General features: G+C 62.0%; 50 protein-coding genes and 1 pseudogene. 18 read left to right on the top strand and 33 right to left on the bottom strand.

Annotated elements, in window-relative coordinates:
- Positions 1 to 52: 52 nt before the first annotated feature.
- The gene (locus tag Q5H92_RS09260) at positions 53 to 3157 is read right to left on the bottom strand and encodes an FG-GAP-like repeat-containing protein (RefSeq protein ID WP_305011232.1); all 3105 of its coding nucleotides are present in this window, start codon (positions 3155 to 3157) and stop codon (positions 53 to 55) included.
- A 394-nt stretch (positions 3158 to 3551) separates the two neighbouring features.
- Between Q5H92_RS09260 and Q5H92_RS09255 the strand changes: the two genes are divergently transcribed.
- Positions 3552 to 6422 (top strand): M16 family metallopeptidase, encoded by a 2871-nt coding sequence (locus Q5H92_RS09255; RefSeq protein WP_305011231.1) that lies wholly within the window; start codon positions 3552 to 3554, stop codon positions 6420 to 6422.
- Between the two features lie 392 nt (positions 6423 to 6814).
- Positions 6815 to 7435, top strand: coding sequence for a hypothetical protein (locus Q5H92_RS09250; protein WP_305011230.1), 621 nt, complete (start codon positions 6815 to 6817; stop codon positions 7433 to 7435).
- A 286-nt stretch (positions 7436 to 7721) separates the two neighbouring features.
- Here the strand turns inward: Q5H92_RS09250 and Q5H92_RS09245 are convergent, their stop codons facing one another.
- Entirely contained in the window at positions 7722 to 8468 is a 747-nt protein-coding gene (locus Q5H92_RS09245) for a hypothetical protein (RefSeq protein WP_305011229.1), read from the bottom strand.
- 329 nt (positions 8469 to 8797) lie between these two features.
- On the opposite strand from Q5H92_RS09245, the gene Q5H92_RS09240 reads away from it, so the two are divergent.
- The 3 genes from Q5H92_RS09240 to Q5H92_RS09230 all read left to right on the top strand — a co-directional run bounded on the left by Q5H92_RS09240 (position 8798) and on the right by Q5H92_RS09230 (position 11880).
- Positions 8798 to 9481 (top strand): spondin domain-containing protein, encoded by a 684-nt coding sequence (locus tag Q5H92_RS09240; RefSeq protein WP_305011228.1) that lies wholly within the window; start codon positions 8798 to 8800, stop codon positions 9479 to 9481.
- Between the two features lie 186 nt (positions 9482 to 9667).
- Positions 9668 to 10315 carry a zinc ribbon domain-containing protein gene (locus Q5H92_RS09235; RefSeq protein WP_305011227.1) on the top strand — a complete coding sequence of 216 codons (648 nt, stop codon included), beginning with the start codon at positions 9668 to 9670 and terminating at the stop codon, positions 10313 to 10315.
- 239 nt (positions 10316 to 10554) lie between these two features.
- Positions 10555 to 11880, top strand: a complete 1326-nt coding sequence (locus tag Q5H92_RS09230) for a glycoside hydrolase family 28 protein (RefSeq protein ID WP_305011226.1) — start codon at positions 10555 to 10557, stop codon at positions 11878 to 11880.
- A 101-nt stretch (positions 11881 to 11981) separates the two neighbouring features.
- On the opposite strand, the gene Q5H92_RS09225 is transcribed toward Q5H92_RS09230, so the two are convergent.
- From Q5H92_RS09225 to Q5H92_RS09215, 3 genes are all read right to left on the bottom strand, one after another.
- The gene (locus Q5H92_RS09225) at positions 11982 to 12275 is read right to left on the bottom strand and encodes a hypothetical protein (RefSeq protein WP_305011225.1); all 294 of its coding nucleotides are present in this window, start codon (positions 12273 to 12275) and stop codon (positions 11982 to 11984) included.
- Positions 12276 to 12484: 209 nt separating this feature from the next.
- Positions 12485 to 12835, bottom strand: a complete 351-nt coding sequence (locus tag Q5H92_RS09220; RefSeq protein WP_305011224.1) for a DUF3140 domain-containing protein — start codon at positions 12833 to 12835, stop codon at positions 12485 to 12487.
- A 140-nt stretch (positions 12836 to 12975) separates the two neighbouring features.
- Positions 12976 to 13344, bottom strand: coding sequence for a hypothetical protein (locus tag Q5H92_RS09215; protein WP_305011223.1), 369 nt, complete (start codon positions 13342 to 13344; stop codon positions 12976 to 12978).
- A 150-nt stretch (positions 13345 to 13494) separates the two neighbouring features.
- Here Q5H92_RS09215 and Q5H92_RS09210 point away from each other — a divergent pair, with 150 nt between their 5' ends.
- From Q5H92_RS09210 to Q5H92_RS09200, 3 genes are all read left to right on the top strand, one after another.
- A complete protein-coding gene (locus tag Q5H92_RS09210; RefSeq protein WP_305011222.1) occupies positions 13495 to 13857 on the top strand; it encodes a glyoxalase superfamily protein in 363 nt (120 codons plus the stop codon).
- 90 nt (positions 13858 to 13947) lie between these two features.
- Entirely contained in the window at positions 13948 to 16515 is a 2568-nt protein-coding gene (locus Q5H92_RS09205) for a PAS domain-containing sensor histidine kinase (RefSeq protein WP_305011221.1), read from the top strand.
- A gap of 33 nt (positions 16516 to 16548) precedes the next feature.
- Positions 16549 to 16965 carry a response regulator gene (locus tag Q5H92_RS09200; protein ID WP_305011220.1) on the top strand — a complete coding sequence of 139 codons (417 nt, stop codon included), beginning with the start codon at positions 16549 to 16551 and terminating at the stop codon, positions 16963 to 16965.
- Between the two features lie 84 nt (positions 16966 to 17049).
- Here the strand turns inward: Q5H92_RS09200 and Q5H92_RS09195 are convergent, their stop codons facing one another.
- A complete protein-coding gene (locus tag Q5H92_RS09195) occupies positions 17050 to 18297 on the bottom strand; it encodes a serpin family protein (RefSeq protein WP_305011219.1) in 1248 nt (415 codons plus the stop codon).
- A 593-nt stretch (positions 18298 to 18890) separates the two neighbouring features.
- On the opposite strand from Q5H92_RS09195, the gene Q5H92_RS09190 reads away from it, so the two are divergent.
- The gene (locus Q5H92_RS09190) at positions 18891 to 19370 is read left to right on the top strand and encodes a hypothetical protein (protein WP_305011218.1); all 480 of its coding nucleotides are present in this window, start codon (positions 18891 to 18893) and stop codon (positions 19368 to 19370) included.
- A 124-nt stretch (positions 19371 to 19494) separates the two neighbouring features.
- Here the strand turns inward: Q5H92_RS09190 and Q5H92_RS09185 are convergent, their stop codons facing one another.
- On the bottom strand, positions 19495 to 20478 hold the full coding sequence (locus tag Q5H92_RS09185) for a GlxA family transcriptional regulator (protein WP_305011217.1): 984 nt from the start codon (positions 20476 to 20478) through the stop codon (positions 19495 to 19497).
- Positions 20479 to 20749: 271 nt separating this feature from the next.
- Between Q5H92_RS09185 and Q5H92_RS09180 the strand changes: the two genes are divergently transcribed.
- The 3 genes from Q5H92_RS09180 (at position 20750) to Q5H92_RS09170 (ending at position 22342) form a co-directional block, all read left to right on the top strand.
- Positions 20750 to 21187: a DoxX family protein gene (locus Q5H92_RS09180; RefSeq protein ID WP_305011216.1), complete on the top strand. Its 438-nt coding sequence runs from the start codon at positions 20750 to 20752 to the stop codon at positions 21185 to 21187.
- 177 nt (positions 21188 to 21364) lie between these two features.
- A complete protein-coding gene (locus tag Q5H92_RS09175) occupies positions 21365 to 21790 on the top strand; it encodes a VOC family protein (RefSeq protein WP_305011215.1) in 426 nt (141 codons plus the stop codon).
- A gap of 21 nt (positions 21791 to 21811) precedes the next feature.
- Positions 21812 to 22342, top strand: coding sequence for a dihydrofolate reductase family protein (locus tag Q5H92_RS09170; protein WP_305011214.1), 531 nt, complete (start codon positions 21812 to 21814; stop codon positions 22340 to 22342).
- Between the two features lie 56 nt (positions 22343 to 22398).
- Here Q5H92_RS09170 and Q5H92_RS09165 read toward each other — a convergent pair whose 3' ends face one another.
- The 11 genes from Q5H92_RS09165 to Q5H92_RS09115 all read right to left on the bottom strand — a co-directional run bounded on the left by Q5H92_RS09165 (position 22399) and on the right by Q5H92_RS09115 (position 32429).
- The gene (locus tag Q5H92_RS09165) at positions 22399 to 22776 is read right to left on the bottom strand and encodes a cupin domain-containing protein (protein ID WP_305011213.1); all 378 of its coding nucleotides are present in this window, start codon (positions 22774 to 22776) and stop codon (positions 22399 to 22401) included.
- Between the two features lie 22 nt (positions 22777 to 22798).
- The gene (locus Q5H92_RS09160) at positions 22799 to 23398 is read right to left on the bottom strand and encodes a hypothetical protein (protein ID WP_305011212.1); all 600 of its coding nucleotides are present in this window, start codon (positions 23396 to 23398) and stop codon (positions 22799 to 22801) included.
- A gap of 174 nt (positions 23399 to 23572) precedes the next feature.
- Positions 23573 to 23848: a hypothetical protein gene (locus Q5H92_RS09155; protein WP_305011211.1), complete on the bottom strand. Its 276-nt coding sequence runs from the start codon at positions 23846 to 23848 to the stop codon at positions 23573 to 23575.
- Positions 23849 to 23952: 104 nt separating this feature from the next.
- Positions 23953 to 24942, bottom strand: coding sequence for a DUF4249 domain-containing protein (locus Q5H92_RS09150; protein ID WP_305011210.1), 990 nt, complete (start codon positions 24940 to 24942; stop codon positions 23953 to 23955).
- 143 nt (positions 24943 to 25085) lie between these two features.
- Positions 25086 to 27449: a TonB-dependent receptor gene (locus Q5H92_RS09145; protein WP_305011209.1), complete on the bottom strand. Its 2364-nt coding sequence runs from the start codon at positions 27447 to 27449 to the stop codon at positions 25086 to 25088.
- Positions 27450 to 27719: 270 nt separating this feature from the next.
- Positions 27720 to 28421, bottom strand: coding sequence for an OmpH/Skp family outer membrane protein (locus Q5H92_RS09140; RefSeq protein WP_305011208.1), 702 nt, complete (start codon positions 28419 to 28421; stop codon positions 27720 to 27722).
- 47 nt (positions 28422 to 28468) lie between these two features.
- Positions 28469 to 29026: a GNAT family N-acetyltransferase gene (locus Q5H92_RS09135; protein ID WP_305011207.1), complete on the bottom strand. Its 558-nt coding sequence runs from the start codon at positions 29024 to 29026 to the stop codon at positions 28469 to 28471.
- A gap of 8 nt (positions 29027 to 29034) precedes the next feature.
- Positions 29035 to 29997, bottom strand: coding sequence for a succinylglutamate desuccinylase/aspartoacylase family protein (locus Q5H92_RS09130; RefSeq protein WP_305011206.1), 963 nt, complete (start codon positions 29995 to 29997; stop codon positions 29035 to 29037).
- A gap of 168 nt (positions 29998 to 30165) precedes the next feature.
- Positions 30166 to 31119, bottom strand: a complete 954-nt coding sequence (gene rimK, locus Q5H92_RS09125) for a 30S ribosomal protein S6--L-glutamate ligase (protein WP_305011205.1) — start codon at positions 31117 to 31119, stop codon at positions 30166 to 30168.
- Between the two features lie 224 nt (positions 31120 to 31343).
- On the bottom strand, positions 31344 to 31826 hold the full coding sequence (locus Q5H92_RS09120) for an ATP-dependent zinc protease family protein (RefSeq protein ID WP_305011204.1): 483 nt from the start codon (positions 31824 to 31826) through the stop codon (positions 31344 to 31346).
- Between the two features lie 282 nt (positions 31827 to 32108).
- Entirely contained in the window at positions 32109 to 32429 is a 321-nt protein-coding gene (locus Q5H92_RS09115; RefSeq protein ID WP_305011203.1) for a 2TM domain-containing protein, read from the bottom strand.
- A 328-nt stretch (positions 32430 to 32757) separates the two neighbouring features.
- Between Q5H92_RS09115 and Q5H92_RS09110 the strand changes: the two genes are divergently transcribed.
- Positions 32758 to 33141, top strand: a complete 384-nt coding sequence (locus tag Q5H92_RS09110; RefSeq protein WP_369811132.1) for a macro domain-containing protein — start codon at positions 32758 to 32760, stop codon at positions 33139 to 33141.
- A 128-nt stretch (positions 33142 to 33269) separates the two neighbouring features.
- Here Q5H92_RS09110 and Q5H92_RS09105 read toward each other — a convergent pair whose 3' ends face one another.
- From Q5H92_RS09105 to Q5H92_RS09090, 4 genes are all read right to left on the bottom strand, one after another.
- Complete coding sequence (locus Q5H92_RS09105) at positions 33270 to 34151, bottom strand: 4-hydroxy-3-methylbut-2-enyl diphosphate reductase (RefSeq protein WP_305011202.1); 882 nt, start codon at positions 34149 to 34151, stop codon at positions 33270 to 33272.
- A gap of 235 nt (positions 34152 to 34386) precedes the next feature.
- Positions 34387 to 35079, bottom strand: coding sequence for a (d)CMP kinase (gene cmk / locus Q5H92_RS09100; protein ID WP_305011201.1), 693 nt, complete (start codon positions 35077 to 35079; stop codon positions 34387 to 34389).
- 31 nt (positions 35080 to 35110) lie between these two features.
- Positions 35111 to 35539: a hypothetical protein gene (locus Q5H92_RS09095; protein ID WP_305011200.1), complete on the bottom strand. Its 429-nt coding sequence runs from the start codon at positions 35537 to 35539 to the stop codon at positions 35111 to 35113.
- Between the two features lie 243 nt (positions 35540 to 35782).
- Positions 35783 to 35944: a hypothetical protein gene (locus tag Q5H92_RS09090; protein ID WP_305011199.1), complete on the bottom strand. Its 162-nt coding sequence runs from the start codon at positions 35942 to 35944 to the stop codon at positions 35783 to 35785.
- 79 nt (positions 35945 to 36023) lie between these two features.
- Between Q5H92_RS09090 and ade the strand changes: the two genes are divergently transcribed.
- Positions 36024 to 37682: an adenine deaminase gene (gene ade, locus Q5H92_RS09085; RefSeq protein WP_305011198.1), complete on the top strand. Its 1659-nt coding sequence runs from the start codon at positions 36024 to 36026 to the stop codon at positions 37680 to 37682.
- A gap of 77 nt (positions 37683 to 37759) precedes the next feature.
- Entirely contained in the window at positions 37760 to 38272 is a 513-nt protein-coding gene (locus Q5H92_RS09080) for a hypothetical protein (RefSeq protein WP_305011197.1), read from the top strand.
- Positions 38273 to 38341: 69 nt separating this feature from the next.
- On the opposite strand, the gene Q5H92_RS09075 is transcribed toward Q5H92_RS09080, so the two are convergent.
- The 3 genes and pseudogenes from Q5H92_RS09075 to Q5H92_RS09065 form a co-directional block, all read right to left on the bottom strand.
- Positions 38342 to 38740: a response regulator gene (locus Q5H92_RS09075; RefSeq protein WP_305011196.1), complete on the bottom strand. Its 399-nt coding sequence runs from the start codon at positions 38738 to 38740 to the stop codon at positions 38342 to 38344.
- A gap of 86 nt (positions 38741 to 38826) precedes the next feature.
- A pseudogene (locus tag Q5H92_RS09070) lies at positions 38827 to 39801 on the bottom strand (PLP-dependent cysteine synthase family protein); the annotation flags it as partial.
- Positions 39802 to 39924: 123 nt separating this feature from the next.
- The gene (locus Q5H92_RS09065) at positions 39925 to 40647 is read right to left on the bottom strand and encodes a GAF domain-containing protein (protein WP_305011195.1); all 723 of its coding nucleotides are present in this window, start codon (positions 40645 to 40647) and stop codon (positions 39925 to 39927) included.
- Between the two features lie 331 nt (positions 40648 to 40978).
- Between Q5H92_RS09065 and sucD the strand changes: the two genes are divergently transcribed.
- Positions 40979 to 41860: a succinate--CoA ligase subunit alpha gene (sucD, locus tag Q5H92_RS09060; RefSeq protein ID WP_305011194.1), complete on the top strand. Its 882-nt coding sequence runs from the start codon at positions 40979 to 40981 to the stop codon at positions 41858 to 41860.
- A 77-nt stretch (positions 41861 to 41937) separates the two neighbouring features.
- Here the strand turns inward: sucD and Q5H92_RS09055 are convergent, their stop codons facing one another.
- The 3 genes from Q5H92_RS09055 to Q5H92_RS09045 all read right to left on the bottom strand — a co-directional run bounded on the left by Q5H92_RS09055 (position 41938) and on the right by Q5H92_RS09045 (position 44538).
- Positions 41938 to 42720, bottom strand: a complete 783-nt coding sequence (locus tag Q5H92_RS09055; RefSeq protein WP_305011193.1) for a hypothetical protein — start codon at positions 42718 to 42720, stop codon at positions 41938 to 41940.
- Positions 42721 to 42806: 86 nt separating this feature from the next.
- Positions 42807 to 43601 (bottom strand): hypothetical protein, encoded by a 795-nt coding sequence (locus Q5H92_RS09050; protein ID WP_305011192.1) that lies wholly within the window; start codon positions 43599 to 43601, stop codon positions 42807 to 42809.
- Positions 43602 to 43803: 202 nt separating this feature from the next.
- Complete coding sequence (locus tag Q5H92_RS09045) at positions 43804 to 44538, bottom strand: hypothetical protein (protein ID WP_305011191.1); 735 nt, start codon at positions 44536 to 44538, stop codon at positions 43804 to 43806.
- Between the two features lie 154 nt (positions 44539 to 44692).
- On the opposite strand from Q5H92_RS09045, the gene Q5H92_RS09040 reads away from it, so the two are divergent.
- Positions 44693 to 46093: a mercuric reductase gene (locus tag Q5H92_RS09040; RefSeq protein WP_305011190.1), complete on the top strand. Its 1401-nt coding sequence runs from the start codon at positions 44693 to 44695 to the stop codon at positions 46091 to 46093.
- Between the two features lie 148 nt (positions 46094 to 46241).
- Here Q5H92_RS09040 and Q5H92_RS09035 read toward each other — a convergent pair whose 3' ends face one another.
- On the bottom strand, positions 46242 to 46559 hold the full coding sequence (locus Q5H92_RS09035; RefSeq protein WP_305011189.1) for a hypothetical protein: 318 nt from the start codon (positions 46557 to 46559) through the stop codon (positions 46242 to 46244).
- A 416-nt stretch (positions 46560 to 46975) separates the two neighbouring features.
- Here Q5H92_RS09035 and Q5H92_RS09030 point away from each other — a divergent pair, with 416 nt between their 5' ends.
- A complete protein-coding gene (locus Q5H92_RS09030; RefSeq protein ID WP_305011188.1) occupies positions 46976 to 47695 on the top strand; it encodes a hypothetical protein in 720 nt (239 codons plus the stop codon).
- A gap of 66 nt (positions 47696 to 47761) precedes the next feature.
- Here Q5H92_RS09030 and Q5H92_RS09025 read toward each other — a convergent pair whose 3' ends face one another.
- The 4 genes from Q5H92_RS09025 to Q5H92_RS09010 all read right to left on the bottom strand — a co-directional run bounded on the left by Q5H92_RS09025 (position 47762) and on the right by Q5H92_RS09010 (position 55804).
- Positions 47762 to 48784, bottom strand: a complete 1023-nt coding sequence (locus tag Q5H92_RS09025) for a hypothetical protein (RefSeq protein ID WP_305011187.1) — start codon at positions 48782 to 48784, stop codon at positions 47762 to 47764.
- A gap of 95 nt (positions 48785 to 48879) precedes the next feature.
- A complete protein-coding gene (gene icd, locus Q5H92_RS09020; RefSeq protein ID WP_305011186.1) occupies positions 48880 to 50145 on the bottom strand; it encodes an NADP-dependent isocitrate dehydrogenase in 1266 nt (421 codons plus the stop codon).
- A gap of 202 nt (positions 50146 to 50347) precedes the next feature.
- A complete protein-coding gene (locus Q5H92_RS09015; protein WP_305011185.1) occupies positions 50348 to 53416 on the bottom strand; it encodes a M16 family metallopeptidase in 3069 nt (1022 codons plus the stop codon).
- A gap of 270 nt (positions 53417 to 53686) precedes the next feature.
- Positions 53687 to 55804, bottom strand: coding sequence for a DNA polymerase III subunit gamma/tau (locus tag Q5H92_RS09010; protein ID WP_305011184.1), 2118 nt, complete (start codon positions 55802 to 55804; stop codon positions 53687 to 53689).
- Positions 55805 to 56073: the final 269 nt, after the last annotated feature.

The raw sequence follows: 56073 nt of genomic DNA, 5'->3' as shown, positions 1-56073 counted from the left end.
CCAGCACAATGAGCCAGGGGCAGCCCTGGAGGCAGATAGCGGAAAGCTTCATTTATTGAATGACTACCCGTTGTGTAACCGGGGCCTGGCTGGCTAGCTGCAACGTCAGCAGGTAGATGCCCGGCGCCAACGACTCGGTGGACACCGTCGTTTCCCCGTCGCCGCACAACTGGGTGCGGAGCGTTTGGCCCAGCAGGGTTTGCAGCGTGAGGGTGGCACCGGACGCGGGTCGCGTCAGCCTGACCCGCAACGCGGTGCCCGCCTGCACGGGGTTGGGCCACGCCTGTAGCGCCACCGCTGCCTGAGCCGCCTTGCTGGCGCTCACGGTGGTGCCATTGAAGCGAATGTGCCAGGAGTTATAGCTTTGAGTAGCCGCATTATTGATGGAATAGCCCACCGCCACGGCATCCAGGTCGCCATCACCGTCCAGGTCACCAAGGGCAGCCCTTTCCACACTCAAATTCAATACCGCCGGGCCCGCGCTCAGCACGCCCCGGCCGTTATTGAGCAGCAGGTTGGTGCCGGCAAAGCGCCCGGTCGTCAGCACGTCCAGGTCGCCATCGCCGTCCACGTCCCCAGCGGCCAGCGGGTACTCGCCGCTGGTGCCAATGGCCGGGCCGCTGCTGAACGTGGCGCTCCCGTTGTTGGCCCACACGGCCGTGCCGCCGCTGCTGGCGGGCAGCACGAGGTCGGGGTCGCCGTCGCCGTCGAAGTCGTTCACCAGATAGTCGTCCACCAGCGCACGGTTGTTGAGCGGGGCGGGGGGCCCAAAGGCACCGGTGCCGTCGTTGAGGTAGCGGTAGGTTTCGAGGGCCCCGGAGTAGCCCATCAGCAGGTCCAGGTCGCCGTCGGCATCCAAATCGGCCAGAAAGCAGGTTCGAACGTTTAGGTTCAGCGCCCCATGCCCGTAGAAGTTTCCCTGCCCGTCGTTCAGCCGCACCCCGCCGTACACCACCATGTCCAGGTCGCCGTCGCCGTCCAGGTCACCGAGCCCCAAATCGCCGGCCGGCGTGTTCTCGATGCTGCCACCCGCAACGAAGGTGCCCGTTCCGTTATTCAGCCATACCGGGCTCGACCGCTGCAGCGCCGTGGTGGTGCCCCCCACAAAATCCAGGTCGCCGTCGCTGTCCACGTCGCCAAACTCAAACTGCGCGGCACTCACCGTGGCCCCCAACAAGGGCGTGGGCGCGCCAAATATGCCGGTTCCGTTGTTGAGGCGCACCAGCACGGGGGTCGGTTGCACACCGGCCGTGGCCCCGTAGCTGCTGACAATATCCAGGTCGTAGTCGCCATCCACGTCGGCCAAGCGCAGGCACCACGGGTAGCTGCCGCTCAACACCAGGTCGCTGCCGCCGCTGAACTGGCCCGTTCCGCCCGTGGCCGCCGCCGTGAACTGCCACACGTAGGGCACCGCCAGCGGCACCCCGGCCGCGTTGCGCGCCGCCTTGGTCACGGTGGCCCGCACCAGTTCGCCGGGCCGGAAAGGCATCGCGGGCGCCAGGCTCACCGTGCTGCCAACGGCCGCCGCCACGCCCGCTTTGCGCCCCCCCGCCTGGCTGCCAAACACCCTGAGGCTGGCCACCGAAGCCGCGGCGCTGCTCATGGCGGCCGGGAAAGTGACGCTCACGGCGGTGGTGCGCGCCGCCGGGCGGTAGGCAGCCGGCGCCACGGCCGTCACGGCGTAGGCCGGGACTGGGTTGCCGCCGTTGCGGCGCACCGCTATTTCGGTGGTGCTGCTGGCCAGGGAACTGCCGTAGCCAACGGCCAGCAGGTCTACGTCGCCATCGTCGTCGATGTCGGCCAGGCCCAGCAGGCTGGGTTCGGCGCTCACCCGCACATCCGTACCCGGCGTGAAGGCCCCCGTGCCGCCGTTGAGGCGCACTACCACCCGGTTGTTTTGAACATCGGTGGCCAGCAGGTCCACGTCGCCATCGCCATCCACGTCCTTTGCGGCAAAATCCTTCGCATCGCCCACCAACGCCACGGTGCTACCGCCGCTGAAGGCCCCGCTGCCGCTGTTGAGCCGCACGGACAGAGAATAGACCCGGGTGGCAGGGACGAAGTTGCGGGAAACCGCGTCCAGGTCGCCGTCCCCGTCGAAGTCGGCCAGCAGCACAGCTTCCGGAAATGACCCCACGGCCACGGACGTACCCGCCGAGAAAATGGCGCGGCCGTTGTTGAAGCGCACCGCCAGGGCACTGTTGCTGGCATCGACCACCACCAGGTCGAGGTCGCCGTCGCTGTCCACGTCGCCCACCGCCACACCGATGAGCCCGGCCAGATTGAAGCTGGTAAACGTGGGAAAGCTGCCCGCCCCATTGTTGAGACACACCTGCACCGTGCCGCTGCTCAACGCCAGCACAACGTCGAGGTCGTTGTCGCCGTCCATGTCGGCCAGGCCGAGGCTCTGATAAGGCGTGAAATACAGGTTCAGGGCTGGCTGCTGGGTGAAGCCCCCGCTGCCGTCGTTTGCATACACGTTGCAAAACCCGGTGCCCGACGACGAGGAGCCACTCGTCACCACCAAATCCAGGTCGCCGTCGCCGTCCATATCGCCCAGGGCCGCGGCCAGGGTGGCAACGGCCAGGGCCACGTCGGGCCGGGGGTAAAAGGAGCCGGTGCCGTCGTTCAGGCGCGTGCTTAGGGTGCGGTCATTCAGGGCCAGTACGTCTAAGTCGCCGTCGCCGTCCACGTCGCCGGAGACCAAGGCGCTGGTCCCCACCGGCAGGGTAAGCGCGGTTCCTCCGCTGAATACCCCGCTGCTGCTTGCGGCAGCAGCGGTGAGCTGCCAAACGTGGGGCCGCGCCAGCGGAACTCTTCCCACGGTCCGGGCGGCGGTGTCCAGGGTGGCCCACACCGTTTCGCCGGCCTTAAAACCAGCGGCTGGGGCAAAAGTGAGCTGACTGCCGCTCAAAGCCACCGCTCCACTTTTCCGGCCTCCCTGCTGCGCGCTATAAACGCGAAGTGCGCGCACAGACCGGGCATCAACGGCTTGCGAAAGCGTTACCCCTACGCTGGCTGTACGGGGCATTTGCGTGTTCCGGGCCGGCGCCAGTGCCGTCACAATCGGCTGGGCCGCCAGCGAGCCGCTGCCTAGGCAACAGATAAAGGCTATAAGCAGCCTCTGGGAGAAAAGGACTGGTAAAGAATGCGTCATGGATAAATTTTTATGGAATAAAAACTGACCATAAATGTAGTTCCAGGCACCTGTATGTCATCTCCTGTTTCCGTTGGCTAATTGGAAAGCAACTATTGAGAGACGGGACGCGAAGGGGGGCATCTGAAGAAACGCAAAGCCCCGCCAGTTGCTGACGGGGCTTTGCGTTTCTTCAGATGGCTTAACGGCCGGCGGGTGGGGTGGCGTCAACTTTGCCGCCGCCCCCGCCGAGGACGATGCGCTTGGTGTAGCCCTGGAAGCGCAGCCACACCGCGGGCTGGGTGGGCGGGTTCCCGCGGGTTTTAAGCTGGGATGCAACTAATCAACGGTTTCATCACACTATGCCAGAAACGGCTAATATTGCTTTTTCTTCTTCCCGCTTAAAATCAAAAAGATGCGCCACAAGACTACGATACTGGCGGCCCTGCTCCTGGCGGCGGCCTGCGGTGCCCCGCCGGCCTCGGCCCAAACCAAAGCCAAGCCGAAACCCAAGCCGACGCCAGCGGCCAAGGCCGGCGCGTTTTCGCTGCCCTACGAAAAATTCACGCTGGAAAACGGCCTGGAGGTGGTGCTGCACGAAGACCACTCCGACCCCATTGTGGCCTTCGCCACGGTGGTGCACGTGGGCTCGAACCGCGAGAAGCCCGGCAAAACCGGCTTTGCCCACTTCTTCGAGCACATGTCGTTCAACGACTCGGAAAACACGCCCGTGGGCGCCAACCGCAAGCTCATTGAGGAGTGGGGCGGGCAGCGCAACGGTAGCACCTGGAGCGACGGCACCCAGTACTACGAAGTGGTGCCTAAGGACGCCTTCGACAAAATCATGTGGATTGACTCCGACCGCCTCGGCTACATGATTAAGACCGTGACCACCGAGGCCCTGGCCCGCGAGATTCAGGTGGTGAAAAACGAGAAGCGTCAGAACTACGACAACGTGGCCTACGGCTCGGTGAACGAGGTGCTGCGCAAGAACCTCTACCCCGCCGACCACCCCTACAACTGGACGGTGATTGGCTCGCTGCCCGATTTGCAGGCCGCCACGCTGCCCGACGTGCAGGAGTTTTACCGCCAGTACTACGGCCCCAACAACGCCACGCTGGTCATTGCCGGCGACATCAACATCGCCGAAACCAAGGCCAAGGTGCAGCGCTGGTTCGGCGAGATTAAGAAGGGGCCGGCCGTGCCGGCCCTCAAGCCCCGCCCGGCCGGCCTCACCCAAACCAAGTCGCTATACATCGAAGACAACTTTGCCCGCCTGCCGCAGCTGCAAATGGTGTTTCCGAGCATTCAGGAGTATCACCGCGACACCTACGCGCTACTAGTGCTGAGCGAGCTGCTGGCCGGCAACCGCACCTCGCCGCTGTATAAGGTGATAGTGGAGGAGCGGAAGCTGGCACCCAACGTGGTGGCCTACCAGAACAGCAGCGAGCTGGCCGGCGAGTTCACGCTGCAGGTGCGGGCCAACCCCAACACCAGCCTGCAGCAGGTGCACAGCGCCATTGAGGAGGGCCTGAAGCGGTTCGAAACCCAGGGCTTTTCCGACACCGAGCTGGCCCGCATCCGCGCCAAAATAGAAACCGACCTGTATTCCGGCGTGGAGTCGGTGCTGAGCAAAGCCCTGCAAATGGGCCGCGACAACGAGTTTGCCGGCGACCCGGCCTACCTCGTTAAAGACGCCCAAATGGCCCAGGCCGTGACCCGCGCCGACGTGATGCGCGTGTACAACCAGTACCTCAAGGGCAAGCCCTACGTGATGACCAGCGTGGTGCCCAAGGGCCAGCAAAACCTAGTGGTGCCGGGCGCGCAGCTGGCCACTGTGTACCAGGAAAAGGTGGTGGCCGGCGTGCAGAACGAGGACGTGGGCCAGGGCAAAGAGGCCGTGTTCGAGAAAACCGTGACCAAGAACGACCGTTCCGAGCCAGGCTTCCTGCAAACGCCGCTGTTCAAGATGCCCGCCATCTGGAACGCCGCGCTGGCCAACGGTCTGCAGGTGTACGGCATCGACAACCGTGAAATCCCGCTCGTGACCTTTGACGTCACCATTCCCGGCGGCCACTCCCTCGACCCGCTGGCCAAGGCCGGCACCGCCTCGCTGGTGGCCCAGATGCTGACGCAGGGCACCGCCCGCAAAACCCCGGCCCAGCTGGAGGAAGCCATCGACCTGCTGGGCGCCAGCATTTCGGTGAACAGCACGGCCGAGGAAATCCGGGTGCAGGCACGCTGCCTGGCCCGCAACTTCGCTCCCACCCTGGCCCTGGTGCAGGAAATGCTGTTGCAGCCCCGCTGGGACGCCACCGAGTTTGCGCGCCTGAAAAGCTCCCTGGCCACCAACCTGAAAGGCCAGGAAGCCAACGCGGCCGTGATAGCCAGCCAAAACTTCAACCGCCTGCTCTACGGCCCCAGCCACGTGCTGAGCTACCCCACCACCGGCACGCTGGCCACCACGGCCGGCATCACCTTGGACGATTTGAAGGCCTATTACAACGCCAACATCTCGCCCTCGGGCGCGGCCGTGCACGTGGTGGGCGCCATCGACCAGAACGCCGTGACCGCCGCGCTTAAGCCCCTGGAAACCAGCTGGGCCGCCAAGCCCGTGCGCCTGGCCCAGCAGCCCGCCCCCGCCCAGGCGCCGGCCGGCAACGTGTATTTCATCGACGTGCCCGAGGCCAAGCAGTCGGTGCTCTACGCCGGCCGGCTGGCCCTGCGTGGCACCGACCCCGACATGAGCAAAGCCACCTTCGCCAACACCCTGCTCGGCGCGGGCTCCAGCGGGCGCCTCACCCAGCTGCTGCGCATCCAAAAAGGCTACACCTACGGGGCCTACTCGGCGGTGCAGGAACAGCAGGAAATGGCACCCTTCGTGGTGTCGACGAGCGTGCGCGCCAACGCCACCGGAGCCTCGCTGCAACTCATCCGGGAGCTGCTCACCAACTACGGCCCCACCTTCAGCCCCGCCGACGTGGAAACGGCCAAAAGCAAAATCATGAAGGGCAACACCCTGGCCTACGAAAGCCAGGGCGCGAAGCTGGGCATCCTGCGCCGCATCAGCAAGTTTCACAAGTCGCCGAAGTTTCTGGAGGACGACCAGCAGCAGCTGATGAAGATGGGCGTGGCCGATTTCCAGGCAACAATCGGCAAATACATGGCCGAGAAAGACTTGGTGTACGTGGTAGTGGGCGACAAAGCCACCCAGTACGAGGAAGTGAAGAAGTTTGCCAACGGCAAGCTCACCCTGCTCGATGCCACCGGCAACCCGGTGAACTAGGCGCGGGACCGCAGCCCGGCCCCCGGCATCTATCCGTGCGCTTCCCCACCCAGGAAGCCCCGGTGATGAAACGCCTGGTGAAGGAATGAACCCCGTAGTTTGAGTAACGAAAAGCCTCGCCAGACACTGGCGGGGCTTTTTTGTGGCGGAGGCTGATGACGTTCAGGGGAACTCTCTTCCCGATGCATTTCCGTGAATGTTGACTCGTGGATGCGTTTAAAAAACCCGTCAAGCGCAACGGCGCTACAGCAGCTTGCCAACCACCGATGGCGGGCCAGGGTCAGCAGCTCATCAGGAGGATTTATCTGCTTGGAATAATTGGTAAATGGCTTGTGAGGCTGGGGTGTAACTTGGCGCTGAAATAACACCTGCCTACCTTCCTTCTCTTTGCTATGCTACAAACTTTTTCAATCAAAACTGCTGCCCTCCTTGCCTTCGCGGGCTTCACTTTCGTGGGCTGCTCGCGAAAGGATGACCCGGGCACCGTTCTTCCCAGCCCGGAAGCCAACTATAGCCGCGCCGTGGTGTACCTCGACCAGGCCCGCCCGGCCCGCCACGACACGGCCTACCGTACCTCTGCCTTGCAGGTAACGGGCCAGCTCACGGCCACTGAGTTGGTTATGAGTTGGCGCCCCGCGTCTAAACAGGAGCGGCTGGTGTTGCGCATCCCCCGTGCCCAAATGCCCGGGGATTTGGCGGGCACCTACCGCTTCCAGGCGCTCATTAACCCCGGCCAAGCCCCCAGTTACTCCTACTTCGTCAACAAGATGGATAAACCGGACGGTGGAGAATCTTGGGTCTACGACAGCTGGTGGCTGCCTTCCACGGGCGCGGTCACGGGTGCCGTTACCCTCACGGCCTACGATGCCCGGCAACACGTGCTCAGCGGCCAGTTTCAGTTGGCGCTGACGGGCGTGTACGACCCGCGGGCGCGCAGCACAGACCGTTCCCGCCCCTGCGACCTGACGTTGGCGGGTACCTTCGCCAATGTGCCGGTGACGGACGCCCAGTAGGCCGCCCCACGACCGCCGCTTTCGGGCACTGCGCGCCCTGGAGTTCCCCGGGCGCCGGTGGTGTCCTTGGAGGACCTTCTAGCCCTGTTTCCGGCCCGAGTGCCTCCACCCCTCGGAAGGCCCGGCAGTGAAACGCCAGGCGAAGAAATGAGCCCAGTAGCCTCAGCCACTAAAAAAGCCTCGCCAGGGTCTGACAAGGCTTTTCTGTGGCTTTGATTGAGTTCCGAATTTTAGAAAGCCTATCCCGCAGAAGCTACTTTTTGCAGCTTTAACAGCAATGGTTTCGCTAAATATTAGTTCTCGCGGCGCCGTACCACGCACCCTGAATAAAGTATTGCACGGAGTTATCCCATTCAATCACCGGCAACGGTTCCGTGACTTTCCACTTGATGACTCGCTCCGTTTTGTCATCCAAGATGGCAAAAGGTGAAGGAGGGCGTTTTAACCCATTATGAAAGAGGTGGCGCTGGGCATCAAATTTCAGAACTGCTTGCGTGGTGATATTGTGGTTGGTCGCGGGTTCGCTTTCTGAACGAATCTCGTTGTGCGTGGTGAGGTAAAACTGGTACGTTTGCGGCGTGGTGCCCACAAGACGCAACCGAATCTGGTATAACTTATGGTAGTCCGGATTATATAAGTCGGTTTGATGATAGGTAGGTAATTTGAAGGCCTGGCACAGCTTTCCTTTGGCCACACACAGCACAAGTGTACTGCCTAATCCCACATTGGTCCCGCCCCGCACAGGGTAATCTATTTGCAGAAACTGCTGATTTAACACCTTTCCCGTGCCCGGTGCCCACGCATCGTAGACAAACACCGTATCCTTGCCCGATACGACCGATAAATAGCATCGGCCTTGCTGCTTGTTAAGCTTGTTAAGCTTGTTAAAATTAACCGGCTCGTTATTTACCCGCACCGATACTTCAACGCCTTCCAACGAACGCAGCCGGTACGTTTGGGCACTTGCGCGATAGGCAGATAAGGTTGTAAGCAGGAACATGCTCAATTTTCCTATGAATTTATATCGTTTCATACAGGGAAGTTAGCGCCTACCAACTCGTAAAAATCTCAGTAGAACGGTCCGTTTTTATTCAAAACGCTTCCCCTTGTACCCTCATAAAAAAGCCCCGCCAGCAACTGGCGAGGCTTTTCGTTTCGCTCGCGGCTTTGGCAGCGGGCTGCGCCGATGGGCCGCTTTTCGCCTCTGCCCCGCTGAGACTTTCCGAAAGGCACCTTGAGAGCAGTACCGGCTGCGTAAAAAAAGCCGGAAGCGTCGTGTAAGGTCGAAGGCCAATTAGCGTCTGGCTTCGTAACTAGCTACCAGGCTTTCAACCCCGTACGCTCCTCATAGCCTTCTGTGCCATGAAACATCCGCTGCCCCTGCTTCGGCTGTTGCCGCTCTTCCTCGGGTTGGCGGCCTGCACCCGCAACACCGACACCGGAGAAATCCTGCCCGCGCCGGTGCCGGGCCCGGCGCTCTACCGCGTCACGTTCGAGGCCACCTGGAGCGCCGGCACCCACGCCAACTTCCCGGGAGGCGCGCATTTCTCGGCCATCATCGGCGCCTCGCACCGCGCCGACGGCCTCCTGTTCCGGCCGGGCCAGGCGGCCAGCCTCGGCATCAAGGACATGGCCGAGCGGGGCAACAACACCGCGCTGCGCGCCGAAATCAGGTCCCTGCAAAGCAGCGGCGCCGCTTTCCGCCTCCTCGAAGGCTCCTACTTCTACTCGCCCGGCACCGTTTCCGACACCATTCGCCTCGACGCCGCCCACCCGCGCCTGAGCGTGGTGACGATGATAGCGCCGAGCCCCGACTGGTTTGTGGCCCTCGAAGACGAGAACCTGCTCGACGCCACCGGCCAGTGGGTGGCCCAGCGCCGCGTGCCCGCCCGCGCCTACGACGCCGGTACAGACAGCGGCCCCACCTTCACCGCCCCCGACCAGCCCACGCTGCCCGCCGGCGTGGTGGCCCCGCTGCTGCTGCCCACCGGCCCCACGCCCGATGGCCCGCCGCTCGGCACCTGGCTGCTGGAGCGGCTGAAGTAGCTGTATTACGGGGCAACGGCGGGTGTAGGGGCGGGGCTTGCCCCCGCCCGGACGCCAGGGCCTTTGCAACGATTTTGTTCAACAACCGAGCGGGGCGGGCCCCACCCCTACATCGCTCAGGCAGCCCCTGGCCGCGCACTATAGCCCCAGGCGTTACATTTACGCCACCACCTTTCCCGGCCTGCTATGAGCGACTTGATTCAGTTTGTTGCCAACTACGACGACCTTTCCACCGACAAGGGTTTCCAGTTCAAGTTCCACTGCGACAAGTGCCGCAACGGCTACATGTCGCGCTTCCAGCCCAACGCCATCGGCATTGCCGGGAGCTTGCTGCAGGCGGCCGGCAGCCTGTTTGGCGGCCTGGGCGGGGCCGAGAATGCCGCCTACCACATCCAGCGCGCCGTGGGCGGCAAGGCCCACGACGACGCCCTGAAAACCGCCGTGGCCGAGGGCAAGCAACAGTTCAAGCAATGCACCCGCTGCGGCCATTGGGTATGCCCCGACGCCTGCTGGAACCACAGCGCCGGCCTCTGCGAAGACTGCGCCCCCGACGAGCAGGAGGAGCTCCGCGCCCACCAGGCCCAGGCCGCCCAGGAGCAAATCCGCACCAAAACCCGCGCCCAGGACTACACCCAAAACCTCGATTTCCTGAACCGCGACGCCTTGCTGCAGTGCCCCAACTGCCAGGCCAAACTCTCGGCCGGCCAGAAATTCTGCCCCAGCTGCGGCACCCCCAACCCCGCCGCCCAGCCCCAGGAGCGCCACTGCACCGGCTGCGGCGAAAAGCTGAAGCCCGAACAAAAGTTCTGCGCCGAGTGCGGCACCAAGGGCTAGGTCGATATTGACCGTCATGCAGAGCGCAGCGAAGCATCTCGCGTGGGTAGTAACCCAATCGTTGAACGGCATTGATTAGTGAGAGCACGCGAGATGCTTCGCTGCGCTCTGCATGACGGTCAGCATTGCAACACGGTGCAGCTGCCCCGCCCTTACGAAAACCACCACATCAGGTAACTACAGAACAGTGCGACCGACTGGCGGGCGCTTCTTTGCGCTATTCACCATTTTCCCGCCCCATGAAATTCCTTCTCGCGCCGCTGGCGGCTGGCCTGGCGGCCTTTGTGCTCCACGCCCCCGCCCCGCCGAAAGCGCCCGCCGCGCCCAAAGACAAAGAATACGTCATCACCCAATACGGCGCCAGCACCGACAGCACCAAGCTGAACACGCGGGCCATTCAAAAAGCAATCGACAAGGCCGCCGCCGCCGGTGGGGGCACCGTCGTTGTTCCGAAAGGCGTTTTTCTGAGCGGGGCGCTGTTTTTCAAGCCTGGCACCAACTTGCGCCTGCAGGCCGGCGCCAAGCTGAAGGGCTCCGATAATATTGCCGATTACCCGCTGGTGCCCTCGCGCATGGAGGGCCAGAAGCTGGACTACTATGCCGCGCTGGTGAATGCCAAGCAGGTGAACGGCTTCACCATCAACGGCCCCGGCACCATTGATGGCAACGGACTGAAGTTCTGGAAGCGGTTCTGGTTTTACCGCGACTCGATGTCGAAAATCGGCAAGTCGGCCACCAACCTGGAGGTGCACCGGCCTCGCCTGGTCTTCATCTGGGGCTCCGACAACGTGACCATTAAAGACGTGAAGCTGCACAACGCCGGCTTCTGGACCACCCACCTTTACCAGTCCAACAACGTCGTCATCGACGGCTGCGACATCCGCTCGCCTTTCCGCCCGGTGAAAGCGCCCAGCACCGACGCCATCGACATCGACGTGTGCCGGAAAGTGACCGTCCGCAACTGCTATATCTCGGTGAACGACGATGGCATCGCCATCAAGGGCGGCAAGGGCCCGACGGCCCAGCATTTGCCCGAAAACGGTCCCATCGAGGACGTGCTGGTCGAAAACTGCACCTTCGGCGAAGTGCACGCGGCCCTGACGTGCGGCAGCGAGTGCATCCACGCCAACCGCATCACCATGCGCAACTGCCGGATGGACAACGAGCGGCCCGTGCTGCTCTTCAAAATGCGCCCCGACACCTACCAGGTCTACGAAAATATCACCATCGACAAAATCACCGGGCGTTGCGGCACCATCGTCACGCTCTCGCCCTGGACGCAGTTTTTCAACATGGCCGGCAGCACCGAAAAGCCCTTCGGCACCATCCGCAATATCAGCATTTCCAACGTGCAGGTGAAGTGCAAGCAATTCGCCGTCCTCAACGGCAACCCCACCGACAAAGTCTCGAACATCACCTTCAAAAACATAGCCGCCACCGCCGACCAGGCCGCTTTTCCAAATAAGTATTCAGACATCAAATTCGAAAACGTCACCCTCAACGGCGCGCCCCTGACGGCCGCGCAAAGCGCCGGCCCGGCCGTGACGCCGCTCAAGCCGGATTAGGACGTAGGTCAATGGTCAAATCGAACGTCCTCCTGTTTGGCAATAAAAAAAGCCCTGCCAGATACTGGCGGGGCTTTTTTTATTAGTCTTGACGAGCAGCCTTAGCGGCGGCCGCGGCCATCGTAGCGGTGCTGGGCTTCCCAGCGGGCGCGTTCGGCGGCGCGCTGCTGCTCGGAGCGGCGCTGGGCTTCGAGGCGGGCGCGCTCGGCTATGAGGCGGCGCTGCTGCTCGCGCTGGATGGCTTCGCGGCGTTCCCGTTCGAGGGCCCGTTCGCGTTCGATGCGGGCCATTTCGCGGCGGTCTTTCAGGGGAGGATAAGGGGCGGCAGCGGCCGAAGAAACGGTGGCAGCAAACAGGCCCAGGGCGGCAACAAGCGAAAAGAGGGAGGTTTTCATGGCAAGGAAAGTGGAAGGTGAATTCGCGGTTGATTGCATTATCAAGCGCTTGATTGTCCCTTTGCAAGCCCTGTGCCGTAGCCGGGCGGCCCGGCCCGGTTCGGCGCATTTCACCGTCGAACCGGGCAGGTTTATCGGCTGGCTTGGGGGTTTTCCCTCCCGAGCGGCCTCCGGGCTGCCCAAAACCAGCCAGCCCGGCGCCCGATGGCCTATTTCTTGAGCGGGTCGTGGCCCCAGTTCATGAGCGAATAGCGCCAGGGCGAGGTTTCCACGTCCTTCTGGTGGTGCGGGCCCTGGGCCGAGTGGCGGGCCACGTAGCTGTGCACCTTGTGCATGTGGGCTTCGTCGGCGGGCGTGAGGTCAGCTTTTTTCTTACCCAGGATTTCGACGATGCGCTCGCCGGAATGGTGGCCGATACTCTGCCCGTCGCCGCTGTCCTGGCCCACGGATTTGGATTCGTCGGTTTTGAGCCACTTGGTGAGCTCGGCGGCGGTCATGTTGACGTCTTCCTTAAAGGAGGTATAAATGTCGGTGGGTTCGGAGTGCTTGGCGGTGGACATGATGTGGAAAGGGTTAAAGCGTGAACTAAAGCATACTACGCTACCCAGCAGCGGGTTGCGGCGGCCCGGGCGAGCAGCAAAAAAGCCCCGCCGGCTACGGACGAGGCTTTTGCAAACGGCAAACCATCTAGGCGCGGGCGTTAGTTGCCGCCGGGCGCTGGGGTGCCGCACCGCATCACTTCTTCCAGGCAGGTGAGGGTGGCCTGCACGTTGCCTATATCGCCAGCGGGCAGCGCCTGGCCCGGTTTGTAGCCGATGCTGAGCGTCTGCCCGTCGGCCTGGTGCGGCAGGTAAGCATCCCAGGCGGGGCCGCTGGGGCGCAGGCGGGTGCCGTCGGCCAGCTCCAGGGTGGTGTGCTGGGTGAGGCACATCATGGTCATGCCGTGGCAGAGGCGCACGGTGGCGTAGGTGCCGCAGGGCGCTTCCGGCTCGACGTTCGTTTTGGTAGTGCAGCCGGCCAGGCCCACGCCCGCCAGCAAACCAACAGAAAAAAGGTAGTGAAGACGCATGACAGCCGTTGAGTTGGAAGTGAAACAAGCGGGCGACTGCCCGTCTGAATGCCTGACCGGCAGCCCGGCGGCGGGGTTGCATGGCCCGGGCGGAAAGGGCGGCGGCCGGCGGGTTTTCCTACATTTGCCGGTGCACCATTTCCTTGCTTTATGGCCACGGTCAAGCCCATCCTCCGCATTTTCGACTACGACAAAGCCCTGGAATTTTACATCCGGTGGCTGGGCTTCCGCATCGATTGGGAGCACCGGCCGGAAGGTAGCCCGGCGTACTTGCAGGTGACGCTCAACGACGTGACGCTGCACCTCTCCGAGCACCACGGCGACGGCTCGCCGGGCGCGCGGGTGTTCATCGACGACTTCGTGCACCTGGCGCCCTTTCATCAGCAGCTGCTGGCCAAGGAGTACAAGTACAACCGGCCCGGCCTCGAAACCCCGTTCTACGACCCCACGGCCCTGGAAATGACCGTAACGGACCCGTTCAGCAACCGGCTTATTTTTGTGGAGCGGCTGTAGTCGGCGGCCCGCCCGGCGGGGCTCGCCGGCGGGTTTGTGGGGCGGCGGCTGGTACATTAGTGGCTGTATTTCGGACTTCGCCCCGTTTTTATGCCCGATTCCCAACCGTCTGCACTGCCGCCCGACCTGCCGGCTTCGGAAGACCTGCTGCGCGTGCTGCTCGACATTTCGCAGAGCGGCGTGATGCTGATGCGGCCCGTGTACGACGCCGCCGGCACGGCCGTCGCCGACTTTCACCTGGAGCACCTCAACCCCGCCGCGCAGCAGATGCTGCGGCTGCCCCAGCGCCCGGCCGAGTCGTTTCGCACCATTTACCCCACGGCCGAGGCGGCGGGCGTGTTCGCGTTTTACCGCGACGCCTTTCTCTCGGACCAGACTGCGCGCCGCGAGAACAACTACCAGCACGACGGCCTCGACGGCTACTACCTGCTGGTGGCCCGGCGCCAGGGCGAAGTGCTGGTGGTGAGCTTCACCGACACCAACGACCAGCCCCGCACGGCCACTGAGCAGGCCCTGCGCGCCAGCCAGGTGCGCGAGTTGGATGCCCGCGCCGAAGTGGAGCGCGAGCGCGAACAACTGGAACTGCTGCTGCACGATGCCCCGGCCATGATTTGCGTGTTTGAGGGGCCCGAGCACGTTTTTGGCTTCGTGAACCCGCCCTACCAGGCCCTGGTAGGGCCGCGTCCGCTGCTGGGCCGCGCCATTGCCGAGGCCATGCCGGAGCTGGCTGGCCAGCCCATTTTCGACCTGCTCGACAACGTGTACCGCACCGGCGAAACCTTCCGGGCCAACGAAATGCTCGTGCAGCTCGACCACGACAACGAGGGCCGCCAGGAGCTGGAAAAACGTTACTACAACTTCATCTACCAAGCCCGGCACGCCCGTACGGGGGCCATCAACGGCATTTTTGTGTTTGCCTACGACGTGACGCCGCAGGTACTGGCCCGCCAGCAGGTGCAGGAGCTGAACGAGGAGCTGGCCGCCATCAACGAAGAGCTGCGGGCCAGCAACGACGAGTTCCTGAACGCCAATACCGCCCTCACGCACGCGCAGCAGGAATTGCACCTTCTCAACCAGGAGCTGGAAACCCGCGTGAGCGCCCGCACCCGCGAGCTGCAGCAGCAGCAGGCCCTGCTGCGCCAGGTGCTGCGCCAGGTGCCGGCGTCCATTGCCACGCTGGCCGGCCCCGAGCATCGCTACAGCTTTTTCAACGAGCCCTACCAGCAGCTCACGGCCCAGCGGCCCCGGCTGGGGCGCACCGTGGCCGAAACCTTGCCGGAAGTGGTGGCGCAGGGCTTCGTAGGCCGCCTCGACGAAGTGTATCTCACCGGCCAGCCGTTTGAAGCGAAGGAAGCCCTTCTCGAGCTATTTGACCCCGGCACCGGAAAAACTAAGCCCATCTACGTCGACTTCGTGTACCAGCCCCTGCGCGACGACGACGGGCAAACCACCGGCATCCTGGCCTTTATTGTGGATTCGACGGCCAAGGTGCACGCCCGCCAGGCCGCCGAGGCCGCAGCCCAGCGCCTGCGCCTGCTCACCGATGCCCTGCCCGTGCTCATTTCCTACATCGACGTGGAGCGACGCTACCGGTTCATGAACCACGCCTACCGCGCCTGGTTCAACCAGGACCCCGCCAGGCTGCTGGGCCTGCCCGTGCGCGAGGTGGTGGGCGAAGCGGCCTACGCCAACGCCCGGGGCTACATCGACCGGGCCCTGGCCGGCGAGCGGCTGGCGTTTGAGGCGCGCATGCCCTACCGCAAGGACTTCGTGCGCCACATTCACACCGACTACATTCCGGACGAAAAAAACGGCGAGGTGCGCGGCTTTTATGCCCTCGTCACCGACATTACCGACCAGGTGGAGGCCCGTGAGCAAGTGCAGGAGCTGAACGAAGAGCTGGCCGCCATCAACGAAGAGATGCTGGCCGCCAACGAGGAGCTGCGCGACACCAACGACCGCCTGAGCTACACCAACGTGGACCTGGACACGTTCGTGTACACGGCCTCGCACGACCTCAAGGCGCCCATCGCCAACATCGAAGGCCTGCTGCTGGCCTTGGAAGAGCAACTGCCCGAACCCGTGCGCCAGGATGCCGACGTGACCCACCTGCTGGGCCTCATGCGCGGTTCTGTCGACCGCTTTCAGCGCACCCTCGTGCACCTCACCGACGTCAGCAAGCTGCAGCAGGCCCACGCCGAACCGGCCGAAACCGTGGCCCTGCTGGCCCTGGTCGAGTCGGTGCAGCTCGACCTGGCGCCCGCCCTGGCCGCCACCCACGGCCAGCTCGTCATCGACGTGGCCGAGTGTCCCACCGTGCGTTTCTCGCCCAAAAACCTGCGCAGCATCGTTTACAACCTGCTCAGCAACGCCATCAAGTACCACGCTCCCACCCGGCCCCCGCGCGTGCTGCTGCGCGCCACCTGCCCTGCGGGCCAGGTGCGGCTCGAAGTGCAGGACAACGGCCTGGGCCTGAGCCCGGCCGAGCAGAGCAAGCTCTTCGTGATGTTTCGGCGCCTGCACACCCACGTGGAAGGCACCGGCGTAGGCCTCTACATGGTGAAGCGCATGGTGGAAAACGCCGGCGGTACCATTCAGGTAGCGAGCACGCCCGGCGCGGGCACCATCTTCACGGTGCTGTTGCCCAACCGCGCGTAAACCCGGCCGTAGGGTTTTGCGTAGGTCGGAGCTATGCCCAAACTTACCAGCGTGTTGCTGGTCGACGACGACCCGACCAATAATTTCCTCAACGAGCGGCTGCTCAAGCGGCTCGACGTGGCCGAGCGCATTCTCGTGGCCGGCAACGGCCAGGAGGCCCTCGTGGAGCTGCAGCGCGCCAGCAGCGGCCCCCGCCCCAGCTACCCCGCGCTCATTTTGCTCGATATTCAGATGCCCATCATGAACGGCATCGAGTTTTTGCGGGCTTTTCAGCAGCTGCCGCCGGCCCAGCGGCACGCCACCACCGTGGTGGTGCTCACCACATCCATGGATGCGCGCGACCTCGCCCATCTCGAACAACTGCCCGCCGCCGGCCGCATCAACAAGCCCCTGACGCCCGAAAAGCTCGACACCGTGCTCCAGATGCACTACCAGCGCCAGCATTGCTAATGGCTTGGAGGATTAACTCCGGACAATAGAACGTCATGTCGAGCTTGCCGAGACATGACGGCTTAATTAGCCAAGCCTTTACTTCTACGGGTTCGTCAGCTGGCCGATGAACAGGATGGCGCCCGACGACTTCTCCCGAATCAGAAACAGAAACGGCCGGTCAATCAGCGTGGTAGGCGGAATGGAGGTCGTCACGATGCCCACCGAAGTCACGGCCGCAGCTTCAGTGCCTTCCTCGTTCACTTCCAGAAATGTTTTGTGCTGCACCGCGCTGATGGACAGGCTCGAAGGGCCGCCATCGAACAGCCGGCTGAAGTTGGCCTGGCCCGAAAAAGCTTCGCCCATGCCCAGCTGCGTCAGCATGCTGCTCAGCTCCTCCTCGTAGGAGAACTTGAATTTGGGTAGCCGCAGCTGCAAGCTGGTCGAATCGGTGGCGGCCAGCCAGGTGTTGAGCTGGGCGCGGGTGAGGCGGCTGGCCACGCTGGCCAAAGTGGCCTGGCCCCGCGGCACCACAAACGTCATGCTGAAGCGCCGGTTGCCATAAGGCAGGTCGATGAGCTGCAGCTGGGCATCCTGGTAGCGGCGGTAGTAGCCGGTGGTCAGGCCCATAAAGTCGGTGGTCGTGGTGGTGCCGTTTTCGCGGTTGAACGTGCCGGGGCGCGTGTTTTGCGGGTCGAAGCGGTACGTCCAGGCGCCTTTGAAGTAAAGTGCATTCACCAGGTACATCACGTCGTTGGGCGTCGTGCCGTTGATGATGGTGGGAATCTTGCCGCGCGTTTGGGTATTCACCCAATCGTTGATGGTGGCCGCCGCCGCCGGTGCCCCAAAAGCCAACGGCCGCACCGTGGCCCCAAAATACTGCTGGTTGGCTTGCACAAACGGGGCCTGCAGCCGGTACTGCTGCCCGTACCAGATGGAATTGCCCGTGGTGAACGTCACCCGTGGGTCGAGCCCGCCCAGCAGCGCAAACAAGCTCTGGTACGCCTCGTTGATTTGCGTATCGGTGAGCGGCTGGAAGCCCAGCGTTTGCTTCATGGCGGCCTTGGTGGTGCCGTCGGCGCCGTTGTAGGCCATGGTGAGGGCCGCCGAAATGCTCAGCGGCGAGATGCACAGGTTATCGGCCGGCGCGGCCGTGCGCAACTTGCCGAATGCCTCAAACGCAAAGTCGTTGGCGCTGCTCACCGTGCTACGCTCGGCGGTGGTGAGGGGCCGCGTGGGCAGGGCTTCGGGGGCTGGGTTGGGGTCGGCCACATCGTGCTTCTGGCAGGCCGGGAAGAGCAGGGTGCCGGCCAGCAGGCCCAGCAGCGCGGGTTTGGAGATGAAAGCGGGCATAAGGAGGAAAGGGAGTGGAGGAACAGCGCTTGCAGGTTTCAGCCAGTCTGACCGGCTGCTGCGCCGAACCGTTGCACCGGCGTTTTCTGGCTTTTCTCCGCTCTGCTTCGCTCCTGCTGTGGCTGGCCTGGGCCAGTGCTTCTTCACTCAATGCAGCAATAAATAAAAAAATTATTTCGGCCTGTAACGTTCGCCTTCATTGGCGGTATCCACATTTGAAAGCCCCCAGGCAACCCGGTCCGCCACTGATGCATCTTTCTACCAGTTCCCGCATTTCGATGCCTTCGCCCCAAGCTACCCGCGTCCGCCAAGCCTGCCCCGCCAGCCCAAACGCCTTCCACTAACCACCTGACCAAGGACTAAGCGAACTACCTGAAATTTTTCTTAAAAATTTTCTCGCTGAAAATCAATGCATAACGGGCATCAAAATACACAAAAGGCACATTAATTGAAACAGTACCTTGCTTTACAAAGTACCTACCATACATTTGTACTGTTCGTCGCCCAGTACTATAAGCCGCCCTTCTTCTCCGCTTCCCTACCCCGCCTTTTTTCTGCAAAATTTTCACCCTCACCTTTTTTCTGTAAGTACCATGAACCGTTCCCTCTCCCTCCGCTCCGCCCAGCAACTGACTGGCGCCACCACCACCACCAGCGCCCAGCGCCTGGCTTCGGCTCCGTTCCTGCGGCCCCTGTTGCTCGGCGGATTGGCCGTGCTGGGCACTGTCGGCTCGGCGCTGGCCCAGGATGCTCCTTCTGTGAAAGCCAAGCAGGCCGATGCCCAGAGCCTGTGGCTGACCGTTGAAAACCCCACCCAGCAGCGCATGCACATGGATGTGGTGTGCCTGTCCAACAAAACTTCCCTGGTAAGCGAAACCAACCGCCGCGCTTCCTACGGCAGCCAGCTCAGCTTCAAAGGCCTGCCCGCCGGCCAATACGCCGTACTGCTGCGTGTAGGCCGCGAGCGGTATCGCTACAACGTGGACGTGAAAGCCGACGCCCAAACCGCCATTTCGGTGCGCGAGCTGATGGCCGACAAAACCTCGGAACTGGTGGCCTCGGCCACCCGCTAACCGACCCAGTCCGGGCGGTGGGCTGGCGACGAGGCCCACCGCTACATGATTCGGCCCCCGGCGGCGTAGTGCTCAGCACTGCGCCGCCGGGGGCCGAGTCGTTTTCACCGCAGTGCTCGGGGGCCTACGCGGCCAGGGCCTTGCGGCTGTACTTGTCGCGGTAGGCCAGCGGCGACACGCCGGTGATGCGCTTGAAGAGCGTGCGGAAGGCCTTGCTGTCGGAGTAGCCCACCGAGTACATTACCTCGCTCACGTTGTCCTGCGATGATTCGAGGCTCATTTTGGCGGCTTCGATTTTCACGCGCTGCACGTACTCGGCCACGGTGTTGGCGGTGGCTTTTTTGAAGCGGCGCTCGAAGTTGCGGCGGCTCAGACAGCATTGGGCGGCCAGCTCGTCCACGGCCAGCCGCTCGGGGTAGTGCTGCTCGATGAACTCCTGGGCCTTGCGAATGGGCGCGTCGTCGTGGTCCTTCTGGCCCCGGAAGATGACAAACGGCGACTGGCTGCGCCGCCCGATGTCAATCTGAAACACTTTGGCGCAGCACACGGCCACGTCGCGGCTCACGTATTTCTCAACCAAATACAGCACCAAGTTGAGGTAGGAATAAGCCCCGCCGCTGCTGTAGAGGCCCTGTTCGTCGGTAATCACCTGCTCGGCCACGAGGTGCACGGCCGGATACATGGTCGCAAACTGCGGGGCGCCCAGCCAGTGGGTGGCGCACTGTCGGCCGTCCATCAGGCCGGTGGCGGCCAGCAGAAACGCGCCCAGGCACAGGCTGGCCACTTCGGCCCCGTGCGCGTGCTGGCGGGCAATCCAGGCGATGAGGTCGTGGTTGAGGGCCACGGCTTCGGCCAGGTCGCCGTGCGGGGCCGGAATAATGATGAGGTCGGTCTGGAAATCCTCGTCGATGGTGCGGTGGGCGTGCAGCGTGAACAGCCCGCGGTTGAAGGTTTTGTGCTTCGTGAGGCCCACCAGCTCGATGTGAAAGGCCGGCGGCTGGCCGGCACCCGCCAACAGCTCATTCACCTGGCTCAGCACCTTGTGCGGCCCCTCGATGCTGCCCACCACCGCCTCGCCGGCCGGCACCAGAATAGATACGTGCTTCATGACGCCAAATGTAGGCACAACGATGGCGCATTCGGCCCCTGAGTTGGGCGCAAATGCCCCCTTGCCCATCTATATTTTGCTAATACCTTTGCTAAACCAGTTAGTCAATCGCATTTTTAGCAAATGAGTGTCTTTTCAACAGTCATGCAGAGCGCAGCGAAGCATCTCGCGTGCTTCAACTAATTACTTACAGCACGCGAGATGCTTCGCTGCGCTCTGCATGACCGTTCTTTTTCTCGACGTTTTCTCACCCCTCAAATCAACCATCGCCATGAAACCTCGCACCACCGCCCGCCTCTATTGGACCCTCACCATCCTGTTTTGCCTCATGATGCTGGCCGACGGCGTGGCCGGCCTGCTGCACGAGCAAAACGGCGTGACCGCGATGAAGGCGCTCGGCTACCCCATCTACATCATGGACATCACGGGCGCGGCCAAAATCCTGGGCGCACTGGCCCTGCTCCAGAACAAGTACCGCACGCTCAAAGAATGGGCTTTCGCGGGCTTTGCCATCGATTTTATTGGCGCGGCGGCTTCGGTGGCCTTTGCCGGGCTGGGCGTCGTGGGCACGCTGCCGGCGTTGGTGATGACGGCCGTGCTGTTCGGGATTTACTTCCTGTGGAAGCGCTACCTCAGCAGCCGCCCCCAAACCGCCACCGCCGATGAAACGGAAGCTGCTTTCGCGACTCCGGCCGCAGCCACGCTGTAAGCTGTAACTGAAATGCTGAATCAGAACATCATGCTGAGCTTGTCGAAGCATCTCTACCGCGCAAGTAATTCAACAGGTTCAACGAAGCAGTAGAGATGCTTCGACAAGCTCAGCATGACCGTTCTCATTTACAACAAACAACCTCACAATCAATTATTCACCCCTAACCCCAAACCCATGGCTCTTCTCAGTCCCCACATCGCATTCCCCGACGGCAAATGCCGCGAAGCCCTCTCCTTCTACCAGAGCTGCCTGGGCGGCGAGCTCAACCTGACGCGCGTCGGCGATACGGCCATGGCCGAGCAAATGCCCGCCGAAGCCCAGGACCAGATTATGCACGGCACCCTGACTGCCGGCCCGCTCGTGCTCATGGCCTGCGACGCCTTGGACACCCGCCGCCCGTTTGCGCCCGGCAACAACATCGCCATGCTCCTGACCTGCAGCAGCGACGAGGAAATCAACACTTTGTTTGCCCGGCTGGGCGAGGGCGGCACCGTTGTCGACCCGCTGGCCGATATGTTTTGGGGCGGTAAGTTTGGCACCCTCATCGACCGGTTTGGGACCGAGTGGGTATTCAGTTTTGACAAGCCGGCCTGCGGATAATCAGCTTTTTATCTATTCACCATGAGCAAAGTAATTGCCGCCGAATACCTGACGCTGGATGGCGTGATGGAAAACCCGGCCTGGACGGCCCCCTACTTCAATGAAGAACTGGGCGAGTTTCAGGGAGAATTGATGGCTTCGGCCGATGCCCTGCTGCTGGGCCGCGTGACGTACGAGGCCTTTGCCGAGGCCTGGCCCAACGCGCCCGACGCGCCCGACGCCGAAATCATGAACCGCCTGCCCAAATACGTGGCCTCGCGCACGCTCCAAACGGCCGGCTGGAACGCCGAGATTATGCAGGGCGACGTGGCCGCCGAAGTGGCGCGCCTCAAGCAGGAGCCCGGCCAGAACCTGCTCATCTACGGCAGCGGGCAGCTGGTGGAGTACCTGCGCCGGCACGGCCTGATTGACACCTACCGCCTCATGGTGTTTCCGCTGGTGCTGGGCAGCGGGCAGCACCTGTTCACCACCGAAATCGGGTCCGATTTTAAGCTGGTGTCGTCGCACGCCACCCGCACGGGCGTGCTGGTGCTCACCTACGAGCGGGCCTGAGCCGCGGGCCCCGGCGCTGAAACGCCGGGGCCCGCAACCGCTTGCTACTGGAGCAACTAATGCCGGCTGGGCAGGCCCAGGCGCTCCACGGTTTCGCCTTCAAAGTCGAATTCGATGAGAATGGCGGGCTCGTTGCCCACCACCCAGCCGTCGTGGCCCGGCGCAATGGCCACGGCCTGCGGGGCCACAAACTCTTCAATGGCCCCGTCAGCGTACTGGATATTGAAGCGGCCGCTGGCCAGAAAGCCCACGTGCGCATGCGTGCACAAGGGCGTGCCCACGATGTCCTTGAGGTTTTTCGACCAACGAAAGCCGATGGGGTACACAATGCGCTTGACGCGGGCATTGCCCGTGGGCACGACGTCAACCTGCACGCCGCCGACTTCGCGGCGCGTGGCGCCCTTCATGGGGCCGAGGAGAGAGGGATTTTCCATGCCCTAACCTACGCATTTCACCCTACTTTTTCGCCGGAGATGCTACCACGAGCTGCGTGTTGCCGGGCAGCGGAATCTCGCGGGCGGTTTCGAAGGGGCCGGGTTCGGGGGCGGTTTCCTCCACTTTGCGCTGCACAATGCGCAAGTGGCGGCCGTCCACGTTCAGCACGGCTAGGTCCTGGCTGGTGCCGGTGGCAGCCTGGTAGCTGCGGAAGCCCAGCAGCATGCCGGCCGGAAAGCCAGCCTGTTTGGCTTTGGCGGCATCCACCACGTCGGGCTTGCCGGCGAAATTGCCCAAGTCGATGTCCTGCGGCTGGCGGCCTTGCAGCAGCAGATGGGCGCTGGTACGCGGGCGGCCGGCATCGTCGGGGTTGGGCGCGGGCTTGAAGGCGAAGGCCAGCTTGAGCGTTTCGGCCGCGCGCAGCTGGGGCGCGGCGGCAGGCACGGGGGCCGTAGCCGCGGCATCGGGCGCCGTGCCGGTGGCCGCATTGGCCGAGTCGACCGCAATAGGAGTAGCGGGCGCGGTGTCGGCGGTAGCGGTGGGCGTGGAGGTGGCGGGCGGGTTTTGGTTGCAGCCGGCCAGCAGCAGGGCCGCGCCGAGGGTGAGCGTAAAGGATTTCATCAGATGCGAAGGCGGTTTATTGAGGCCGTAAGATTAAGCATAATTGCAGTTGCCGGCCCGGCAACCAAGTCGTCGAGCCAAACGCGGTCGCGGCATTGCTGCCGCGATGTTGCCGTCGGCATAAAAAAAGCCCCGCTACCAAGGCAGCAGGGCTTTTTCCTTTCCAGACCGCGCTTACCAGCGACGGCCGTGGCCACCGTAGACGCGGCCCCGGTAGCCGTATGGCCGGGGCGCGTAGTACACCGGGCGGGGCGCATAATAAACGGGAGCGGGAGCGTAGTACACGGGGGGCGGCGGCACGGCGTACACCACGGGCGGGCGGGGCGGGTAGTAGCGGGGGCCGTAATAGGCCCGGGGCGGCGGATAGCCGATGCCGACATTGACCCGAACCTGGGCATTGGCCGCCTGGCTGCTCAGCAGCAACAGGAACAGGCCGAAAGCAAGAAACATTGATTTAGTCCGCATAAGGCATTGCGCCGAAGCGCATTGATTAAGGATGAAGGACAATTTACAGGCTTTAGACGAAAACGCGGGCGCCGGGTTTAATGGTTCAGTTAGGGAATCTGGACGCGGGAGGTGGCGTTGGTGGCGCCGCCAAACAGGCCGTAGCCCTGGCGCACGTTGCCGGCCAGCGGGGCGGGCTCGGCAAAGGGGTTGCCGTTGCTGTCGTAGTAGCGGCGGTTGGAGAGGTAAAAATTGTACGCATCGGCCGTGAGGCTGCTCACCGTGACTTCGACGAAGGCTGGCGGCGGGCAAGCGCCCGGCGTGTAGCAGCCGGTGTTGTAGCGCACGTCGGCATTGAGCGTGAGGCGCTCGCCGTTGTGATTGGTATCGGCGTAGGGGCGAATGCCGAAGGCGCCGAGGTTGTATTGCTGCTGGGCGCTCGACAGTTGGAACTGGTCGATGCTGATGCCACTGTCGTCGTCCTGGTCCAGTTGCAGGTTGCCGTAGGGCAAAGGCTGGCCCTGCGCATCGAGCACGCGGGCAAACACCAGGTAATAATTGTCGGCGCCGGCGTCGTCGCGCACGGTCACGGTGAGGCGGCCCGTGGCGGTGCCGTAACTTGTGGTCCCGCGCTTCTGAAAAGCCACGCTCTCGATGGTGGGCGCGGCCGGCAGGGTCAGCGTGCTTTCGGCGGTTTCGAGGCCCGGCAGGGCGGCCCGCAGCGTGTAGGGCTGGCCCGGCTGGGGCCGAAACCCGAGCACCGGGCGATAGTAGCCAGGGTCGCCGCGGTAACTCGAGGAAAAATTATTGCCCACGGGCCGGTAGCGCTCCACCACCCGGCCGGCGGCGTCGCGCAGCTCCACGGCCGCATCGGTGCGGCCCAGGAGGCGGTCGGTGCTGAACACGCGCTGGCTGTTGCTCACGTAGAGCTGGCGCTGCTGAAACAGCTCCAGATACGACGAATCCTGCGGGGCCGGCGTGAGCACATAAAACAACGACACCCGGGGCTTGTGCGGCGGCTCGGGCAATTCCGCGTCCGATTCGCAGCCGGCCAAGGCCGTGGCGGCGAGGAGCAGGGCGGCAAGAGAAATGTTTTTCATTTTGCGAATAGATTAATTGTCATGTCGAGCGCAGCCGAGACATCTCGCGTGCCGCCACTAATTCTTTTTCAACGATTGGATTACTTCGGCACGCGAGATGTCTCGGCTGCGCTCGACATGACTTTTTAGAGCCTGCGGCCGAATTAAAACCGGAACGTCTTGCTGAACGAGGGCAAAATGGGAAACAACGACACCTGCCGGTAGCTCAGCTGCTGGCTGCCCTGGGCGCGGCCCAGGTAAATGAAATAGGGGTTTTTGCGGCTGTAGAGGTTGTACACGCTGAAGCTGTTCACCACTTCGCCCCAGCGCTTTTTCTTGGTGTGGCTCAGGTCGAGGTCGAGGCGGTGGTAGGCGGCCATGCGGTAGCTGTTGCGGGGGCCGTAGTCGTCGTATGTGTCGTAGGGGCCCAGCTGGTAGCGGCCTTGGGCCAGCGTCACGGCGTTGCCGGTGCCGTACACGAACGTGCCCGAGAGCGTGAGCGTGGGGCTGAATTCGTGAATGACCACCAGCTTGAAATCGTGGCGGCGGTCGTACTTGTAGGGGTAGGTCAGCCCCTGGTTCAGGGCCGCAAACTGGCGGTTGCTCCACGACAGTGTGTAGCCTATCCAGCCGGTGGTTTTGCCGGTTTTCTTTTGCAAAAACAGTTCGGCGCCGTAGGCCCAGCCCCGGCCGCTGGTGATTTTGGACTCGTAGTTGTCGTCGGTGGTGCCGATGAAATCCGCGCCCTCGCGGAATTCAATCAGGTTCTGCATGGGCTTGTAGTAGGTTTCCACGCTGAACTCAAAGTCCTCGCCCTTGAAGCGCACGTTGCGGGCCGCGCCCACGCTGAACTGCTGCGCTTTCTGCGGCAGGGTTTTGGCGGTGGCGGGCACCCACAGGTCGGTGGGTAGGCCGATGCTGCTGTTGGTGAGCAGGTGTACGTACTGCGTGGTGCGGGCGTAGGCGCCTTTCAGGGCCCAGTCTTCGGTGAGCAGATAGCGGGCCGAGAGGCGCGGCTCCAGGCTGGGGTACAGCTTTTTCTCCACCAGAAACGAGTTCAGGCGCAGGCCCACGTTCACCTTCAGGCGGTCGTTGAGCTTCACGTCATCTTCGGCGTAGAGGCTGGCTTCGCTGGCCCCGATGCGGCGGCCCACGGCCTGGTTCTGGGTGGGGTCGGCGTTGCCCTCGCTTTGCAGGGCGCCGGGCCGGAACTGGTGCCGGATGGCCTGCCCCCCAAAGCGGATGTAGTGGCTGGGGTTGGGCACGTAGTCGAAATCGACCTTCGCGCTCACGTCCTGAATATTCGACAGATAACTCAGGCTGTACTTCTCGTCGCGGGTCTGCCCGTTGTTCTGGTAGTGGTTTTCCTGCGTCGAGCCCACGTCGAACTGGTAGCGCGTGAAGGTGAGGTGGGCGTTCATGAACAGCCGGTCGTTCACCACGTGGTTCCAGCGCAGGGCGGCAATGCGGTTGCCCCAGCCCAGCGCGTTTTTCTGTTTGTAGGTGTCGCCGTTGTCGCTCTTGTCCTCGTCGTTGGCGTAAAACTCGTCGTAGCCCAGGTAGGCGCTCAGGTAGAGGCGGTCGCGGGCGCCGAGCTTCCAGTTCAGCTTGCCGTTGAGGTCGTAGAAGTAGTAGCCTGCCACCAGCCCGTTGGCCTGCGCCATGATGAGCGGCCGGGCCAGAATGTCGATATAAGTGCGGCGGGCCGAGAAAATGAAAGAGGCCGTGTCTTTCTTAATCGGTCCTTCCAGCGTGAAGCGCGAGGCAATGAGGCCAATGGCGCCCTCGCCGTGCAGCTTCTGCATGTTGCCCTCCTTCATCGTAATATCCACCACCGACGACAGCCGCCCGCCGTAGCGCGCCGGAAACCCGCCCTTTATCAGCTCCACGTTCTTGATGGCATCGGCATTGAACACCGAGAAGAAGCCGAACAAATGCGAGGCGTTGTAGATGGGCGTGCCGTCGAGCAGCAGCAGGTTCTGGTCGGGCGAGCCGCCGCGCACGTAGAGGCCGCTGCTGCCTTCGCCGCCGGCCTGCACGCCGGGCAGCAGCTGCAGTGCCTTCAGCACATCGGTTTCGCCAAACAGCGCGGGCAGCAGCTTTATCTGGTTCACCGGAATGTTGATGGTGCCCATGCGCGTGCTCTCGGCCACTTTTTCCTCGCGGCTGCCCACCACTTCCACCCCCGCCAACTCGGCCGACGACGGTTTCAGCCGGAAATCGTGGGTGAAGCTGCGGCCGGCTTTCTCGGCCAGCCGCAGCCGCTCGTATCCCAACGCCGACACCAACAGCTTCACGGAATCGGACGAAGAAGCCAGCGTGAGCGAGTAGAAGCCAAAGGTGTTGGTGGTGGTGCCCTGGCCGCTGGCGGGGTGCACCACGGCCACGCCGGGCAGGCTTTCGCCGGTAGCGCCATCGCGCACGTAGCCACTGATGGTGAAGCGGTTGTTTTGCTGCGCGTGGGCCGTGGTAGCGGCCACCAGCAGCGCCGCGCTGCTCAGCGCGACCGTGCGGAAAAGTGTCTTCATGCAGAAGGAAAGGAGAGAAAAGCCAGCGGCGGCGGGCCAGCATGGCGGCCTAACGGCCGCCGGGCATTTTTATTGGAGAGCGAATTTCGGGCGTTGGGGTTGCTTGGAGTCTCGCAAAAAATCAGCAAAAAAAGAACGTCGTGCTGAGCGAAGTCGAAGCATCTCTACCGCGCAAGTAATCCAATCGAGGATTTACTATTGCGGTAGAGATGCTTCGGCTGCGCTCAGCATGACGTTCTTTAATCCGACCCGTCACCCGGACGTAGCCGCCTACTTCCGGCGGTATTCCGCGTTCAGGTAGGCCAGCACCGGAGCCGTGATATCGAGGTCTTTCTGGCCGTAGGCGATGGTGCCGCTGGGCGCGGCAATCAGGATGAGCTTGTAGCCGTGCGACTTGCCGTAGGCTTCCACCTTCTTGTTCACGCTTTCGAGCACGGTCTGGGTCAGCTTGGCTTCTTCTTCCTGGGCCTGGGCCTGGATGCGCTGCTGGGCCTGGCCCGACTCCTGCTGCTGGGCCTGGAGCTTCTGCTCGGTGGCGGCGCGCTGCTCGGCGGTCATGCCCTGGGCTTGCTTCTGGTAGTTTTCCACGGCGGTGCGGAAGTTGGCAATCAGCTTCTGGTTCTGGCCTTCCCAGCCGCGGGCTTTGGCCTCGAAGGCCTTGCGAGCGTCTTTCATGCCCTGGTAGCCGTCCAGCATCTTGCCCGACTCCACGTACACGATTTTATCGGCGTTGCTGGCGGCGGTCGGAGTGTCGGCAGCGGGAGTGGTTTCGGGCGCGGGCGCGTTGGCCTCGGCCAGCGCGGCCTTGGTCAAGCTGTCGGTCGTGGTCAGCTCCGGCGAGGCCACCACGGCCGTTGATTTGTCAGTAGCAATGGCTGGGGCCACCGGCTTCTGGTTGAAATGCAGGAAGTACAAGCCGGCCACCAGCAGGGCCAAAACAACGTTAATGGTTAATTGAATGGGGTTTTTCATTGAAAAGCGCAGATGAGGAAAAAACAAAAGTACGGGCCCGGCGCATGTCAGCCCGCCACCGGCCAGTCGGTGGCCAGCAAAGCGTATTGAAACTCGTCGCACCACTCGCCCTTGTACCAGCCATTTTGCCGGAAATGCCCTTCCCGGCGCATCCCCACCCGTTCCATGAGTGCCACCGACGGCGCATTGCGCGGGTCCACCAGCGCCACCACCCGGTGCAAGCCCAGCTCCGCGAAGCAAAACCGCAGCAGCCCCTGCAACGCCTCGCCAGCGTAGCCCTGCCCCTGCCAGCGCGGCGCCAGCGTGATGCCGATTTCGGCAATGCGCGGCTCGTGGCCCTGCCGGTGCAGGGCGCAGTCGCCCAATAGCTCGTCGTCATCGCGGCGGGCAATGGCGATTTGCACCCACTCGCCGGGCGCGGCCGGGATGGCGGCCACCGAATGCCGGGCAATGAAGTCAACGGCCTGCGCTTCGCTGAACGGGTCGAACCCCTGAAAGCGGCACACCGCCGGGTCGGCGCGGTAGGCGGCGAAGGCGGGCAAGTCGGCAGGCCGCAGGTGGCGCAGGCGCACCCGACCGGCGTCAATTGTAAAAGGCTTTTCCATGCCGAAAATTACTCTGGCACGGCAATGTGCAGCAGAGCGTCGCCCTGGTTCACCACCGGCATGTGGTTCAGGCCGATGACGTAGCCACTTAGCGGCGACTCCAGGCGCACGGTTTGCTGCCCGTAGGGGTCGGCCACGGAGCCATAAATCTGGCCTTTCTCCACAAACTGGCCGTTTTCGACGTGTGACCGGAACACGCCCGCAAAACGCGCCCGCAGCCACGTATGCCGCCGGCACACGATGCTGGGCCGGGCCGGCGCCGGCGCCGCCGGGCCCATGCCCAGGTGGTGCAGCACCCGCAAAGTGCCCGCCGCCGCCTCCTCAATGCCGGGCTCGTCGAGCCGCAGGCTCTCGCCGGTTTCGTACACGATGATGCGTTTGCCCAGCCCATACGCCGCCTCGCGCAGCGAGCCCGCCCGCAAGGCCGCGTGCAGCGTGAAGGGCGCCGAAAAAGCCGCCGCCATGGCGTCCAGCTCCACATCAATGCCCAGCAGGGCGCGTACCTGCGGGTAGTTGGCCCGCGTGGCGCCGCCGGTATGAAAATCGATGCCGTAGTCAATCAGGGGCATGATTTCGCGCATGAAGCGGTGGGCCACCCGCCCGGCCAGCGACCCGCGCGGAAACCCCGGGAACGAGCGGTTTACGTCCTTGCCATCGGGCACGTCGCGGCTGAAATTCAGAAACCCGTAGATGTTGAGGATGGGAATGGCGATGATGGTGCCGCGCAAGGGCGTGAGCAGTTCGCGCCGCACCAGCCGCCGAATGGTTTCGATGCCGTTCACCTCGTCGCCGTGCATGCCGCCCATCAGCAGCAGCGTGGGCCCCGGCTCCACGGCCCGAATCACGTGCACCGGTACGTCAATCACCGTGCCCGAGGGCAGCCGCGAAATCACCAGCCGCGTGAGCACCCGCTCGCCGGGCTGAATGGTGAGGCCGTTGAGGTGCATCGGGCGGTCGGGAGCGGTGGGCATGGGCGGTAAGCGAAGTCAGGAGGAGATGAATAAAAAGAACGTCATGTCGAGCTTGCCGAGACATCTCGCGTGCCGAAGTAATCCAATCGAAGAGATTTACCACAGCACGCGAGATGTCTCGGCAAGCTCGACATGACGTTCTTTTCTCTCCAATCTATCCTTCCCCTCCTACTTTCCGCCCGGCACGTCCGATTGCGCGTCAACGCCAATTGCTGCCCCTTTTTTCGCCTTGGGCTTCGCTTTTTTCTTCCCGGCCAGCGCGGTACTGTATTCGATGATGCGGCCGGCGATGTCTTGCTTGGTAGCTTTCTCGATGCCCTCTAGCCCGGGCGAGGAATTGACTTCGAGCACCAGCGGACCGCGCTTGCTTTGCAGCATATCGACGCCCGCAATGCCCAGGCCCAGGGCTTTGGTGGCCAGCAGCGCGGCGGCCTTCTCGGCCCGCGTGAGCTTCACGAGCGTGCCCGAACCGCCGCGGTGCAGGTTCGAACGGAACTCGCCTTCCTTACCCTGGCGCTTCATGGCGCCCACCACCTCGCCGTCCACCACGAAGGCGCGCAGGTCGGCGCCCTTGCTTTCGGCAATGAACTCCTGCACGATGATGCGGGCCTTAAGGTTGTGGAAGGCCTCGATGACCGACTGCGCAGCCTTGGCCGACTCGGCCAGCACCACGCCCAGGCCCTGGGTGCCTTCGAGGAGTTTGATGATGACCGGCGCGCCGCCCACCTGCTCAATCATGGCCGGCACGTCGGCCGAGAAGTTGGTGAAGGCCGTTTTGGGCATGCCCACGCCGGCGCGGCTCAGAATCTGCATCGAGCGGAGCTTGTCGCGCGAGCGCACAATGGCTTGGCTATCAATAGCTGTGCGCACCTTCATCATCTCAAACTGCCGCACCACGGCCGTGCCGTAGAACGTGACCGAGGCGCCGATGCGCGGAATAATGGCGTCGAAGCCTTCGAGCGGCGCGCCCTGGTAGATGATGCCGGGCTGGCCCTTCTCCAGCACAATGTTGCACTGCAGGTGGTCGATGACCACGGCTTCGTGGCCCAGGTTGGCCGCGGCCTCCACCAGCCGCTGGGTGGAATAGGATTTCGGCTCACGCGAGAGAATGGCCAGTTTCATCGGGGGTGGATTGGTGGGGTGGTGGAGTGGAGAAGGGGCGGGTGGGATGGGATGGAACGGGCGGGGTGAGTGGCACCAGGGCGGGGCGGTTTGTCATCCTGAGCAGCGCGAAGGACCTTACCACAGCTGCTCAGGGTGAATTACTGAAAATTGTCCTTACGTGAGAAGGTCCTTCGCTGCGCTCAGGATGACAGAATTTTCACAGAATATCGCCACAAAGCTACTCAGGGCCGGGCGCGGCGCGCGGCGGCGCGGGCCAGGGATTTGTAGGAAAGGTTGCGCTTGGCCACGTCGACTACGAAGCGGCCCTGCCGCAACAGGCTGCGGCCCAGCAATACGGGATACTTCATGTCGGAGCGGTCGGAGAGCGAAAATTCGGCTTCAAAATCTTCGCCGTACAGCTGCACCACGGCCCGGATGACGTAACGCTCCTGCACCTCACCGTTGGAGGAGCGGATGTCGCGCAGGGCAAAATCGGGGAAAGTCAGCGGGCGGCCGTTGGCATCGGCGTGGTCGGGGTCGAGCAGGCGCACCCGCAGCACGGGCCGCTGCTGGCCATCGGTTTCGATGTGGATGTCGGTGCAGTGGATGGCGCTGGTGTAGGCGCCGGTGTCCACCTTGGCCTCCACACCGCCGAGGGCAAAGGCAGGAAAGTCCACCAGCTCGCGGCGGCCGAGAATGCGCTTGGGGGAGCGGGGGCGGTTCATGGTGGTGAAGATAGGCGGCGGCCGGCCGCCAACGGCTGGGCGAAGGGGTCCGGCCAAATCTCGGGCGGCTAGAACGAACGGTCGCAGGGAACCACCCCAAACCAAATAGCTTCAAATCACCGTTGAAAAAGGTCCGGCCGAGACCGGAGGCTTTCAACTCGATTTTTAAACAAACCGGCCCAAACCGGAACGCCTAAACATCAAGTTGAAAGCCCCCGGCTTCGGCCGAACCACTTCACTAATTAGCAGAAGAAAGGGGAAATTTTTCGCTTATCGAACCGCTTAGCGGTATTTGTCGAGCGGGTCAACGCCGCTTTGCTGGCTCACCAGCCGCTCGTACTCGCGCTGGGTGCGCTGCTCGCGGCTAAAGCCGCCGTAGGCCGCCATGCCGCGCCGTATCAGCCCCAGGCCCCAGAAGAAAGTGACCCACAGCGGCCAGGGAATTTCGGAGTGGAAGCCCCGGCCGTGGTGGTGCGGAAAGGTGAAGGCCCAGATAACCCACAGCAGCGCGTTCACCAACAAGAACGAAAGCAGGTGCGATTGGAAGCGGGCGCGGGCTTTGGCCTTTTGCCACAGGTAGGGGTCGCGTTGCAGGGTTTCCATGAGCGGGGAGGTTTGGTTGAAATGGATGGTCAAATATGGCTTTTCGGCCCGGGGCGGCGCCACTTCCTGTTGCCGAAGCGTCGCGGTTGGTTTCCCAAGCATCAATCGAAGCAGCCAAAGCGTATGGCATGAATCGCGCCGTGGCGCCGGCCATTACACCCACCACCGAAATCCTCATGCCCTCTCCTCCCCTCGCTCACCGCATCCAGCTCGTGCAGGGCGACATCACCAAGCAGCCCGTCAGCGCCATCGTCAACGCCGCCAACTCCAGCCTGCTCGGCGGTGGGGCGTCGATGGGGCTATTCATCGGGCCGGCGGGCCAGCTATTTTGGAGGCGTGCCGCGCCATTCGGGCCCGGCAGGGCGGCTGCAAAACCGGCGAGGCCGTCATCACCACCGGCGGGCGGCTGCCGGCCGGGCACGTCATCCACACCGTGGGGCCCGTCTGGAACGGCGGCCACAAGGGCGAGCCCGAATTATTAGCCAATTGCTACCGCAACAGCCTGCGCCTGGCCGAAGAAAACCAACTGGAAAGCGTGGCCTTTCCCGGCATCAGCACCGGCATCTACGGTTACCCCAAGCCCGAAGCAGCCGCCGTGGCCATGCGCGAGGTGCGGCAGTGGCTGGCGTCGCACGAGTGGCCGAAGACCGTCATTTTCATGGTGTTTGACGAGGGAAACCACCGGCTGTATGAAGAGCGGCTCGTTGGCTAAGCAGCAAAACGCCTGTCATCCTGAGCGCAGCGAAGGACCTTATCACACCAGCGGCAGTAATTACTGCAAGCTTTTGAGCCGTGATAAGGTCCTTCGCTCCGCTCAGGATGACAGGCGAAAAAACTTCCCTACGCCAACTCGCCCACGCCTTCCACGCGCTCGGCTACCTGCTGCATCAGCCACAGCGGGGTGCTGGTGGCGCCGCAGATGCCCACGGTGTGCATGCCGGCCAGCCAGGCCTCGTCCACTTCATCGGCGTTCTCGATGAAATAGCTGCGCGGGTTCACGGCATTCACTACCGAAAACAGGGCCTTGCCGTTGGAGCTTTTGCGGCCACTCACGAAGAGCACCACGTCGTATTCGGTGGCGAAACGGGCCAGGGCCGGCTCGCGGTTGCTCACCTGCCGGCAGATGCTGTCGTTGGCGTCGAAGCTGTCTAATTGGCCGCCGGCGGCCTGGATGCGGGCCTCCATCAGAGCCTTCATCTTGTAGAAGCCGGCTGTACTTTTGGTGGTCTGGCTAAAGAGCGTGACGGGGCGCGAAAAGTCAATCTGGTCGAGGTCGGCCTCGTTCATCACGATGATGGCGCGGTTGCCAGTCTGGCCCGTGAGGCCGGCAACCTCGGCGTGGCCGGGCTGCCCGTAAATCACAATCTGGCCGTCCTGGCGCTGGCTCAGGTCGAAGGCGTGCTTTACGCGGTTTTGCAGCTTGAGCACCACCGGGCAGCTGGCGTCAATCAGCTCCAGGTTGTTCTGGAGGGCCAGCTGGTAGGTTTCCGGCGGCTCGCCGTGGGCCCGGATGAGGACTTTGGTGTCGTGCAGTTGGCTTAGCTGCTCGCGGTCGATGATGCGCAGACCGAGCTGGTGCAGGCGTTCCACTTCCATGCGGTTGTGCACGATATCGCCGAGGCAGTAGAGGTTGTGGCCTTGCGCCAGCTCGTCTTCGGCCATCTGAATGGCGAATTCAACGCCAAAGCAGTAGCCGGAATTTTTATCAATCGTGACCTTCATGCTGTGAGTCTAACACCACTGCGGCGGCGAGGAGTTCGCCGGGGCAAAGGTACGGACTCGCGGCGGCGCGGTAGCGAGTGAACGAAAGAACGTCATGTCGAGCGCAGCGAAGCATCTTGCCCGCCGCAACTATTCCTCTTTCTGACGATTGAATTTACTTACCGCGGGCAAGATGCTTCGTTGCGCTCTGCATGACGTTCTTTTGGCCCCCAGGTATCCTTCAGCAACCGCCCACTCAGTCCCACCCCGCCGCAAACAGCGCCGACGACACCCTGTCGAGCACGAAATCGACCTGTTCGGTGATGGTGATGTGCGTGGTGTCGAGCAGCACGGCGTCGGGGGCGCGGCGCAAGGGGCTTTCGGCGCGGGTTGAGTCCAGGTAATCGCGCTTGCGCAGGTTCTCAATGATGTCTTCGAGCGGCACGATTTCACCCTTCTCGGCCAGCTCGTCCTGGCGACGCCGGGCGCGCAGCTCCACTTCGGCCGTCATGAAGATTTTCACCTCCGCATCAGGAAAAACGGTGGTGCCGATGTCGCGGCCGTCCATCACCACGCCGCGCTTACCCCCCATTTTTTGTTGCTGGGCCACCATGGCATGCCGCACCATGGGGATGACCGAAACCTCGCTCACGGAGTTGGAAATACGCATCTGGCGGATGTCGTCCTCGCGGTTCACGCCGTTGAGAAACAGTTCGTTGCGGCCGGTGCGGCGGTTGCGGCGGAAGCTAATGCTGATTTCGCGCAGGGCCTGCTCGATGCGGGGCAGGTCGGTGAAGGCAATCTGGCTTTCGAGCAGGTACAGCGTCACGGCGCGGTACATGGCACCGGTGTCGACGTAAGCGTAGTGCAGGAGCTGGGCCACGGCTTTGGCCGTGGTGCTTTTGCCACAGGAAGAGTAGCCGTCAATGGCGATAACGAGTTGTTTCATAACGACGCGGGCGGCCATTGGCCCCGCAAGATTACGAAATCCAACTCTTACGCGCGGCGGGCGGGCTCTTCAACCGCTGGGGTACCGAGGCAAAAAAGGCCGCTACCGATGCGCTTTCTCCCTCATTCAGTTGCGCATCGACTAAATAAAAGGGATTAAAAAAAAATCGTCCGCCCAGCCCCACGCCGGTCGTGCCATCCTTGCCAGTGCCCCATTCGCCGCGGTACACCTGCACCAGGCATTGCCCCAGAAAGCAGCCCAGCGCCATCACCACCCCCTCGCGCTCGGCGGCGGGCAAACTGTCCCGCTGGGCCTCAATAAAGCTGTCCCGCTGTGCCTTAATAAAGTTGTCGAGGTGCGCTACGCCTTCGGCGTCGAAGGCTTTCAGGTTGAGCTGCTGGCGCACCTGCTCGGCGGCGGCGAGGATGGAATCGAGGGGAGAAAGACTGGTATTGGGCATAAGAATAGAGCGGGTGATAAAATAGCCGGACGTGGCCGGCGATGTCGGCAAATTAACACGCCTGCCCGCGCCGAGGTTGCCGCAGCGGCTGGCCCGGCCCTTTTTTCTCCGCTTCAGCGCCGCCTCGAAATCGGGAATCCGCGGAACGACAGGAGCGACTGGTGATGCTCTCAAACGGTTATAGAGCCGTTTTAGACCCTGAACGATGCAGGCGCGAGCTCCGCTCCTACATCATTTAAACGCCTAGTGCCCGCACGGGCAGGGCACGCTCTTGCCGCCGCTGTGGTGCTTGTACCAGCTGGTTTTTTTCTGCTGCGCGGTGCGGCGCGCACAGCCGCCCAACAGGCTGCCGCCCAGCACGAGCAGCACCAGCAGCAGCACGAAGCCCGACAAAGATTTCTTCATAGCCAATCTATTTTAACTCAAAGTTAAGGTTCTTTGCGAGGCTTCCCACCGACGGCTGCTTCTAATTCTTCGCCAACGCATGACTCCCGCTTTTTCGCTTACTGCCAACGTCGTCGACGTTTTCGCCCGTTCCATTCAGCCCGCCATTGTTTCGGTCGAAAACGGCCGCATCACCAGCATCGCCCCCATCGGCGAAGCCGAGGCCGACCCGGCGCTGCCCTACGTCATGCCTGGCTTCGTGGATGCCCATGTGCACGTGGAAAGCTCCCTGCTGGTGCCCACTGAGTTTGCCCGCCTTGCCGTGACGCACGGCACGGTGGCCACCGTGAGCGACCCGCACGAAATTGGCAACGTGCTGGGCGTGGCCGGCGTGGAATTCATGCTCGAAAACGCCAGCCACTCCCCTTTCAAGTTCTGCTTCGGGGCGCCGAGCTGCGTGCCGGCCACGCCCTTCGAAACGGCCGGGGCCGAAATCACCGCCCAGGACATTGCCAAGCTGTTCGAAAACCCCAAAATTGGCTACCTGGCCGAGATGATGAACTGGCCCGGCGTGCTGCACCGCGACGCCGACGTGATGGCCAAAATCGCCATCGCCCAGGCCGCCGGCCGGCCCGTCGACGGCCACGCCCCCGGCCTGCGCGCCGACGACGCGGCCCATTACGCCAGCGCCGGCATCAGCACCGACCACGAGTGCTTCACCGCGCCCGAGGCGCTGGATAAACTGGCCGTGGGCATGAAGGTGCTCATCCGCGAAGGCTCGGCGGCCCGCAACTTCGACGCGCTGATTGAGCTGCTGCCCGAGCACTACAGCCATCTCATGTTCTGCTCCGACGACAAGCACCCCGACACCCTGGTTCTGGGACACATCAACCAGCTGGTGCAGCGCGCCGTGGCGCTGGGCCACGACCTGTTTCACGTGTTGCGCGTGGCCTGCGTGAACCCCGTGAAGCACTACCACCTGCCCGTGGGCCTGCTGGGCGAAGGCGACCCCGCCGACTTCATCGTGGTGAAGGACCTGCGCGACTTCGAAGTGCAGCAAACCTACCTCGACGGCGTGCTGGTGGCCGAAAACGGAAAATCGTTGCTGCCAGCGGCGCCCATTGCGGTGGTCAATAATTTCCACGCCCAGCCCGTAACGGCCGCCGACTTCCGGCTGCCCGCGCCGAGTTCGGCCCAGCCCACGGCGCGCGTCATCGAGTGCTTCGATGGCCAGCTCATCACGGCGCGCGTTGACTTGCCAGCGGCGGTAGAAAGTAGATTTGTAGTTTCCAACGTGGCCGATGACATGCTCAAACTGGCCGTCATCAACCGCTACCAGCCAAGTATGGCGCCCGCCGTGGCCTTTATCCGCGGCTTCGGGCTGAAGCACGGCGCGCTGGCCAGCAGCGTGGGCCACGACTCGCACAACATCACCGCCGTGGGCTGCGACGACGAGAGCCTGGCCCGCGCCGTCAACCTCGTCATCGAAGCCAAGGGCGGCCTAGCCGCCGTGGGCACCGACGGCCGCGAAATCCTCGTGCCGTTGCCCGTAGCCGGCCTCATGTCGGACCAGCCCGGAACCGACGTGGCTGCCGCTTACGCCGCCGTCGATGCTCTGGCCAAGCAGTTGGGCTCGCCGCTGGGCGCACCGTTTATGACGCTTTCGTTTATGGCGCTGCTGGTTATTCCCAGCCTGAAACTGAGCGACAAAGGCTTGTTCGACGGCCAGCAGTTCACGTTTCTGGACGCGGTGGAATAGGGCGGGCGCAATTTTTCACGTGGCTTCTGCGTAGGAGGCGGGGGCTTGCCCTTGCCTCCCACTCTGTTTTGCTGGTTATGAAACTGCTGCCCTCTCCCTTTTTCTTTCGCTGCGTGTGCGGCTTGATGCTGGCCGTGGCCGCCCGCCCGGCCGCGGCCCAGAAATACCGCACCGCCGCCGGCCTGCGCACGGGCGGCGGCTACGGCCTCACCGTGCAGCAGCTCATCCTGCCCAAAACCACCCTCGAAGGCTTGGGCATGCTGGCCGAGCGCGAGCGCAGCGCCACGGTGCTAGCCGAACGGCATTTCGGCATCCTCGGGCCCAGCCTCAACTACTACTTCGGGGCCGGCGGGCACTTTGGCACCCATAAAGTTGACGGCAACTTCTGGGGTTTCGATGGCATGATTGGGGCGGAGTATAAGATTCCGTTTGCCCGCATCGTGCTGTCGTTCGATTTCAAGCCCACAATCGAATTCAATTCCGCCAACTGGAACCGCTTTCCCACGGCTTTCTCGGTGCGCTACATCATTTTGAAGCAGAAAAACACCGGCATTTTTCAGAACGTGATTGACAAAATAAAAGGCAAATAAAAAGCTCCGACTCGGGCTGAGTCGGAGCTTCTCACGGTTTGTTTTCTTAGCTAAGAGGGGTAGTAAGTCTTATTGAAACCGCTTTTCCAGCAGTTTCAGCATCTTTTCTTCGGTCAGGGGTTTGGTGAGGTACTCCACGTTGGGGTACTTGGCCACGCGGGCGGTGTCGGCGCCGTGCATGGAGGTGGTGAGCACGGCCATCACCGTTTTGGCCTGCACGGGCTGGGGCAGGGCGTTGTAGAGCTCCAGAAACTCGAAGCCGGACACGCCGGGCATCTTCAAATCCACGAACACCAGGTCGGGCGCGGGCACGGCGCTGCCGCCCTCGGCGCTGCCCCACAGCTGCTCAAACGCTTCGTCGGCCCGCGAGAACGTGCTCACGTGTTCGGCCACGGCCAAACGCCCCAGCAGGCGGTTGTTGAGAAAGCTGGTCGTTTCGTTGTCGTCAACGAGTACAATATGGTTCAAATTAGCAGACATCGATAAAAGGGTTATTTCTAGCTTCCACGAAGATACCAAATGGCGCCGGCTTCGGCAATGGCTGAGCTTATTTACAGCCAGCCCTGAGCGCGCATCCAGTCGTCGTTGTAAATCTTGCCGAGGTAGCGCGTGCCGTGGTCGGGCAGCAAAATTACCATTGTATCGGTTTCCGTGAGGTGCTCGCGGGCATACTCCAGAGCGCCGTGCACGGCCGAGCCGCAGCTCCAGCCCACAAACAGGCCTTCTTCCTTGGCCAGGCGGCGCGTCATCAGGGCCGCGTCCTGGTCGGTCACTTTGATGAACAAATCGATGACGTCAAAATTGACATTCTTGGGCAGAATGTCTTCGCCGATGCCCTCGGTTTTGTAGGGATAAATTTCGTTTTCATCGAAAATCCCCGTCTCCTTATACTTCTTGAAAACCGAGCCGTAGGTATCGAGGCCCACCGTCACGATGTTCGGGTTTTGCTCCTTCAAGTACTTGCTCACGCCGCAAATGGTGCCGCCCGTGCCTACGCCGGCCGCCCAGTGCGTGATTTGGCCGTCGGTGCCGTTCCAGATTTCGGGGCCGGTGTGGTCGTAGTGCGCGGCGGTGTTCGAGAGGTTGTCGTACTGGTTGGGGTAGAAGGAATTGGGCGTTTCCTGGTTCAGGCGCTTGGCCACGGAGTAGTAGCTGCGCGGGTCGTCGGGGGCCACATCCACGGGGCATACCACCACCTGGGCGCCCACGGCGCGCAGGATATCCTGCTTTTCCTTGCTCTGCTTGTCGCTCATCACGAAGATGGTGTTGTAGCCCTTCGCAATGGCCGCCAGGGCCAGGCCCATGCCCGTGTTGCCGCTGGTGCCCTCAATGATGGTGCCACCCGGCTTCAGAATACCGGCCTTTTCGGCGTCCTCCACCATGCGGATGGCCATGCGGTCCTTCACCGAGTTGCCGGGGTTGAAGTACTCCACTTTAGCCAGCACCGTGCCCTTGATGCCGTCGGTGACTTTGTTGAGCTTAACGAGTGGAGTGTGGCCAACGGCCTCGATGACGTGGTTGAAATACATTGAAATTTACTGGGTGGGATGGTTCCGGGTGAGGCCGCAAAGGTACAAACTCTCGCCCGGCGGCAAGGCGCTGCCTCCGCCCCCACTCCTCTCCCCAGGCCGCCCGGGCCGGCGCTTACCGCGTCAGGGCGTGCCGGGGTGGTAGGCCTCCAGCAGCGCCTGCAGGTCGCGCAGCCGGCTTTCGACCTGCGTGAGAAACGCCGCCGGCACCGGCACCAGCGTGCCGTGGCGGGCCGTGAGGTAGCGCACCAAGGCATTGAGGGCCTGCACTTCTTCTTCGAGTTCGGCGCTGAGGCGGGCCCATTGCGCGTCGCCGGTTTCGGGGTGCAGGCGGCAGAGGTGGCGCACGGCCACGGTGCGGCTCACCAGCGCCGCCAGAATTTCCAGAATACGCTGCTCGTCGGGCGTGAAGGTGCGGGGCTCGCGGTCGATGACGCACAGCGTGCCGAGCGGGCGCTGGTCGGGCAGCCGCAGCAGGGCGCCCGCGTAGAAGCGCAGGCCGTTGGTTTCGGCGGCGCGCAAGGCCGCCTGAGGCACTTCGGGGTGTTTTTCCAGCACCAAGTCGTGGTATACCACGGCTTGGGCTTTGGCAATGGCGGTGGCGCATAGGGCCTCCACGCGTGGCTGCTGCTTGTTGCCGGGCATGCCCACGTTGGCGGGGTAGTACACTTCGGTTTCCTCCACCACCGAAATCAGCGAAATCGGCAGGTTGAAAATGCGCGCCGTGAGGGCCACAAATTCATTAAACACCGGTTCGGTGAGCGCCGGGAGCAGCTCCACGGCGCGCAGGCTGCGAAGGCGCGCGGCTTCGTCGGCGGGCAGGTGAGGAAACAAAGAACTGGCCAAGGGGAGGGAGAAATGGACGGGTAGTGAAAAGGACGCCGCGCCGGGGCAGCGCCGCTAATATACACCGTCCGCCCACGCGGTGCCCCGTGCTCCCGGGCGCCGCATGGCCCCACCCCTGGCGGCCGGGCCAGCCTCCCATCAGCCGGCTCCGGCGCGTTTTCGGGCCTTTCCGGGCCGGTGCCGGCCGGCCGGGTGCGGCTTTTCCTCACGCGCGGGGCGTCTATTCGGCTGAGTGGCTTGCCCTAGCCCCAAAATGCCCTACTTTTGCAGCGCCGTAGCCCGACCGGGCCAGGGCGTCCCACCCCACCAATTTCCTCAAAAACACCTCCGAATGAGCGTTCTGGTCAATAAAGATTCCAAGGTTATCGTGCAGGGCTTCACCGGCTCCGAGGGCTCGTTCCACGCCCAGCAAATGATGGATTACGGCACCAACGTGGTGGGCGGCGTCACGCCCGGCAAAGGCGGCACCGAGCACCTGGGCCGTCCCGTGTTCAACACCGTGGCCGAGGCCGTGGAGAAAGCCGGCGCCGACACCAGCATCATTTTCGTGCCCCCGGCGTTCGCCGCCGACGCCATCATGGAAGCGGCCGACGCGGGCATCAAGGTGATTATCACCATCACCGAAGGCATCCCGACCAAGGACATGATTGCCGTGAAGCACTACCTGAAGGACCGGCAGGGCATCACGATGATTGGCCCGAACTGCCCCGGCGTGATGACCGCCGGCGAGTGCAAAGTAGGCATCATGCCCGGCTTCATTTTCTCGAAAGGCAAAATTGGCATCGTCAGCAAGTCGGGCACCCTGACCTACGAAGCCGTGGACCAGCTCACCAAAGCCGGCCTGGGCCAGACCACGGCCATCGGCATCGGCGGCGACCCCATCATCGGCACCACCACCAAGCAGGCGGTGGAGTTGCTCATGAACGACCCCGAGACGGAAGGCATCGTGATGATTGGCGAAATCGGCGGCGGCATGGAAGCCGAAGCCGCCCGTTGGATTAAAGAAACCGGCAATAAAAAGCCCGTGGTGGGCTTCATCGCCGGCCAGACGGCCCCTCCCGGCCGCCGCATGGGCCACGCCGGCGCCATCGTGGGCGGTGCCGACGACACGGCCGCTGCTAAAATGGCCATCATGCGCGAGTGCGGCATCCACGTGGTGGATTCGCCCGCCGAGATTGGCGATACCATGCTGCGCGTGCTGGGCGGCAAGTAGGCTTCGCACAGATTTCATTATTGAATTAAAAAAAGCTCCGGCCGCAATGGCTGGAGCTTTTTTTATTGTCGGCAACGCTACCGCTGCCTCTCTGCCGCTTGGCTGCGGCGAAACAGGTGCGGCCGCACCACGATGCCGACGCCCACCAGGGTAGTCACCGGCGCCAGATTGAGGTGCTCGGGATTGGAACGGTCGTTGTGCAGGGGCTGTGAAACGCCGAACGTGGCCTGGCCCTGCACCGCCCGCCGGCCCACGCGGACAAATACCGTGGGTTCCAGGTAGAAGCGGTTGAGGGGCGCCACCGTTTCGCCGTTGCGCTGCAGGTGGCTGTAGTCGACGAACGTGCCCCGGAGCGACGCGCCGTAGTTCACCACGGGCGTTTGGCGGGCAATGTAGACCTGGCCGTAGTAGCGCAGGTACCGGGCATCATAGTGCGTCAATGGCCCCGAAAACGGAATGATGATGGTCAGTTTCGGGTCGTAGATGCTGGCCGAGGCAAATCCTACGCCGCCCACCACGCCCAGGTAGCCGGCCTGGTTCTGGCCCAGCAAGCGGTAGGTGCCCACGCCCAACGCGGCCTGCCGGTGGGTGCTTTGGTAGTCGAACGTGGCATTGTTGCGGGTTTCGCTGCCGTTGATGGTTTGCACCGCGGCTTCGCCCGTGAGCAGCAGGTTCGGCGCGGGCGACCACGCCACCGACGTTTCCAGGCTGGTTAGGCTGCGGATGCCCGCCGTGATTTCCACCTCGCCCTTCTTGTTGAGCAGCGGGGTGCTGGGGATGGTGGGCACATACACGGCGCAACTGCCGAGCAGGCCCAGGCCGGTTGTGCAGAGGGCAGGAAAGAAGTAGCGGGTTTTCATGCCCCAAAGATGGATGCGAACCGTTGCCGACAGCAAATGAAAAGTTTGAATCAAAGGACTTTTCATTTGCGCATTGCGCCTGCTTGTTATCGAAAAAGGTAAGTTAGCCCCAGGCTGACCAACAGGGAATTCTTCTGGGTGTATGCCACATAAATCCCGTTGTTGAGGATGCTTTCGCTACGGGGAACCATGGATAAGGCACCCGCGCCCTGGACTTGCCAATGGCTTTGGCGGGAGGGATTGCCAATCGACTGCCGAAAGAAACCGTATAATTCGTGCCGCACTTGGTTGGGCAAGGGCAGTTCGTAGAAGGCGTAGTCGCCGCAGGTTTTTTGCATGTCGAGCTGCCGAAACACCACGTTGGTCATGCGGTATCCGAAGCCGATGGCCTCGCGGCTGCGTTGGTAATTGAAGCCCAGCTGCCCAAAGGCTTTCCGGTACCGGGCCTCGAAGTCGGCCGAGAACCCGCCCAGAATGATGGCCGGCTCGGCCACGTGCCGCCGTACGCGCGCGTCGCCGGCTCCGCCGATAAGCTGTAGCGTCCAGTCGGGCGCCAACGGCCAATACCCACCCAGCCCGACCTCGTATTGCAGCGTTCGAAAATTATCAATCTCGAACTTGAAATCGGTGCCTTCGCCGCCCGCCGGCCTGGGCATGCGCGGGCGCGCCGAAACGCCGCCCAGCACCAGCAAATGCGGCATTGGCGAGTAGGCGGCCGCCAGCTCTGGCCGTAGCGAGAGCTGCACCTGGCCCATTATTTCGCCTTGCCCTTTGGCCCGGATGAGCGGGGCGTGCGGCTGCATGGGCGTGTAAACGGTGCAGGACACACCGCCCAGCAGCAGGCCGCCCTTCATGAGGTACTTGCGTAAAAAATAGCCCATGGAGGTTGCTGTGGAATATAATTCTGATTGCCCCTAAAGAAAGGAGTCCAGGTATTCCAGAAGCAACTCGATAACTCTGTTAAGCGGACTTTGTGAAGCAGGTATTTGCCGAGGTAAAAGCTGAGAAAATTTCGCTTACAGTGACTTGAAACAGATAATTTCTGCGCTAAAAAGGACATTACAAAATCTATCCACAAACAGCTTAGTCGTCCAGCGTCGTGTTCTTATCCAAGTTAATAACGATGCCGACCTGAAATACCGAATTGGCTGCCTTCAGAAACTCGTTGTTGCGCAGGCCAAAAATCTGGCCGCTGATAAGCTGTAGCTGCACCGGCCCGGCAATCTGGGTGCGGGTGAAGGTGATGGGTTCGAAGAAGATGTTATTCTCGCCAGGCGCAGGCAGGCCGTTGACAGTAAAATTGTTGAGCTGCATGTAGCTCAGGCGCATGGCCGCGCCGTAGGTCAGTGGGAAGTCGCGGTTGAAGAGGTGCAGGCTGTTTTGCTTTTTCTTGGCGTAGTTCACCTGGGCGAAGATTTTGGAGAGGCTGCCGTCGAGGGTGCGGTTGACAATTTGGGCGTCGTTGCGCTCGATGCGCTGGGTGGCGCCGCCGCCGGCCCCTACGTACACCTCCAGCACGCGCTTGTCGGGCAGGCGGGTGAAGTAGCCGAGGCTGGCTTCGCCGAAATCAATGTCTTCCGTTTTCGCCGATTTCTTGCGGTGCAACGACGAGAAAGTGCCGGCCACGGCCAGGTGGTTGGTGAGGCCATAGGCGCCCTGAATGGCATAGTTGGTGTGCTGGTTGGTGCTCACGGCCCCGTAGAACTCGCCCTGGTGCGTGAGCATAGGCGCGTGCGGCGGCGGCGGAAAATACAGCGAAGCGCAGCCCGTCAGGCCAGTGAGAACGAGCAGAAAGGCAAAACGCAACAGGTACTTCATGGAGCAGAATAAGGCAAACCGAAAGACGCCAGGCAGGCTTGATACGGCAATTTCGGGTTTCTGCCGGACTTCGCGGCGCTTTTCTGCCGCCGGGCTCAGTCGCTGAAGCAAGCCGGACCGTATGTAGGGCACCTCCCAACCCAGGCCCCTGCTTATGCCCGCTGATTCGTTTGATGTTCTTATTATTGGCGCCGGCCAGGCCGGCACACCGCTGGCCTACGCCATGGCCGCCGCCGGCCGCCGCGTGGGCTTCATTGAAAGTGACTTTCTGGGGGGCTCCTGCATCAACTACGGCTGCGCGCCCACCAAGGCACTGCTGGCCTCGGCCCAGCGGGCCCACCACGTGCGCACGGCCGGCGCGCTGGGCATTGAAGCCCCCGAACCGGTGGTGAATTTTGGGGCCGTGATTGAGCGCATGCACACGCTGCGCCAGCACTCGCGCGACAGCCTGCACCGCAAGCTCACGGTGGACCGCGACGGCATCACCGTCATTCGCGGCCGGGCGCGGTTCATGGCGCCGCACACGCTGCAGGTGGCGCTGGTGGGCGGCGGCGAGCAGCAGCTTACGGCCCCGCTTATTTTCATCAATACCGGCACCAAAGCCGCCGTGCCCGACATCGAAGGACTGGCCGACAGCGGCTATCTCACCAGCGACTCGCTGCTGCTGGGACTGACGGAGCAGCCTGAGCACCTCATCATTCTGGGCGGCAGCTACATCGGGGTCGAATTCAGCCAGATGTTCCGGCGGCTGGGCTCGCGCGTCACGGTCATCGACAGCAAGCCGCGCCTGATGTCGCGCGAAGACCCCGACGTGAGCCACCCACTCGAAGAATGCCTCACCGAAGCTGGCGTAGAGCTGGTGCTCAGCGCCGAAACCCGCCGCGTGAGCCGCGCCGCCGACGGCCACCTCACCGTGACCGTGGACACCAAGGACGGCGAGCGCCGCCTGCGCGGCAGCCACCTGCTAGTAGCCGTGGGCCGCGAGCCCAACACCCAGGACCTGGGCCTCGAAAACACCGGCATCACGCTCGACAAAAAAGGTTACGTCGAAGTGAACGAGCACCTGCAAACCGGTACCCGCGGCGTGTATGCGCTGGGCGACGTGAAGGGCGGCCCGCAGTTCACCCACATCAGCTACGACGACTACCGCATTGTGCGCGACGCGCTATTGCACGGTAGCAAGCGCACCACCGAAGGCCGCGACATGCCCTACGTGGTATTCACTGAGCCGCAACTGGGCCGCATCGGCCTCTCAAAGAACCAAGCCAAGGAGAAAGGCCTACCCTACCGCGTGAGCCGACTGCCGGCCCGCACCATCGGCCGGGCGGTGCAGACAGGTGAAACCGACGGCTTCGTGGAAGTGCTGGTGGGCGAGGACGACCGCCTACTGGGCGCGGCCGTGTTCTGCGAGCAGGGCGGCGAAATTATGACCATGTTCCAACTGGCGATGGCCGGCAAGCTGCGCTACCAGGATTTGCAGAACATGATTCTGGCCCATCCTACCTGGGCCGAGGTGCTGAACAACGCCTTCCAGCGGCTGAAGCCGGGGGAGTAGCGTTTAAAGCAAGCACGTCATGCAGAGCGCAGCGAAGCATCTCGCGTGGGGTAGTAATTGAAATCGTCGAACTATTCAGGTGTTACCACACGCGAGATGCTTCGCTGCGCTCTGCATGACGGTTAACAGCCCTTATAATGCCTGAAAATTAGGCGAACTGCTTCTCCTCCAGAAACCCGCGCACCGAGGCCGAGTCGTTCAGCACCTTCAGCGCCAGCAGGTGCAGCAGGCTGGTAAGGCTGTAGCCCAGCACTGGATAGCCCATTCTCCAGGGAGTGAACAGAATAAACACGCCGAACAACAGCTGGAGCCCATTGAAGAACAGGGCGAAGGAGCGGGCGTGCTTCCACCGCCCAAACAGCAGCAGAATCAGCAGCACGTTCAATGTTTGGCCGTGGCCGACGTTGCCCGTTTCGCTCACGAACCACAGCTTGTGGTGGGCCGGCAGCCAGGAAGTGAGCAGCATGCAGACGGATACCAGAACCAGGAGGCGGAAACCTTTGCTGTTGACGGGCATAGCGGGGCGGGCGAAGGGGTAGGTGGATTGGTACGCAAAATAAAGGATTCGGGCGAAGTAGTCAATGCCCTACCGGGGGCGGTCGATGGCTCCGGCAGTTCGTCCGATGGTGCCGGAAGCCAGCCGACGGGGCCGGAAACTCAGCCGATGGCCCCGGGAGCTGTCCGACGGCTCCGGAAGTCCGTCCGAGGGTGCCGGAACGGCGGCTGACGGGTCCGGAAGCGCGGCCGATGGTGCCGGATGCCAGGCCGATGGGTGCGGAAGCGCGTCCGATGGCCCTGGCACGCTGCCGTTTGCATGTGGCGATAAATCAGTAACATTACGGCTTCACTTCTTATCCCTTTTACTTATTTCCGATGGATGATTTGAGTTTACCCTTCAACTTCCGCATCAGCGAGCTGCTGCCCCTGGCCCGCCTGTTCCGCGCCAGCTACGTGCGCGACCACGCCGCCTTCGCAGACCTACTGCCCGAAGATTACAAACCCAAGTTCCTGGCCGAATACGATGCGGCCGTGCAGAACGTGGAAAAGGCCACCCGCAGCAGCGTGGCCGTGGCCGAGCGCCAAATCATCACGGCCCGCATTGCCGCCCAGCTGGAATCGTTGCCGCAGCTGCTCAACCGCCTCGAAGCGCGCCTGCGCCGGGCCGAAAACCTCACGGTATCGGCCAAGAAGTTCGGCATCGAGCCCGTGCGGCGCGACCGCAACAACGACGAGCACGAGGGCCTGACCGAGTCGCTGCGCACCCTGCTCCAGAACATCGACGCCAACGAGGCCGCCCTGCTGGCCAAGGGCCAAACCCGCTCCGAAATCGACTTTATGCAGGGCATCTACGACGACCTGGTGGCCGACAACACCGCCCAGGGCAGCAGCCTGAGCGACCAGCGCCTGCTCATGGCCGCCAACGTGCAGCTGTTCCGGGCCCTCTATAAGCCCATGAAACAACTAATGGACGACGGCAAAAGCCTCTACAAAGGCAGCGACAAAACCAAGCTCAAGGACTACACCCTGCGCAACGTGCGCCAGCAGGTGCGCCAGGAGCAGGGCGGCGGGGATGACGTGGCGAAGGGAACGAAAGCGGCGTAGGTTGCTTGTGTGGTTTGCATTTAAAAAGGGCACCTGCGCAATGCGGGTGCCCTTTTTAATTTTGGACTAGTTGAAGTAAGCCAAAGCATCTTCATTCCACACCAGAAAGGTTGTTGCAAGATTCATGAAAAGCTGTTGGCTTATAGGCTCGTCAATTTGAAAAAGCTTAACACGCTTTCCAACCCTTCTCACCTCAGCATGGCGCACATGAAATTGTTTTCTATTTTTCAGTTCAGTTTGTGAATAGAACCTTAGGGCTCCATCACAATGTATGACTTGACCTGTTTGCCTATCAAATATTGCATGAAAATACCTACTTCCTCTTGTGTCACTAAATTCATCCTTTGGCAACTCTTCACAAGTAAAATGTATTTCACTCTTCGAAGGCTGCCAAACGAAATCAGTGGCTTCAATACTTTTAGCAGATGTTGAATCTTCATTCAACCATTGTCCAAACTCTTCTTGCTTGAGCTGGGCAATCCTATCCCAATTCAGTTCTCTACCATAAACCCACATCTTATAGAACATGGGGCTAAACTCTTCTTTAGGCATTTTTACAATTGGGTCGAGCCTCAATTTAAAATCGAGGTTGCTTCTAAATGCCTCTTGACATATTAATTCAAAAAGCCAGTATGAAGAATTATTTTGTGGCAATGATGGGCAGAGCTGAAATACAGCATTGCCTAGAGTTAACCCATGATTGCTATAATCGAAGTCTTTTATTGAAACTAATTTTTTGTCGCTCACGAAAACTCCTTCGAATTCTTGTCCATCATATGGACTTGGCCTCAATACATCATCCCCATCAATTAAGCTAGTTACCCTTTCTTTTACGATAGCATCTCTCAATGCAGACTCAATGAACCAAACTCTCTTTTCAAATTCTTTGTCATTGCTTCTACCAATCAACCTTTCAATTTCGAATTTATTGACAAATTCACTCAATTCAGATTGGCTGATTGAAGCAATATCATGCATTACTGCTTCATGGCATGGATGTAATTTATTGCTAATAACATCGCGCAATATGTAATCACATCCCAATGGTTGTGATGAAAAATACACGAATGATTTTAGTTGATTCTGCATTACAATTTTCAATTATTTCTCAAAAACAAAACCCCCGCGCCAGCCTTGCAGCCGACGCGGGGGTTTCTGTTGGTGCTTAGGCAGCGGCCAAGCTACTACATGTTCTTGATAATCTCCTGGCCGAATTCGCTCGTTTTGAGCAGTGTGGCGCCTTCCATCTGGCGTTCGAAGTCGTAGGTCACGCGCTTGCTGGCGATGGCGGCTTCGAGGCCTTTGTTGATGAGGGCGGCGGCTTCTTTCCAGCCCATGTACTCCAGCATCATCACGCCGGAAAGGATGACGGAGCCGGGGTTCACCTTGTCCTGGTTGGCGTATTTGGGGGCCGTGCCGTGGGTGGCTTCGAAAATGGCGTGGCCGGTGGTGTAGTTGATGTTGGCGCCCGGCGCGATGCCGATGCCGCCCACGATGGCGGCCAGTGCGTCGGAGATATAGTCGCCGTTCAGGTTCAGCGTCGCCACCACCGAATACTCCGAGGGGCGCAGCAGAATCTGCTGCAGGAAGGCATCGGCGATGCTGTCCTTCACGATGAGCTTGCCCTGCTCCACGGCCTGCTTCTGCAGCGCGTCGGCTACCTGCACGCCCTGCTTGGCCACGATTTTATCGTACTGAGCCCAGGTGAACACCTTGGCGCCGAATTCCTTTTCGGCCAGCTCGTAGCCCCAGGTTTTGAAGGCGCCTTCGGTGAACTTCATGATGTTGCCCTTGTGCACGATGGTCACCGAAGGCAGCTTGTTGTCGAGGGCGTACTTGATGGCGGCGCGCACGAGGCGCTCGGTGCCTTCCTTGCTCACGGGCTTGATGCCGAACGAGGACGACTCGGGAAAGCGGATTTTCTTCACGCCCATCTCGTCCTGCAGGAATTCGAGCATTTTCTGGGCCTGGGGCGTGCCGTTCATGTACTCGATGCCGGCGTAGATGTCCTCCGTGTTTTCGCGGAAGATGACCATGTCGGTCAGCTCCGGCTGTTTCACGGGCGAGGGCACGCCGTCGTAGTAGCGCACGGGGCGCACGCAGGCGTAGAGGTCCAGTTCCTGGCGCAGGGCCACGTTCAGCGAGCGGATGCCGCCGCCCACGGGCGTCGTCAGCGGGCCTTTGATGCCCACGAGGTAGTCGCGGAAGGCGTCGAGGGTTTCGTTGGGCAGCCAGTTGTTGGTGGCTTTGTAGGCTTTTTCACCGGCCAGCACTTCCTTCCACACCAGCTGCTTTTTGCCGCCGTAGGCTTTTTCCACCGCGGCGTCGAACACCAGCTTGGAGGCGCGCCAGATGTCCGGCCCAATTCCGTCGCCCTCGATGAAGGGAATGGTGGGTTTGTCCGGAACGGTCAGCTTGCCGTTTTTAATGGTGATTTTTTGCTCTGCCATGTGGGTAAAGTAGTGTTTTTAAGTAATCGTTCGGGCGGGGAACCTCACCCCTAGCCCCTCTCCAAAAGAGAGGGGGACTAGTTTTTAGTCTTCTATTTCTAGCCTTAGAACAGTTCCAGCTCAAGCTAGAAACTAGTCCCCCCCTCTCTGTTGGAAAGGGGGGCTAGGGGGGTGAGGTTCCCCCTGTAACGGTACCAGCGTGCTAGTACCCGAAAATCTCCTTCAGTGTGAGCTGCTGCACTTGGCCGTACTTGGCCAGTTCCTTGAAATTGAGCCGGTCCTTCGAGCCAATCACCAGAATAACCTGGTTCTGGCCGTGGACTTTGGCCAATTGGAACTTCTTCAACTCATCGAAAGTCATTTTCTGGGTGCTGGCGTACACATCGCGGCGGATGTCGTAGTCGAGACCCAGGCGCTTGGCGCGCTCGTAGCTCATCAGGATGTCGCCCTTGGTGATGCGCTCGGTGCTGATGCTATTGCGGATGGCGTTTTTGGCGATTTCCAGGTTGGCTTCGGCCACGGGCATGTCGGTGAGCAGGGCTTCCATGCCGGCCATGGCCTCGGGCAGCTTGTCGCTCTGGGTGCCGATGTAGCTCAGGTTGTAGTTGGAGTGGCCCAGCTTGTCGGCGCTGTTGTAGCCGGAGTAGGCCGAGTAGGCCAGCGCCTTGCTCTCGCGCAAGTCCTGGAACACGATGCTGCCCATGCCGCCGCCGAAATACTCGTTGTAGAGTGCCAGCGTGGGCGCCAGCTCCTTGCTGTACAGGTCGCCCTTGGTCAGGAATAGGATTTCGGCCTGCACCATGTTGTAGTCCACCCAATAGACCTTTTTGTCCTTTAAGGGTTGCTCGGCGAAGTCTTTAGCCGCCGGGGTGGGCATGAGCTTGGCGGGGGTGCGGTGATACTGCATCAGAATGCCTTGTACCCCGCCCATTGAGACAATGGTATTGCCGTCTTTGTCCTGCTTGCCTGAATTAGATGCTTTGAATATCTCACGCGGCCCATAATATAGCACCCGATGCTGGTACGTCTCCAGCTTCTTAATCATGGCCGTGAGTTGCTCGGGCTTCACCGCCTTCAGTTCTTTCTCGCTCAGAATGTTCGTGAAGGGGTTTTTTGGTCCGTACTTTACGTAGTTCACCATCGCCTGATTCAGAATCACGCGCTTTTCGAGCTTGGCATCCTGGCGCTGCTTGAGCACGCCGGCCACCATGTCTTTCAGGGCCGCGGCGTCGGGCTTGGGCGCATTCATCAGCTGCTCAAACAGCTTGAGCGCGGGCTCCAGGTTGGTGTCGAGGCCGTTGAGGGTGACGAAAATGCGGTCGGGGCCGCTGCTCACGTTGAAGGAGCAGCCCAGCTTGTAGAACTCCTGCTGCAGCTGCGCGGCGCTGTAGCTGCCGGTGCCGAGGTATTGCAGGTAGTCGGTAGCGAGGCTCCAGCGCGGGTCGTTGTTCTTGCCCAGGTCGAAAACGTAGGATAGGTTGAACAGGCCGTTTTCGGCGTTGTGGGTGTAGTACAGCGGCAGGCCGGGCTTAATTTCCGTTTCCTGAATATCCTTTTTGTAGTCCACAAACACCGGCTGCAGCTCCGTGCTCGGCATGGCCGTGAGCTGCTTGTAGTAGGCCGAGGCCACGTCGCGGTTAGCGGGCACAGGCGTGATGGCGGGCTTTACCACCTTCACCTTATTGGGGTCGATACCAGTGCGCTTGAACACGGTCACGTAGTTCGGGCCGTAGTTGTCGTTGGCGAATTTCACGATTTCGGCCTTGGTGATTTTGCCAAAATCGTCCTGCTGCCGCAGGTAGTCCTTCCAGTCGATGCGCTCGATGAAGGCCTCGTACATGGCGCTGGCGCGGGCTTCGTTGCTTTCGTAGCTCTTAGTGCGCGTCAGCTTCTCGTTGTTGATGATGGCCGGAATCAGCCAGTCGGGAAAGTTGCCTTTTTTAACTTTGTCCAGCTCGCCCAGCAGCAGCGCCTTCACTTCTTCCAGCTTCTGTCCCTGGCGCGGCGTGCCGTAGATGACGTGCGTGGAATAGTCGTCGTTCAGGTCGGTAAACGAGGCCGCTTCCAGCACCTTCTGCTGCTGATTCAGGTCGAGGTCGATGAGGCCGGCCTGGCCGTTGGTCAGGATTTTATCCAGCATGCGCAGGCGCACGCCGTCTTTCGAGGCCTTGCCCGGCAAGCGGTAGCCCAGCATCACGTTTTCCGACTGCGGCCCGAGAATCTCCTTGGTAATCGGGGCCGTCAGCGGGGCTTCTACCGGTGCGTTGAAAGCCGGCACCGGCTTGCTCGGCATCGCGCCGAAATACTTATCGATAATCCGGATGGTCTGGTCGTAATCCAAATCACCGCTCAGGCACAGCGCCACATTGTTCGGCACGTAGTACTCGCCGAAATACTTCTTAATCTCCGTGATAGAAGGGTTTTGCAGGTGCTCAATCGTGCCGATGGTCGTCTGCGTGCCGTAGGGGTGCGTGGGGTAGAGCGCGCCGTTCAGCGCCTCAAACTCCTTATTGAAGTCCGAGTCCAGCCCGCGGTTTTTCTCCTCGTACACGGCCTCCAGCTCAGTGTGGAACAGGCGCGGCACCATCTCGCGCAGGCGCTCGGCCTGGATGGCCGCCCACTTCTCCAGTTGGTTGCTGGGAATGTCTTCCGTGTAAACCGTTTCCTCGTTCGAGGTATGGGCGTTGGAGCCTTTGGCGCCGATAGCGCCCATCACCTTGTCGTACTCGTTCGGCACGGCGTAGCGCGCGGCCACGCCCGAAATCGAATCAATCTGGTGGTAGGTGCGCTTGCGGGCGGCGGGGTCGTTGCGCTGGCCACGGTACACTTCGTAGAGCGCCTCAATCTTATCCAGCTCCACTTTCTCCTTGGCCCAGTCCTGCGTGCCCAGCTGCGAGGTGCCCTTGAACACCATGTGTTCCAGGTAGTGCGCAAGGCCGGTAGCAGTGGCCGGGTCGTTCTTAGAGCCGGCGCGCACGGCCAGATAGGTCTGGATGCGCGGCGCGTCCTTGTAGTCGGACAGGTAAACGGTCAGGCCGTTGTCCAGCTTATAAATGCGGACGCCCAGCGGGTCGCCGGGCACCGATTCGTAGCGGTATTCTTTGGGAGTGGCTGCCGTGGCAGCGGGCGCGGTGGCGGGGGCAGTCGTGGCAGTCGCAACCGGCTTACTCGATTGACATTGCGTGGCAACACCCAACACCGCCAGGGCCGGAATCAACAGCAGAAAATTCTTTTTCACGAAGGGCGCAGGCGGGTGCAATAGGGGTTTCAAAAAACAAAGGTAGCTGGCTGATAGGGGAATAAAAAACAAAATTTCGTCTTATCTTGCAAGGTTGTACCGCACTGAGTCTGTTGCTAGATTTGACAGATTGCCTTCCCCCAAACGTTTGCGGGATTTGCCAGAGTAGAGACGCAATATTTTGCGTCTCGTTGTTGCTGATGTTGTTATAACTGCGCGGTACTGGATGCCAAACGGCGCGGTCCCGGTCGTTCAACGACGAGACGCAAAATATTGCGTCTCTACCTGATTCTGGCCGCTTCCTTAGAACTCGTTTTCCAGGCCCAGGCGCTGCTTGGCCTCGCGCAGCGCGGGAAACCGTTCGGCCAGGTACTCGAACTTATCCGAAGACGTGTAGAGCTTGCGGGCGGTGGGCGCGGCTTCCGTCACCACGGGCTGCACGTTGAGGCGCGGGTTGCCGGTACGGCGGCGCAGGTCGGCCAGGAATTCCACGCGCATCTCGTTAAACTGGTCGACTTGAATGGGGTTGTCGACGGCCAGCTCGATGTGGTGCTCGGCGGTGGCCGAAATGGGGCGGTTCAGCACCCAGAATTCGCTCATGCGGTCCTGGGCGCGGCGTTCCTCGGCCAGCTCTTTCCACACGCGCTGCAACAGGGCGGGGTCGGTGGGGGCCTGCGGGCCACTGGTTGTCGTCGGTTCAGCCAAGGCTGCGGCCGAAGGGCCGGCCGCCGGCCGGGCGCTCATGTTCTTGAGGCTGGGCAGCTTGCTGGCGAGGCTGGGAATTTTGGCAAAAGCGGCCTGTGGGGTAGCGCGCGGGGCCGGCTCGATACCCTCAAAGCTGGGCACACCGATTTCGACGTGGGGCAGCGTGTCGCGCATCTGGTGGCGCTCGGTGACGGCAGCCGCGGGGTCGTCCTCTATGCTGGGCGTGTCGTGCAGCTCGTCCACGCCGTTTTCGACGGGCAGCGGGTCGGGGCCGTCGGCCGGGGCCGGGCCGGTGGCCACGGGTGCGGCTGGCATGGGCAGCGGCGCGGGCGCGGCGGCCGGGCGCGGGGCAGCCGTGTAGGCAGCGGCCGGCGACTCAGTGGCGTAGGCGGCTGGCGCGGCTTGAGAAACAGTCGAGGCGGAAGCTACTTGTGGTGCTTGAGTTATGGCTGCCGGAGTGGCGGCTGGCGCAGCCTGGACGTGGCCGTTGGTGTTTCCACCGTAGCTGCCGTTGCTGGTACTGCCTGGCGCAGCAGTCGCCGAAGTTTCGCCGGCGCTTAGGCTGCTAGTTTTTTTTTTAGCCTCGCCGTTGGCGGGGCTTAGCTCGCGGACGAACTGCACGGCCCCGTTCAAATAAGCCAGCTTCATCAAGGCCAGTTCGACGTGGAGGCGCTGGTTTTTGGCTTGCTTGAACTCCCGGTCGCACTGGCTGATGAGGTTCAGGGCCGAGAGCAGGAAGGCCAGCGGCGCGGCCTGGGCCTGCTGCACGTACTTCAGCCGGATGCCCTCGGACACTTCCAGCAGCTGCACGGTCACGGCGTCTTTGCAGACGAGCAGGCCGCGCAGGTGCTCGGCAGTGCCCACCACGAAGTTGTGCAGGTCGAAGCCGTTCTGCATCACCTCATCGAGCAGTAGCAGCGCAGCCGAGAGGTTTTCGGTGAGCAGGCTGTCGACCAGGCGGAAGTAGTAGTCGTAGTCGAGGATGTGCAGGTTTTGCACCACCTCCTTGTAGGTGAGGTTGTTGCCGCCGAAGGTGACCATCTGGTCGAACATAGACAGGGCATCGCGCAGGCCGCCGTCGGCCTTCTGGGCCAGCAGGTGCAGGGCGTCGTCTTCGGCGGTGATGCCTTCCTGGGTGGCCACGTAGCGCAGGTGCCCGCGCATGTCTTCCACCTTGATGCGGCTGAAATCGAAAATCTGGCAGCGCGACAGGATGGTGGGGATAATCTTGTGGCGCTCGGTGGTGGCGAGGATGAAAATGGCGTAGCTCGGCGGCTCCTCCAGCGTTTTCAGAAACGCGTTGAAGGCCGCGTTCGAAAGCATGTGCACCTCGTCAATAATATAAATCTTGTACTTGCCGGCCTGCGGGGCGTAGCGCACCTGCTCCACCAGCGAGCGGATGTCTTCGACCGAGTTATTCGAGGCCGCATCCAGCTCGTGCACGTTGAAGGAAGCGTTTTCCTGAAAGGCCACGCAGGAGGCGCACTGCCCGCAAGCCTCGGTTTCGGAGCTGAGGTTGGTGCAGTTGATAGTTTTGGCCAGGATGCGGGCGCAGGTGGTTTTGCCCACCCCGCGCGGGCCGCAAAACAGGAATGCCTGGGCCAGGTGGTGGCTCTGAATGGCATTCTGCAGCGTGGTGGTGACGTGCTGCTGCCCCACCACGCTGCGAAACGTGGAAGGACGGTACTTGCGGGCCGAAACGACGAAATTATCCATAAGTTCTGTCTACAAAGTTACCCAGAAACGGGCGGCTTTGGAAGCGGTTTTGGGTATTCGGAACGTTACCGGAACGTCATGCAGAGCGTAGCGAAGCATCTTGCCCGCGTAACTAATTCACTGCTTGCAACGAAGCGGGCAAGATGCTTCGCTACGCTTTGCATGACGTTCTTTTTATCCCCTCTGCCATCCCAACAAACACCCAAACCACCGGAAACCTTCCCTCCTCCCCCACCGTTTACCATTCACCGCGTACCTTCGCGGCCCGC

Source organism: Hymenobacter mellowenesis, assembly GCF_030581005.1.
GTDB lineage: Bacteria > Bacteroidota > Bacteroidia > Cytophagales > Hymenobacteraceae > Hymenobacter > Hymenobacter mellowenesis.
Note: the sequence above shows the minus strand (reverse complement) of the source record. Positions and strands in the feature narration are given on the sequence as shown.

What these genes read in the sequence shown, in the direction of transcription:
- Q5H92_RS09145 (WP_305011209.1), bottom strand. Translation starts at nt 27,449, where the DNA reads ATGAAGACACTTTTCCGCACGGTCGCGCTGAGCAGCGCGGCGCTGCTG.
- Q5H92_RS09050 (WP_305011192.1), bottom strand. Translation starts at nt 43,601, where the DNA reads ATGGGCTATTTTTTACGCAAGTACCTCATGAAGGGCGGCCTGCTGCTG.
- sucD (WP_305011194.1), top strand. Translation starts at nt 40,979, where the DNA reads ATGAGCGTTCTGGTCAATAAAGATTCCAAGGTTATCGTGCAGGGCTTC.
- rimK (WP_305011205.1), bottom strand. Translation starts at nt 31,119, where the DNA reads ATGAAACTGGCCATTCTCTCGCGTGAGCCGAAATCCTATTCCACCCAG.
- Q5H92_RS09245 (WP_305011229.1), bottom strand. Translation starts at nt 8,468, where the DNA reads ATGAAACGATATAAATTCATAGGAAAATTGAGCATGTTCCTGCTTACA.
- Q5H92_RS09080 (WP_305011197.1), top strand. Translation starts at nt 37,760, where the DNA reads ATGAAACTGCTGCCCTCTCCCTTTTTCTTTCGCTGCGTGTGCGGCTTG.
- Q5H92_RS09120 (WP_305011204.1), bottom strand. Translation starts at nt 31,826, where the DNA reads ATGAACCGCCCCCGCTCCCCCAAGCGCATTCTCGGCCGCCGCGAGCTG.
- Q5H92_RS09225 (WP_305011225.1), bottom strand. Translation starts at nt 12,275, where the DNA reads ATGAAAACCTCCCTCTTTTCGCTTGTTGCCGCCCTGGGCCTGTTTGCT.
- Q5H92_RS09250 (WP_305011230.1), top strand. Translation starts at nt 6,815, where the DNA reads ATGCTACAAACTTTTTCAATCAAAACTGCTGCCCTCCTTGCCTTCGCG.
- Q5H92_RS09215 (WP_305011223.1), bottom strand. Translation starts at nt 13,344, where the DNA reads ATGCGTCTTCACTACCTTTTTTCTGTTGGTTTGCTGGCGGGCGTGGGC.
- Q5H92_RS09170 (WP_305011214.1), top strand. Translation starts at nt 21,812, where the DNA reads ATGAGCAAAGTAATTGCCGCCGAATACCTGACGCTGGATGGCGTGATG.
- Q5H92_RS09095 (WP_305011200.1), bottom strand. Translation starts at nt 35,539, where the DNA reads ATGCCCAATACCAGTCTTTCTCCCCTCGATTCCATCCTCGCCGCCGCC.
- Q5H92_RS09105 (WP_305011202.1), bottom strand. Translation starts at nt 34,151, where the DNA reads ATGAAGGTCACGATTGATAAAAATTCCGGCTACTGCTTTGGCGTTGAA.
- Q5H92_RS09210 (WP_305011222.1), top strand. Translation starts at nt 13,495, where the DNA reads ATGGCCACGGTCAAGCCCATCCTCCGCATTTTCGACTACGACAAAGCC.
- Q5H92_RS09165 (WP_305011213.1), bottom strand. Translation starts at nt 22,776, where the DNA reads ATGGAAAATCCCTCTCTCCTCGGCCCCATGAAGGGCGCCACGCGCCGC.
- Q5H92_RS09200 (WP_305011220.1), top strand. Translation starts at nt 16,549, where the DNA reads ATGCCCAAACTTACCAGCGTGTTGCTGGTCGACGACGACCCGACCAAT.
- Q5H92_RS09190 (WP_305011218.1), top strand. Translation starts at nt 18,891, where the DNA reads ATGAACCGTTCCCTCTCCCTCCGCTCCGCCCAGCAACTGACTGGCGCC.
- Q5H92_RS09160 (WP_305011212.1), bottom strand. Translation starts at nt 23,398, where the DNA reads ATGAAATCCTTTACGCTCACCCTCGGCGCGGCCCTGCTGCTGGCCGGC.
- Q5H92_RS09205 (WP_305011221.1), top strand. Translation starts at nt 13,948, where the DNA reads ATGCCCGATTCCCAACCGTCTGCACTGCCGCCCGACCTGCCGGCTTCG.
- Q5H92_RS09255 (WP_305011231.1), top strand. Translation starts at nt 3,552, where the DNA reads ATGCGCCACAAGACTACGATACTGGCGGCCCTGCTCCTGGCGGCGGCC.
- Q5H92_RS09045 (WP_305011191.1), bottom strand. Translation starts at nt 44,538, where the DNA reads ATGAAGTACCTGTTGCGTTTTGCCTTTCTGCTCGTTCTCACTGGCCTG.
- Q5H92_RS09055 (WP_305011193.1), bottom strand. Translation starts at nt 42,720, where the DNA reads ATGAAAACCCGCTACTTCTTTCCTGCCCTCTGCACAACCGGCCTGGGC.
- Q5H92_RS09175 (WP_305011215.1), top strand. Translation starts at nt 21,365, where the DNA reads ATGGCTCTTCTCAGTCCCCACATCGCATTCCCCGACGGCAAATGCCGC.
- Q5H92_RS09240 (WP_305011228.1), top strand. Translation starts at nt 8,798, where the DNA reads ATGAAACATCCGCTGCCCCTGCTTCGGCTGTTGCCGCTCTTCCTCGGG.
- cmk (WP_305011201.1), bottom strand. Translation starts at nt 35,079, where the DNA reads ATGAAACAACTCGTTATCGCCATTGACGGCTACTCTTCCTGTGGCAAA.
- Q5H92_RS09220 (WP_305011224.1), bottom strand. Translation starts at nt 12,835, where the DNA reads ATGTCCACCGCCAAGCACTCCGAACCCACCGACATTTATACCTCCTTT.
- Q5H92_RS09230 (WP_305011226.1), top strand. Translation starts at nt 10,555, where the DNA reads ATGAAATTCCTTCTCGCGCCGCTGGCGGCTGGCCTGGCGGCCTTTGTG.
- Q5H92_RS09115 (WP_305011203.1), bottom strand. Translation starts at nt 32,429, where the DNA reads ATGGAAACCCTGCAACGCGACCCCTACCTGTGGCAAAAGGCCAAAGCC.
- Q5H92_RS09035 (WP_305011189.1), bottom strand. Translation starts at nt 46,559, where the DNA reads ATGCTGCTCACTTCCTGGCTGCCGGCCCACCACAAGCTGTGGTTCGTG.
- Q5H92_RS09040 (WP_305011190.1), top strand. Translation starts at nt 44,693, where the DNA reads ATGCCCGCTGATTCGTTTGATGTTCTTATTATTGGCGCCGGCCAGGCC.
- Q5H92_RS09140 (WP_305011208.1), bottom strand. Translation starts at nt 28,421, where the DNA reads ATGAAAAACCCCATTCAATTAACCATTAACGTTGTTTTGGCCCTGCTG.
- Q5H92_RS09195 (WP_305011219.1), bottom strand. Translation starts at nt 18,297, where the DNA reads ATGCCCGCTTTCATCTCCAAACCCGCGCTGCTGGGCCTGCTGGCCGGC.
- Q5H92_RS09235 (WP_305011227.1), top strand. Translation starts at nt 9,668, where the DNA reads ATGAGCGACTTGATTCAGTTTGTTGCCAACTACGACGACCTTTCCACC.
- Q5H92_RS09130 (WP_305011206.1), bottom strand. Translation starts at nt 29,997, where the DNA reads ATGCCCACCGCTCCCGACCGCCCGATGCACCTCAACGGCCTCACCATT.
- Q5H92_RS09260 (WP_305011232.1), bottom strand. Translation starts at nt 3,157, where the DNA reads ATGACGCATTCTTTACCAGTCCTTTTCTCCCAGAGGCTGCTTATAGCC.
- Q5H92_RS09135 (WP_305011207.1), bottom strand. Translation starts at nt 29,026, where the DNA reads ATGGAAAAGCCTTTTACAATTGACGCCGGTCGGGTGCGCCTGCGCCAC.
- ade (WP_305011198.1), top strand. Translation starts at nt 36,024, where the DNA reads ATGACTCCCGCTTTTTCGCTTACTGCCAACGTCGTCGACGTTTTCGCC.
- Q5H92_RS09155 (WP_305011211.1), bottom strand. Translation starts at nt 23,848, where the DNA reads ATGTTTCTTGCTTTCGGCCTGTTCCTGTTGCTGCTGAGCAGCCAGGCG.
- Q5H92_RS09185 (WP_305011217.1), bottom strand. Translation starts at nt 20,478, where the DNA reads ATGAAGCACGTATCTATTCTGGTGCCGGCCGGCGAGGCGGTGGTGGGC.
- Q5H92_RS09025 (WP_305011187.1), bottom strand. Translation starts at nt 48,784, where the DNA reads ATGCAGAATCAACTAAAATCATTCGTGTATTTTTCATCACAACCATTG.
- Q5H92_RS09180 (WP_305011216.1), top strand. Translation starts at nt 20,750, where the DNA reads ATGAAACCTCGCACCACCGCCCGCCTCTATTGGACCCTCACCATCCTG.
- Q5H92_RS09150 (WP_305011210.1), bottom strand. Translation starts at nt 24,942, where the DNA reads ATGAAAAACATTTCTCTTGCCGCCCTGCTCCTCGCCGCCACGGCCTTG.
- Q5H92_RS09090 (WP_305011199.1), bottom strand. Translation starts at nt 35,944, where the DNA reads ATGAAGAAATCTTTGTCGGGCTTCGTGCTGCTGCTGGTGCTGCTCGTG.
- Q5H92_RS09010 (WP_305011184.1), bottom strand. Translation starts at nt 55,804, where the DNA reads ATGGATAATTTCGTCGTTTCGGCCCGCAAGTACCGTCCTTCCACGTTT.
- icd (WP_305011186.1), bottom strand. Translation starts at nt 50,145, where the DNA reads ATGGCAGAGCAAAAAATCACCATTAAAAACGGCAAGCTGACCGTTCCG.